Origin of the sequence: Autumnicola edwardsiae, assembly GCF_031846505.1 — a bacterium.
In the GTDB taxonomy this organism is placed as follows: Bacteria; Bacteroidota; Bacteroidia; order Flavobacteriales; family Flavobacteriaceae; genus Autumnicola; species Autumnicola edwardsiae.
This window is the reverse complement of record NZ_JAVRHP010000018.1, coordinates 1-48,834: the sequence shown is the minus strand read 5'-3', so window position 1 is coordinate 48,834 and position 48,834 is coordinate 1. Positions and strand designations below refer to the sequence as shown.

General features: G+C 39.4%; 39 protein-coding genes. 18 read left to right on the top strand and 21 right to left on the bottom strand.

What is annotated here, in order from left to right; all coding sequences use genetic code 11:
- The 5 genes from RM529_RS05465 to RM529_RS05445 form a co-directional block, all read left to right on the top strand.
- Positions 1-1,218, top strand: a 1,218-nt coding sequence (locus RM529_RS05465; protein ID WP_311483743.1) for an excinuclease ABC subunit UvrA, incomplete at its 5' end; no start/stop codon positions are given.
- Positions 1,219-1,234: 16 nt separating this feature from the next.
- Positions 1,235-1,924 carry an LOG family protein gene (locus RM529_RS05460; RefSeq protein WP_311483742.1) on the top strand — a complete coding sequence of 230 codons (690 nt, stop codon included), beginning with the start codon at positions 1,235-1,237 and terminating at the stop codon, positions 1,922-1,924.
- A gap of 77 nt (positions 1,925-2,001) precedes the next feature.
- Positions 2,002-4,812 (top strand): gluzincin family metallopeptidase, encoded by a 2,811-nt coding sequence (locus tag RM529_RS05455; protein WP_311483741.1) that lies wholly within the window; start codon positions 2,002-2,004, stop codon positions 4,810-4,812.
- Positions 4,813-5,001: 189 nt separating this feature from the next.
- Positions 5,002-7,404 (top strand): alpha-ketoacid dehydrogenase subunit alpha/beta, encoded by a 2,403-nt coding sequence (locus RM529_RS05450; protein ID WP_311483740.1) that lies wholly within the window; start codon positions 5,002-5,004, stop codon positions 7,402-7,404.
- Positions 7,405-7,812: 408 nt separating this feature from the next.
- On the top strand, positions 7,813-8,700 hold the full coding sequence (locus RM529_RS05445; protein ID WP_311483739.1) for an alpha/beta fold hydrolase: 888 nt from the start codon (positions 7,813-7,815) through the stop codon (positions 8,698-8,700).
- 214 nt (positions 8,701-8,914) lie between these two features.
- Here the strand turns inward: RM529_RS05445 and RM529_RS05440 are convergent, their stop codons facing one another.
- The 3 genes from RM529_RS05440 to RM529_RS05430 are packed head-to-tail and all read right to left on the bottom strand — an operon-like array spanning position 8,915 to position 11,773.
- Positions 8,915-10,423 (bottom strand): PH domain-containing protein, encoded by a 1,509-nt coding sequence (locus RM529_RS05440; protein WP_311483738.1) that lies wholly within the window; start codon positions 10,421-10,423, stop codon positions 8,915-8,917.
- Positions 10,401-10,946 (bottom strand): PH domain-containing protein, encoded by a 546-nt coding sequence (locus RM529_RS05435; RefSeq protein WP_311483737.1) that lies wholly within the window; start codon positions 10,944-10,946, stop codon positions 10,401-10,403. The genes RM529_RS05440 and RM529_RS05435 overlap by 23 nt, the downstream gene beginning before the upstream one ends.
- Complete coding sequence (locus tag RM529_RS05430; RefSeq protein ID WP_311483736.1) at positions 10,934-11,773, bottom strand: 1,4-dihydroxy-2-naphthoyl-CoA synthase; 840 nt, start codon at positions 11,771-11,773, stop codon at positions 10,934-10,936. Before RM529_RS05430 ends, RM529_RS05435 begins: the two co-directional genes overlap by 13 nt.
- A 451-nt stretch (positions 11,774-12,224) precedes the next feature.
- Here RM529_RS05430 and RM529_RS05425 point away from each other — a divergent pair, with 451 nt between their 5' ends.
- On the top strand, positions 12,225-12,686 hold the full coding sequence (locus RM529_RS05425) for a hypothetical protein (RefSeq protein ID WP_311483735.1): 462 nt from the start codon (positions 12,225-12,227) through the stop codon (positions 12,684-12,686).
- Here RM529_RS05425 and RM529_RS05420 read toward each other — a convergent pair.
- From RM529_RS05420 to RM529_RS05405, 4 genes are all read right to left on the bottom strand, one after another.
- The gene (locus RM529_RS05420) at positions 12,677-13,519 is read right to left on the bottom strand and encodes a CvfB family protein (protein WP_311483734.1); all 843 of its coding nucleotides are present in this window, start codon (positions 13,517-13,519) and stop codon (positions 12,677-12,679) included. The two genes, RM529_RS05425 and RM529_RS05420, sit on opposite strands and share 10 nt — an antisense overlap.
- A gap of 519 nt (positions 13,520-14,038) precedes the next feature.
- The gene (menD, locus tag RM529_RS05415) at positions 14,039-15,772 is read right to left on the bottom strand and encodes a 2-succinyl-5-enolpyruvyl-6-hydroxy-3-cyclohexene-1-carboxylic-acid synthase (protein ID WP_311483733.1); all 1,734 of its coding nucleotides are present in this window, start codon (positions 15,770-15,772) and stop codon (positions 14,039-14,041) included.
- A 71-nt stretch (positions 15,773-15,843) separates the two neighbouring features.
- Positions 15,844-17,007, bottom strand: a complete 1,164-nt coding sequence (locus tag RM529_RS05410) for a chorismate-binding protein (RefSeq protein WP_311483732.1) — start codon at positions 17,005-17,007, stop codon at positions 15,844-15,846.
- Positions 17,000-17,428 carry a PaaI family thioesterase gene (locus RM529_RS05405; protein ID WP_311483731.1) on the bottom strand — a complete coding sequence of 143 codons (429 nt, stop codon included), beginning with the start codon at positions 17,426-17,428 and terminating at the stop codon, positions 17,000-17,002. Before RM529_RS05405 ends, RM529_RS05410 begins: the two co-directional genes overlap by 8 nt.
- Before the next feature lie 48 nt (positions 17,429-17,476).
- On the opposite strand from RM529_RS05405, the gene RM529_RS05400 reads away from it, so the two are divergent.
- The 3 genes from RM529_RS05400 to RM529_RS05390 all read left to right on the top strand — a co-directional run bounded on the left by RM529_RS05400 (position 17,477) and on the right by RM529_RS05390 (position 20,876).
- A complete protein-coding gene (locus tag RM529_RS05400) occupies positions 17,477-18,112 on the top strand; it encodes an alpha/beta hydrolase (RefSeq protein WP_311483730.1) in 636 nt (211 codons plus the stop codon).
- A 56-nt stretch (positions 18,113-18,168) separates the two neighbouring features.
- A complete protein-coding gene (locus RM529_RS05395) occupies positions 18,169-19,440 on the top strand; it encodes an Nramp family divalent metal transporter (protein ID WP_311483729.1) in 1,272 nt (423 codons plus the stop codon).
- 233 nt (positions 19,441-19,673) lie between these two features.
- A complete protein-coding gene (locus tag RM529_RS05390; RefSeq protein ID WP_311483728.1) occupies positions 19,674-20,876 on the top strand; it encodes a porin in 1,203 nt (400 codons plus the stop codon).
- Positions 20,877-20,938: 62 nt separating this feature from the next.
- On the opposite strand, the gene RM529_RS05385 is transcribed toward RM529_RS05390, so the two are convergent.
- The 4 genes from RM529_RS05385 to dnaK all read right to left on the bottom strand — a co-directional run bounded on the left by RM529_RS05385 (position 20,939) and on the right by dnaK (position 27,277).
- Positions 20,939-22,798 (bottom strand): cytochrome-c peroxidase, encoded by a 1,860-nt coding sequence (locus RM529_RS05385; protein WP_311483727.1) that lies wholly within the window; start codon positions 22,796-22,798, stop codon positions 20,939-20,941.
- A 68-nt stretch (positions 22,799-22,866) separates the two neighbouring features.
- The gene (locus RM529_RS05380) at positions 22,867-24,447 is read right to left on the bottom strand and encodes a PhoX family protein (RefSeq protein ID WP_311483726.1); all 1,581 of its coding nucleotides are present in this window, start codon (positions 24,445-24,447) and stop codon (positions 22,867-22,869) included.
- Between the two features lie 191 nt (positions 24,448-24,638).
- Positions 24,639-25,025, bottom strand: a complete 387-nt coding sequence (locus tag RM529_RS05375) for a hypothetical protein (protein ID WP_311483725.1) — start codon at positions 25,023-25,025, stop codon at positions 24,639-24,641.
- 320 nt (positions 25,026-25,345) lie between these two features.
- Positions 25,346-27,277: a molecular chaperone DnaK gene (gene dnaK / locus RM529_RS05370; RefSeq protein ID WP_311483724.1), complete on the bottom strand. Its 1,932-nt coding sequence runs from the start codon at positions 27,275-27,277 to the stop codon at positions 25,346-25,348.
- Between the two features lie 456 nt (positions 27,278-27,733).
- Between dnaK and RM529_RS05365 the strand changes: the two genes are divergently transcribed.
- From RM529_RS05365 to RM529_RS05355, 3 genes are all read left to right on the top strand, one after another.
- Positions 27,734-29,167, top strand: a complete 1,434-nt coding sequence (locus RM529_RS05365; protein WP_311483723.1) for an L-serine ammonia-lyase — start codon at positions 27,734-27,736, stop codon at positions 29,165-29,167.
- 111 nt (positions 29,168-29,278) lie between these two features.
- Complete coding sequence (locus RM529_RS05360; protein WP_311483722.1) at positions 29,279-29,959, top strand: CPBP family glutamic-type intramembrane protease; 681 nt, start codon at positions 29,279-29,281, stop codon at positions 29,957-29,959.
- Positions 29,960-30,103: 144 nt separating this feature from the next.
- The gene (locus RM529_RS05355; protein WP_311483721.1) at positions 30,104-31,105 is read left to right on the top strand and encodes an alcohol dehydrogenase; all 1,002 of its coding nucleotides are present in this window, start codon (positions 30,104-30,106) and stop codon (positions 31,103-31,105) included.
- 648 nt (positions 31,106-31,753) lie between these two features.
- On the opposite strand, the gene RM529_RS05350 is transcribed toward RM529_RS05355, so the two are convergent.
- The gene (locus RM529_RS05350) at positions 31,754-32,332 is read right to left on the bottom strand and encodes a nuclear transport factor 2 family protein (RefSeq protein WP_311483720.1); all 579 of its coding nucleotides are present in this window, start codon (positions 32,330-32,332) and stop codon (positions 31,754-31,756) included.
- Between the two features lie 128 nt (positions 32,333-32,460).
- On the opposite strand from RM529_RS05350, the gene panB reads away from it, so the two are divergent.
- Positions 32,461-33,279 (top strand): 3-methyl-2-oxobutanoate hydroxymethyltransferase, encoded by an 819-nt coding sequence (panB, locus tag RM529_RS05345; RefSeq protein ID WP_311483719.1) that lies wholly within the window; start codon positions 32,461-32,463, stop codon positions 33,277-33,279.
- A 54-nt stretch (positions 33,280-33,333) separates the two neighbouring features.
- A complete protein-coding gene (locus RM529_RS05340; protein ID WP_311483718.1) occupies positions 33,334-34,038 on the top strand; it encodes an RluA family pseudouridine synthase in 705 nt (234 codons plus the stop codon).
- Here the strand turns inward: RM529_RS05340 and RM529_RS05335 are convergent.
- Complete coding sequence (locus RM529_RS05335; protein WP_311483717.1) at positions 34,035-34,907, bottom strand: DMT family transporter; 873 nt, start codon at positions 34,905-34,907, stop codon at positions 34,035-34,037. The genes RM529_RS05340 and RM529_RS05335 overlap by 4 nt on opposite strands.
- Before the next feature lie 9 nt (positions 34,908-34,916).
- Positions 34,917-36,461, bottom strand: coding sequence for a hypothetical protein (locus RM529_RS05330; protein ID WP_311483716.1), 1,545 nt, complete (start codon positions 36,459-36,461; stop codon positions 34,917-34,919).
- Positions 36,462-36,608: 147 nt separating this feature from the next.
- Here RM529_RS05330 and RM529_RS05325 point away from each other — a divergent pair, with 147 nt between their 5' ends.
- The 4 genes from RM529_RS05325 to leuB all read left to right on the top strand — a co-directional run bounded on the left by RM529_RS05325 (position 36,609) and on the right by leuB (position 41,001).
- Positions 36,609-37,778: a 2-isopropylmalate synthase gene (locus RM529_RS05325; protein ID WP_311483715.1), complete on the top strand. Its 1,170-nt coding sequence runs from the start codon at positions 36,609-36,611 to the stop codon at positions 37,776-37,778.
- Positions 37,778-39,160, top strand: a complete 1,383-nt coding sequence (gene leuC / locus RM529_RS05320) for a 3-isopropylmalate dehydratase large subunit (RefSeq protein ID WP_311483714.1) — start codon at positions 37,778-37,780, stop codon at positions 39,158-39,160. Before RM529_RS05325 ends, leuC begins: the two co-directional genes overlap by 1 nt.
- Positions 39,160-39,771 (top strand): 3-isopropylmalate dehydratase small subunit, encoded by a 612-nt coding sequence (leuD, locus tag RM529_RS05315; protein WP_311483713.1) that lies wholly within the window; start codon positions 39,160-39,162, stop codon positions 39,769-39,771. The genes leuC and leuD overlap by 1 nt, the downstream gene beginning before the upstream one ends.
- Positions 39,772-39,885: 114 nt before the next feature.
- Positions 39,886-41,001 carry a 3-isopropylmalate dehydrogenase gene (gene leuB / locus RM529_RS05310; RefSeq protein ID WP_311483712.1) on the top strand — a complete coding sequence of 372 codons (1,116 nt, stop codon included), beginning with the start codon at positions 39,886-39,888 and terminating at the stop codon, positions 40,999-41,001.
- 210 nt (positions 41,002-41,211) lie between these two features.
- Here the strand turns inward: leuB and argH are convergent, their stop codons facing one another.
- The 7 genes from argH to argC form a co-directional block, all read right to left on the bottom strand.
- Positions 41,212-42,495 (bottom strand): argininosuccinate lyase, encoded by a 1,284-nt coding sequence (argH, locus tag RM529_RS05305; protein ID WP_311483711.1) that lies wholly within the window; start codon positions 42,493-42,495, stop codon positions 41,212-41,214.
- Positions 42,496-42,686: 191 nt separating this feature from the next.
- Positions 42,687-43,754, bottom strand: a complete 1,068-nt coding sequence (locus RM529_RS05300) for a M20 family metallo-hydrolase (protein ID WP_311483710.1) — start codon at positions 43,752-43,754, stop codon at positions 42,687-42,689.
- Positions 43,754-44,533 carry an acetylglutamate kinase gene (argB, locus tag RM529_RS05295; protein WP_311483709.1) on the bottom strand — a complete coding sequence of 260 codons (780 nt, stop codon included), beginning with the start codon at positions 44,531-44,533 and terminating at the stop codon, positions 43,754-43,756. The genes RM529_RS05300 and argB overlap by 1 nt, the downstream gene beginning before the upstream one ends.
- A gap of 69 nt (positions 44,534-44,602) precedes the next feature.
- Positions 44,603-45,547, bottom strand: a complete 945-nt coding sequence (locus tag RM529_RS05290) for an N-acetylornithine carbamoyltransferase (RefSeq protein WP_311483708.1) — start codon at positions 45,545-45,547, stop codon at positions 44,603-44,605.
- 260 nt (positions 45,548-45,807) lie between these two features.
- Positions 45,808-46,935, bottom strand: coding sequence for an aspartate aminotransferase family protein (locus tag RM529_RS05285; protein ID WP_311483707.1), 1,128 nt, complete (start codon positions 46,933-46,935; stop codon positions 45,808-45,810).
- Positions 46,936-46,937: 2 nt separating this feature from the next.
- A complete protein-coding gene (proC, locus tag RM529_RS05280; RefSeq protein WP_311483706.1) occupies positions 46,938-47,732 on the bottom strand; it encodes a pyrroline-5-carboxylate reductase in 795 nt (264 codons plus the stop codon).
- A 218-nt stretch (positions 47,733-47,950) separates the two neighbouring features.
- Positions 47,951-48,834: N-acetyl-gamma-glutamyl-phosphate reductase (argC, locus tag RM529_RS05275; protein ID WP_311483705.1), on the bottom strand; the 884-nt coding region annotated here is incomplete at its 5' end.

Genomic DNA, 48,834 nt, shown 5'->3' with positions numbered 1-48,834 from the left:
CTTCGGGATCTTGGGAACACCGTTATTGTTGTGGAACATGACAAAGATATGATCGAGAGAGCAGATCATGTTATTGATATCGGCCCTTTTGCCGGAAAACACGGAGGTGAAATAATTAGCGAAGGAACTCCTTCAGAAATCCGGAAACATACGACTTTAACAGCTTCTTACCTTAACGGGACAAAACAAATAGAAATACCTAAAAAACGCAGAGAGGGAAATGGAAAAACTATTGCCTTAAAGGGAGCAACGGGAAATAATTTAAAAAATGTTTCCATAACTATTCCCTTAGGTAAAATGATAGCCGTAACCGGTGTATCAGGTAGCGGAAAATCTACTTTAATTAACGAGACCTTATATCCAATTATGAACGCCCATTACTTTAATGGCGTAAAAGTTCCAAAGCCTTATAAAAGTATAAAAGGATTGGAACATATTGATAAAGTGATAGATATAAACCAGTCCCCCATCGGCAGGACGCCGCGATCCAATCCTGCTACCTATACCGGTGTTTTTTCTGAAATAAGAAGTTTATTCACTAAAACTCCTGAAGCACAGATAAGAGGCTATAAGCCGGGACGCTTCAGCTTTAACGTAAAAGGAGGTAGATGTGAAACCTGTAAAGGCGGAGGACTAAGGGTTATAGAAATGAACTTTCTTCCTGATGTGTATGTAGAATGCGAGACGTGCCAGGGCAAACGCTTTAATCGGGAAACACTAGAAATCAGGTATAAAGGAAAATCTATATCTGATGTTCTGGAAATGACCATAAATGAAGCCACTCAGTTTTTTGAACCTATTCCAAAAATTTACCGGAAACTAAAGACTATTAAAGATGTTGGTTTGGGCTATATAACCCTTGGGCAGCAAAGTACCACTTTATCTGGAGGTGAAGCCCAGCGGATAAAATTAGCAACAGAACTCTCCAAAAGAGACACAGGTAATACTTTTTATATTCTGGACGAACCCACAACAGGATTACATTTTGAAGATATTCGTGTGCTCATGGATGTACTTAACCGGCTCGCCAATAAAGGAAACACTGTTTTAATTATTGAACATAATATGGACGTAATTAAAATGGCAGATCATATCATTGATATAGGATACGAAGGTGGTAAGAACGGAGGAAAAGTAGTCGTCACGGGAAGTCCTGAAGAAGTAGCAAAACATAAAACAAGTTATACCGCCAAGTTCCTTAAAAAGGAATTGAATTAAAAAAAATATAGTAAGTATGAGAGCAAAACAGGGAAATAAAGCCTGGAATGAAATAAAAACCAATGACTCCTGGGCTATTTTTAAAATAATGGGAGAATTTGTAAATGGATATGAAAAATTAAGCCAGATTGGTCCCTGCGTCTCCATTTTTGGTTCAGCACGAACAAAACCAGATCAAAAATATTACAAATTAGCTGAAAGTATTGCAAAAAAAATAGTAGATCACGGGTATGGTGTAATTACCGGGGGTGGACCCGGAATAATGGAAGCAGGAAATAAGGGTGCTCATCTTGGTGGTGGAACTTCTGTGGGCTTAAATATTGATCTTCCTTTTGAGCAGCATGACAATCCATACATAGACAATGACAAGAGCCTGGATTTCGATTATTTCTTTGTGAGAAAGGTAATGTTCGTTAAGTATTCACAGGGATTTGTAGTAATGCCTGGAGGTTTTGGAACATTAGATGAACTTTTTGAGGCAATTACCCTTATCCAAACCCATAAGATCGATAAATTTCCCATTATTCTTGTTGGCAGGGATTTCTGGAGCGGACTCGTAGATTGGATCCAAACTACACTATGTGATAGTTTTCAAAATATAAGTGCTGCTGATATTGATCTCGTACAGGTTGTGGATACTGAAGATGAAGTGATTGAAGCCTTGGATAAATTTTATGATGAATACAATTTGAGTCCTAATTTCTAGTTATTATCTACAGGATCACCTAAATAAACTTTGAGTATATTAGCCCGAATGTCCTTATCTAAATTTTCTATAACCCTTTGAAGCATTTTCTCTTCTCAATTCTTTTACTTGCCTTAACTTCCGTAAGCTTTGGACAACACGCTATTTCTATTGAAGCTAGTCTGGATAAAGAGGTAGATTCTATTTATATTCAGCAGGTGATTGAATATGAGAATCAAAGCGAAGAACCTCTTGATGAGATCTATCTTAACGACTGGATGAATGCCTTTAGCAGTAAAAGCAGCTATCTCGGAAAAAGATTTTCTGAAGAGTTTGTGAGGAGATTCCACTTTGCCGGCGACGAGGAACGTGGAGGGACGGTAATTAAATCCATAACCGGTGAGAACATGGTTCCACTAAAGTGGGAAAGGCTTATTAACCGGGTGGACATTATTAAATTACCTTTTTTGGAACCTCTTGCTCCGGGAGAAAAAATAACCATAACCCTAGATTACGCAATTAAGGTACCTCAGGATAAATTTACCCGGTATGGCAAAGACGGTGAGGGAAATTACAAGCTTAGATATTGGTACATTACCCCTGCTGTTTACGATGAAAGCTGGAAAATCTACAGCCATCAAAATTTAGATTTGGATTACACGCCTCCAGCAAACATAGATGTTGTTTTAAATATACCCACAGATTATTACGCTGCTTCAGCACTCAATATGCTGAACATTTCTAACGAGAACGGGAGAAAGAGTATTAGGTTAATAGGCAACGACAGGATTGAATCCAAACTCTATCTCACACAAACTTATTTATTTGAAAATATTTATGCCCATTCCCATGAGATAATCACCAATCTTAAAGATGATAATCTGCAAACAGAAATAAAGGAGATTATCCTTAACCGTATTCTTGAATTTCTGGAGGAACGATTGGGAACATACCCCCACAATCATATTTTTGTAACCCAGGAAGACTACCTTAATAGTCCTCTTTATGGACTAAATCAATTGCCCGGCTTTATTAGGCCATTTCCTGATGGATTTCAGTACGATATTAAGCAATTTAAGACCATCACCAATAATTACTTAAAGAATACGCTTTTACTAAATCCGCGAACAGACCAATGGGTAAACGATGCCATTTTGGTTTCGCTTATGATGGATTATGTGGACAATTTTTATCCAAAAATGAGACTTATTGGTAATTTAAGCGACATTATTGGCATACGCTGGTTTCATGCCGCCGATTTAGAATTTAACGATCAGTATCAATTGATGTACATGAATTCTGCCCGTTTAAACTTTGACCAACCACTTGCCACCAGTCAGGATTCTTTGGTTAAGTTCAACAAAAATATAGCTAATTCTTATAAGGCAGGAGTTGGTCTCAAATACATGGAAGAGTATCTTGAATCAGATGCTGTAAAAGAATCTATTTCTCAATTTTACAGTAAATACAGACTCCAGCCCACTTCACAGGAAAAGTTTAAGCAAATCCTGCAAAACAATGCTTCAAAGGATATTTCCTGGTTTTTTAAAGATTACGTCCAAACCAATAAAAAAATTGATTTTTCCATAAAAAAGGTGAAGAAAAGGGGTGATTCCCTCGTGGTTACGGTCCGAAATAGACGTGATAATGATGTGCCGGTTTCTGTTTATGGGATCAATGATGGTAGAGTTGTCTCAAAGACATGGGTTGAAGAAGTCGATAAATTAAAGGATGTGACCATACCCCGAAAGGATGTAGAGCGCGTGGCCTTAAATTATGAACAAAAGATTCCAGAGATCAACCAGCGTAATAATTATAAAGGTGTTACTACATTATTCGATAGGCCTCTACAATTCCGTTTGCTTCAGGATGTGGAAGATCCAAGATATAACCAGTTATTTTTTATGCCGGAATTCGATTATAATCTTTACGACGGGATTTCCATTGGTCCAAAACTTTATAATAACACTTTTTTAAATAGAAATTTCAACTTTACAATTTCACCCAAGTTCGGCTTCAACAGTAAAACCATTGTGGGTTCAGCTTCCATTTCTAATGCGCACCAATACGAAAATTCAGAACTTTACGCTGTAAGATACGGTATTAGCGGTACACGTTTTTCCTATGGGTATGATCTGTTCTACGAAAAATTCTCCCCTTTTCTTACGTTCTCCTACCGCAATAAATACCTGCGAAGTAACGAGAGGCAATTTTTAACGATTAGAAATATAAATGTACAGCGGGATCTTGATCCGGTAAATCCTGCTGAGCAACCTAATTATAATGTATTTAACGTTAACTACACTTACAGTAACCCTAATGTAGTCAACTATTATAGAGGTTCTTTTGATTATCAGGTCGCAGAGAAATTCAGTAAAATTTCCCTAAGCCTTGAATACAGGAAGTTATTCAAAAATAACCGACAGGTAAATCTCCGTCTTTTTGCAGGAACATTTCTTTATAATGATAATCGGGACAATGATTATTTTAGCTTTGCGCTGGATCGCCCTTCAGATTACCTCTTCGATTATAATTACTACGGAAGAAGCCAGGGATCCGGGCTATTCAGCCAGCAAATAATCCCGGCCGAAGGTGGATTTAAATCCCAGCTAGAGCCCGAGTTTGCCAACCAGTGGATCACTACACTAAATGCAAGCACAAACATTTGGAACTGGATCTATGTCTATGGTGATATTGGGATGATAAAAAACCAGTATGAAACTCCGGCCTTTTTATATGATACAGGAGTGAGGATAAACCTGGTAACCGACTATTTTGAATTGTTTTTTCCCGTTTATTCCAACCTTGGATGGGAAATAGCCCAACCTCATTACGATGAAAAGATCCGGTTTATCGTTTCCCTGGACATCAATACGCTTTTGGGAATATTCACGAGAAGGTGGTATTAAATAACTATCTCCATTCCTTTATAATTCTCATTTTATAATTCTCAGTATTCAGGCTCTTAATTTCCTGTTAATTTATTTAAAATTATCATTTAGCTTCTTTAACTAAAGAATATTCAATAAAATTGAAAAATAATGAATTGTATACAATGATACTTTTCATTATATTTGTGAGGATCCAAAAATAAGTTCATGCAGAGCGAAACACGATTAAAAAATTCTATCTCATTTGAAGACTTTAAGGCTCAAGTCCTGGAAGACTATAAAATTGCCGCTACCAGCCGCGAATGTAGTATCTTAGGGAGACGCGAAGTCCTCACGGGAAAAGCTAAATTCGGGATTTTTGGAGACGGTAAGGAGTTACCTCAACTGGCGATGGCCAAAGCCTTTAAAAACGGTGATTTTAGATCTGGATATTACCGCGATCAAACTTTTATGATGGCTATTAATGAACTCTCCATTCATGAGTTTTTTGCAGGTCTTTATGCCGACACTGATATAGAAAACGAGCCCATGTCTGCGGGAAGACAAATGGGAGGACACTTTACCACACATAGCTTAAACAAAGATGGTAGCTGGAAAAATCTCATTCAGCAAAAAAATTCCAGTTCAGATATTTCTCCAACGGCAGGACAAATGCCACGTTTGTTGGGTCTTGCTCAGGCATCCAAGATCTACAGAAATGTTGAAGGTATTCCTTCCGAAAAATTTTCAGATAAAGGGAATGAAGTTGCCTGGGGAACAATAGGCAATGCAAGTACCAGTGAAGGACATTTCTGGGAAACGATAAATGCTGCCGGGGTTTTACAGGTACCAATGGTGACGAGTGTTTGGGACGATGAATATGGTATTTCTGTTCATGCCAGGCACCAGACCACTAAAGAAAGTATTTCTGAAATCTTAAAAGGATTGCAGCGTGATCAGGAAAATAATGGATACGAGATAATTGTTGTTAAAGGTTGGGATTATGTTGCCCTGGTCGAAGCCTACGAAAAAGCATCGAAAATTGCCAGAATAGAACATTGCCCCGTATTAATTCATGTTATAGAACTTACTCAGCCACAAGGACACTCTACTTCAGGCTCTCACGAACGTTATAAAACAGAAGAGCGCCTTAATTGGGAGAAAGAATATGATTGTAACGTGAAGTTTAGGGAATGGATTTTAGAGAATCAGTTTTCTACTGCTGAAGAGTTGGACGAGATCGATAAGAAGATTAAACGCAAGGTAAGAGAAGGAAAAAGAGAAGCTTGGTTAAGTGCTCTTGCCCCTGTTCGCAAAGATCATAAAGAACTTGTAAAACTTCTTACTAAAATTGCTAAAAGTAATCCGGATAAAACGACTATAGCTGAAATTAAAGATAAACTGGCGGCTAACAGAGAATCGATAAAGAAAGATATTATGTCTTCCGCCAGACGAACGCTTCGTTGTCTTATTGGTGAAGAAACTGCCGAAAAGGATGAATTACGTGACTGGATTGAAAAATTTTCCTTACAAAGCCAGGAAGAATATAATAGTTACCTCTATGAAGAAAACGACTCCAAAACTCAACTTGTAGAGCCGCAATACGATGCAGCCGCAACAGAAGTTGACGCCAGAATAATTTTGAGGGATAATTTTGATGCTATTTTCGATTCCCGCCCTGAGACCTTGATTTTTGGAGAAGATGCCGGGGAAATTGGAGATGTAAACCAGGGATTAGAAGGCCTGCAGGCAAAATATGGTGAACTGCGCGTTGCAGATGTTGGTATACGCGAAGCCACTATTTTAGGACAGGGAATAGGTATGGCACTAAGAGGACTCAGACCAATAGCAGAAATTCAATACCTGGATTATGTGATGTACGCTCTTCAAACCATGAGCGATGATCTTTCTACCTTGCTTTATCGCACTAAGGGAAAACAAAGAGCACCTTTAATCGTAAGGACAAGAGGGCATCGTCTGGAAGGAATATGGCATAGTGGCTCCCAATTGGGAGGCTTAATTCACCTGCTTCGTGGTATGTATATACTCGTGCCGAGAAACATGACCAAAGCAGCCGGATTTTACAATACCTTGCTGGATATAAATACACCCGCACTGGTTATAGAATGTCTTAACGGATACCGGTTAAAAGAAAAGTTACCAAACAACCTGGGAAAAATTAAAACACCTATTGGTGTAACCGAAACTGTTAAAAAAGGAAAAGATCTTACTATTGTCTCTTACGGTTCCACGCTTAGAATTGTTGAACAAACCGCAGGTGAACTACAAGATGTAGGAATAGATGTCGAAATAATAGATGTACAGTCACTTCTTCCGTTCGATCTGGACCACGATATCCTAAAAAGTGTTGAAAAAACCAACAGACTGTTAGTAATAGACGAGGATGTACCCGGGGGTGCTTCAGCATATATTATGCAAAAAGTCTTAGAAGAACAGGACGCCTACAGGTTTCTGGACAGTAAACCACAAACACTTACTGCCAAAGAACACCGTCCCGCTTACGCAACAGATGGTGATTATTTTTCTAAACCATCTTCAGATGATATTTTCGAAAAGGTATATGCTATAATGCATGAACTTAATCCTAAAAAATTTCCAAGATTGAGGTAAATCTTTAAATTTCAAGTCAACTGCTTCAGGTCAAGCTCAAGAAGCATTAAAATCTTGATTATCGAATAAAAAAGCCACGAAACATACAAATCTTATATGTTTTTGTGGCTTTTCTATTTTTCAGGAATATGAAAAAAATTTATTCGGAAGTATACACTATCTCGTTTTACAGAAGAGTTAGGGAATAAATCTTCAGAAGATCGAAAATTGCCTTTCTTGAACCTCCTCTTCTTTTATACTCACCAGCCTTTTTTACTCAGTCGCCCGTCCAATATAAAATGCCTTGGTAAGAGGAAGAATTAACCAATAATTATAGTTTACTATTTGAATCCTGAAGAGAAGTGTGGTAGATTTAAATTGACGAACATATCTTCTGCGAATTCTGAAATACACTACTAAAAATATAGCATGAAAGAGAACACAAACAGTAAAATAGAGAATATCATTCACAACCACGAGCAGTCCGGAAAATATTTTGAAGTTGAAGGACAAAAGACCTTTGCGCTGGACTATGGAAATGGTGAGGTTGTTCTTTGCATCCATGGTGTTCCCACTTCTTCTTTCTTGTACCGAAAAGTGCTGCGCTCCCTGGCTAGTAAAAATTATAGGGGGATTTCTATAGATCTTCCCGGTCTCGGACTTTCATCCCGACCTGAAAATTTTGATTATACTTTTCAAAGTTTCGCTGAATTTCTTGCCAAAGCGATTAAAGCTCTGGATATTCAAAAATTTCACCTGGTCGTGCACGATATTGGTGGTCCTGTTGGATTCGCCCTTGCCGCCCGTCAGCTGGAAAATATCCTTTCACTTACCATATTAAATTCTTGGGTAGACGTGGTAAACTTTAAAAAGCCGCTTCCTATGCGCCCTTTCGAAAAGAAAGTTCTGGGAGAAGCTGAGTTAAAAATGATGACCCGGCAAACATGGCCCATTATGTTTTCTAAACTTGGAGTTTTACATGCAGATAAAATTCCTGCGGAAGAAATAAAAGCCTACGTAGATCTTTTAAAAAGAGAAGACAACGGAAAAGCATTCCTGAAAATAATGCGAAACTTTCCAGATTCACCTGAATTTCGTAAAACCTGCTTACAAGCCGTACAAAATGTGCCCTACCCTATTCAGGCTATCTGGGGAGAAGAAGATCCAGGGCTAACCTATGAGCGCTATGGTAAAGAGATTGCAAAAATGGCAGATCTTAAGGAAATGACGTTGCTCCCCTCAAAACATTTCCTTCAGGAGGAAGTATGGGAACAAATCGCAACCAAAATAGACGAATTAGCTAAAACAGCGTATTAGAGGTTTCAATAGAAAAAATCTCCGTGAGACTTTTCTGCTCACTGCACATGGCTCACTTCTCACGACTTTCAGGCGATGCTATTAAAATGGCAATTTTCGATCTTAAACTTTTAAAATTCTCTCTTCTTGCAGCGCAGCGGTCTTTTCTCTTGTTTTCTTGTTTCTTGAATTCTTCACTGTTTAACTTTTTAACTCCTTAACTTTTTACTCTTCATCACATCCACGCCTTCTGCGAAGTTTCAATTTTGTAGAGGCTATAATTTATATACTTCAGAATTTCTTCATCTACCGCTCTAAAGCTCATATCGCCTCCTGCAGTATGAAAACTGACATTTACAAGGCCTCTCTTTTTATACCAGATTGGCCTTTTAATACTAACCGACTGTAATTTGTAAATTTCTGTGGTTTGCTCTACCAAATTCCAGACTCCGTAAGATTTAACGATGAAATCATCAGAAATAGACAGTTTCATTGATTTATACATCCGGAAATGGTAAAAAAGTATAGAAAAAAGATAAAAAACAGCGAAAATGATCCAATCTGAAACGCTAACCTCTTCAATAGAAAAAGGAATTACATAACTGATCACTAACGGAATAAGCCCAAAATTAACCCTCCTGAAAAAATCAACAATATCGGGTTCAAATACAGCTCTTTCTTCTTCCTCTGGTTTACCATACAAAAATGATTTGATCCTATTAGCCGACTCCTCCTCAAGGCCGGGAATACTAATTTTGCTCTTCGTGTTTTTCTCACGGCTCCCGGCCAGCTTGATTTTCGCCTCATAAATATTCAGCCACCTTTGCAAAGGATTGGTTATAATGCTAACAATTTGTACCCGTCGCGGCTGCAAAGAAACTTTGGTGTTTGTTCTAAGGCCCATTTCCAGGTGCAAACGTTCTGAAGTCTGTACCAACTTCAAATTAAAATATTTAATAAATACTTCGGCTACTGTAATAAAAACGCTTAAAAGCAGCAGCAGAATAGCCAGGATCCCAAAAAGGAAAAAGGACTCCAGTGGCAGTGGAATCTTATCTGCTTCTTCCAAAAGCAATTCTTTCCTCTCAAAAAATAACCGACTGAATTCGTTATACAACGTGCTGAAAAAGGCAATTATTAACCCGAAGCCACGGAGAAAATTAGAACTGATTCCAATTTTCAGCAACCTTCCAATACCTAGTTTATAGGTCCATTTTGCATTTTCAGCTTTCGGTTCGTTTTCTGAATCTAAAGTAGCTACCCTATTTTCCTGCTCTTCCTTTTTCGAAAGGATTATAGCCGAAAGTTCTTCTGCCTTCTCCTTTTCTATAGCATGGATTTTGATTTCCTTTTCATCACTTCCTGCGGTGTCAATTACCAGGCTATAAACGCCAATAAGCCTCTCCAGGATACCCCTTTCCGTATTTACCTGCTGAATCTTATCAAACGGAATGGCAATAAAATTTGTGGAAAACACACCCTTGGTCAGTACAAACTCCTCCTTCTTATAATCTATATGAAATTTGAAGTTCCTGTAACTAAGATAGCTGTGGGCCACAGCTAAAGCCACCACAACAGCCGGGATTAAGGCATAAATAATGGAAATAGAATTGGATTGCTGAATTACAAAATAAAGCACAACTGCCCAGAAGATGCGGAAAATTTTATATAAATTTCCGGCGAAAATGAGTAAAACTCCTGTTACGGACTGTCGTTGCGGATTACTGAATGCTCGCGTCTCCATCTTCTGAAATCTTAATTACCAGCGCCTCCTTTAAAGTCTGGGCCAGTTCCGGCTCCAGAGCGGGAATGCTAATATCGCTGCCACTTCCGCCTGCCGTAAAGATGCTTAAAGTAGCAATTCCCAACATTTTGTCTAGCACTCCCCGGGAAATAGAAACATGCTGAATTCGGTTAAAAGAGATGACCGTGGTTTTAGTCACCAAAAATCCTTTTCTGTAGATAATGTCCCGTTCTCTAAGGGCGTAGCCATAAATCTTCTGCATTTTCCAGGCATTAAAACAAAGGAAAGAGAAGAGCACAAATGCAGCTATCGCAACAATGGTGATTAGAAAATTTTCTTCAGTATAGTAAAATACGTAGCCGCAAAAGAGCAGGATTACCAAAAACAAGATACTAGTCTGAACCAGGTTTTTGATCAGAAGTTTTTTAGAAACACCGTTAAGCTCTACCTCCTGATAGCGCGGCAACATAGCTATGGCTATACGCTTGTTCTCGAAGTCACCTTGCGGCGCTACGGAAGCCATTTTTTCTCAAAATTTGGTTTGCGTTTTTCCAAAAAAGCATTTCTTCCTTCTTTGGCTTCATCGGTCATATACGCCAATCGGGTAGCCTCTCCGGCAAAAACCTGCTGTCCAACCATTCCGTCGTCGGTGAGGTTCATTGCAAATTTCAGCATTTTTATGGAAGTTGGGGATTTTTCCAATATTTCTTGCGCCCACTCATACGCGGTATCTTCCAACTCTTCATGCGGAATAACAGCATTCACCATTCCCATTTCAAAAGCTTCCTGCGCCGAATAATTTCTTCCGAGGAAAAAGATTTCGCGCGCCTTCTTCTGCCCTACCATTTTCGCCAGGTATGCAGATCCATATCCGCCGTCAAAACTGGTCACATCGGCATCTGTTTGTTTAAAGATCGCGTGCTCTTTACTGGCCAGCGTAAGATCGCAAACCACGTGCAGACTGTGCCCGCCGCCAACTGCCCAACCGGGAACCACCGCAATTACAGCCTTTGGCATAAAACGGATAAGACGCTGTACCTCAAGAATATTAAGCCTGTGCATCCCGTCTTCACCAACATAGCCCTGGTGGCCACGCGCTTTTTGATCGCCACCACTACAAAATGAATAGACACCATCTTTTGTTGAAGGCCCTTCAGCAGAAAGTAAGACTACTCCAATTGAAATATCTTCCTGTGCATCGTAAAAAGCATCGTAAAGTTCACTGGTGGTTTTTGGCCGAAAAGCATTACGCACGTTAGGACGATTAAAAGCGATCCGCGCCACACCATTACTCTTTTTATAGGTTATATCTTCGTATTCTTTAGCTGTTTTCCATTCAATTTTAGCCATTGTTATCTATTTTGAAGTAAAAATAAAGTTTTAAACCCACATCAGAAAGAAGAAACCTTGAAGAGCTGCTTTTCCTGAAAACTAAAAGTCGATAATTGTCAATTTTGAGTATAGTCTTTATAATATTCCTTACTCTTTTCAAAAACTAGCCACGAATACACCAATAACTTAAACATTTGTATATTCAAGACCGAAAATTGCTATTTTCAGACATTGGCTTAAAAACCCAGGATTTTCATAATGCTGAAACTCATTTCAATTAAGCATTCGTGTATTCGTGGCCCAAAGCCATCACCAGACGACCCACAACAAACTTTAAACTAATTCTAAAGCCGTTCCTGACTGCTCCAAAATGACAAAAACGAACTTCAGGTTTTAAACAATTTATCATTATTTTAGCCAATACTTTTAGTTTAGCATCGTTTTTGATATTTTACTGAAAATTCAAATAATGAAAATCCGCTTTCTGTTGTTATTTATTGTGTCGATGAGCATTTACACTTCAAATGCACAGGAATATTGGGATCCTGAAGATTTTGAGATTTCCAGGCGCGAAGTAAAATCTGCTTTACTTGAAGTAGGATTCAGCTGGGTGGAAGAAAAGAAATTTTACCTCCCTAGCGGCGAATTTTTAAACAAGGACCCTTACGAGAAAAAGAATGTAGACTTAAGGGCGGTTCTTGCCAAAACAAAAGATCAAAGGCCTCATACAGTAGATATTGATCTACGTATACCTCAAAAAGAGAAAAAAGCGATAGAAATTACTGGGCAGAGAGAGAACGATAATGTGAATTTTCAACAGGACGCCTTTTACTCCAATCCTCTTTACAGGAATTATGGTCGTTCTAATTATCTGAGGTACGGAAATCCCTCCAATCCTCATTATAACAATTTTCGCCGAATCTATTTCTGAACTTCCTGAAGATAAATTCCGTCGTCTTTAATTTCAATACGTCGCTGCTTATACAATGTTCCGGCAGCTCTTTTAAAGCTTTTTTTACTCATTTCCAGGATGCGCTGTATTTCTTTGGGATCAGACTTATCGGTAACTGGTAAATAACCATTATTTCGTTCCAACTCATCCAGAATAAGCTGCGCATTAGGCTCAATACTTCTATAACCCGGGCGTTGCAGCGTAATATCGATTTTTCCATCGGGCCTGGTTTTCTTTACAAATCCCTTTAAACGATCCCCAACATTTATTTGTTGAAAAATATCATCTTTATAAATCAGCCCAAGGTGGATCTCATTAACGATTACATTGTAACCCAAATCTGTTTTATTGCTAATAATAAGGTCTACCTCTTCAAAAGGCTCAACAGTCAATTCAGAATTATCTAGAAAAGCATGCACTTTGCTTGAAGCTACCAGTCGATCGGTCTCAAGGTCCAGGTAACAAAACACCAAATATCGGCTGCCTATGGTCATAGGATAAACCTGCTCCTTAAAAGGGACAAAAAGGTGCTTTTCCAATCCCCAATCTAAAAAGGCCCCAAAATCCGTCACCTCAACGCACTTCAGCATGGCGAATTCATCAAGTTTTATAAGCGGATTTAAAGTAGTTGCCACGGGCCGCTCTTCATGATCCAGGTAGACAAAAACTTTAATTTCATCTTCAAGCTCAAATTGCTCCGGAATATATTTATTCGGAAGCAAAACGTCATTCCCATCGTCATCGCGAAGGAATAAACCGGGTTCTGTTTCCCTGTCTATCGTAAGGACGTGGTGTTCGCCAATTCTAAGCATACTTCTAATTTATTTTGCAAAGGTAGGATATATTTTTTGCACTGGCGAAAAAGCGGTAAGTGATTGAAAGAAGTAAAAGAGTTAAGAAGTGAAAAAGTAAAAAAGTAAAAACCATATTGGCATCTGCGAAAATCAGCGAAATCTGCGGGAGCCATTTTTATTTTGGGAGAGCTATTTTTTATTCGTGTATCCGTGGTGAAGCAAGCGAAAAGCTCTAAGTCGAAAATTGTCATTTTTAGAATCTAACTTTGAAAGAAGTTAAAGAGTTAAGGAGCTAGAAAACTAAAATAGATGATACATCTGCGAAAATCAGCGAAATCTGCGGGATCCCTTTTTTTTGAGAGATAAATTTCATTGGTCATTCATGGTAACTACAGGTCGAAAATTGTCAATTTTAAGTCTCTCTTCGTCTAACAGCATTGAACTTCACTCCTTCACTGCTTTGCTCCTTGTTTCTTGTTTCTTGTTTCTTGTTTCTTGCCTGTATAATGTCACCGAGTCTAGATGTTTTACTAACCACTACCCTCTCATAAAACTGAAATATTCCAGCAAAACTTCATCATTTATTTTGCGCGGAGTAAAAATTTCCAACAATTTCGGCCTTTCTGAAGCTTTAAAGAAATGCTTCATTGCTTCTTCGGTTTCTTCGGAAGAAGATGCGGACTCATATTCAAAACTGTACATTTCGCACAAGGATTTTGCTTTCAGGTTATGAGTGGTTTCAAAATAGGTATCAAAATTTTCAGAATTCTTATTGCCCGGTAAAATTCTGAAGATTCCGCCGCCGCCGTTATTCAGCACAACAATCCTGAAATTTGAAGGAATATAATTATTCCACAACGCATTACTGTCATAGAAAAAACTCAGGTCCCCGGAAATCACCAAAGTTGGCTCTGCGTTCACACTTGCAGCACCCACAGCTGTAGAAATACTACCGTCAATTCCGCTGGTACCCCGGTTACAGAAAATGCGAAGGCTCTCCTTCCACTTAAACAATTGGGCATAGCGAATGGTGGAGCTGTTCCCAAGATGCAGGATGTAATTTTCCGGCATTTGCGGAACAATATATTGCATGGCTTTTAGATCTGAATAAGGAATTTCATCCATATATTCCTCATGTCGTGCCTGCCGTTTCTGTTTAATATCTTTCCAGAACCTGGCATAATTACTCTCCACATCTTGTATTAGCGGAAAGAAATTACTGAAAAATGAATTCACCGAAACTTCAAAATGCTTGTTCAGGCAAAAGAAGGTATTGTATGCTTTTTTAGGATCTACATGCCAGTGCTGCTGCGGATTATAATTTCGCAGAAAAGCCTTTATCTTCTTTGAAACAATCATCCCACCGAAAGTGAGCAGAATATCAGGCTGAAGTTCCCTGAAAAGAGCTTCCCGGTTTTCATCCTTTTCAATAGGCCCTATGATGGTGTCTATCCTTGTAAAAAATTCCGGGTGATTAAGGTTAGAAGTCGTTTCAGTAAAAACAATAACCGATGGATCCTGAGCCAGTTTTTCCAAAAACTGCTGTTCTACAACATTAGGCTGCGCCACCCCAACAATAATCATTTTTCGCTTCGCTTTATTCCATAAATCGGCATAAGCTTTTAGCTGATTTTCAGAATAAGTCCGCTCTTTAATTTCCGGCAAAATCTGCAGCGGATTCACCTCTACATTTTCCACCGCGTCATAAAGCGGCTCATAAAAAGGCACATTTATATGCACCGGCCCCTTCTCCTCTATCGCCCGGTTGAGCGCAAGATTAATTTCGCGCTCATTATGTTTTTGGGATTCAAACTGTTTTTGCTGAAGTTTTTTATCGGTCGCTTCAGTTTCCAGGACAATTTCAGAATAAAGATTTGCAGAATAAAGAATATGATTCTCAAAAACATTTTTCTGCCGGATAGTTTGCCCATCTCCAATATCTATACGCTCCACCGGCCGGTCTGCTGAAATCACCACCAACGGAATATCACTGTAAAAGGCCTCGGCAATCGCAGGATAATAATTTAACAACGCCGATCCCGAAGTACATACCAGCGCTACCGGTTTTTGCAGTTGCTGCGCCATTCCCAGGGCATAAAAAGCTGCACAACGCTCATCTACAATACTATACGCATTAATTTGAGGATGGTGGGTAAAGCCTATAGTAAGCGGCGCATTCCTGGAACCAGGAGAAATAACTACATGATTTATATTTTTAGACACGCAAAGACTTACTATGGAACGTGCTACAGGAATTTTAGAGTATTTCACAGATTTTTTTCTATTTTCTTTTTCAGTCCTGACAGGTTTTAAAAACCTGTCAGGACTTTACAACGTTTTTTTTATTTCACCAAAATAGATTTCATGGTATGCGCTTTGTTTACGGTTTCTTCCCATTCCAGGGAAGGATTGGAATCTTTGGTAACGCCGCCTCCAATAAAAAGTTCAGCCATGCCTTCCTTAATTTTCATGCAGCGCAAATTAACAAAAAGAGAAGTGCTCCTGGAAATACTGGCATATGCCTGATTTTCCTGGTTTCTGCGGTTACTGTTGCGCTTGGTCTCTTTCTTTAAATTCAACTCTCCCAGAAAACCGGAATAAAACTTACGGTCGTATCCTTCATTTTCTAAAATAAAATTCCTCGCATTATCCTTTGGAAGGCCACATACAGCCGGAGTTGGGTGCAAAATGCCAATCAATTCTTTTAAACCGGAAACACCTGCTTTCAAATTTCCTTCAATATCTGTACGAAGGTGCAACAGGTTTCCCGCTTTGGCGGTATAGGCTTCAGAAACCCGAAGTTTTTCTGCTGAAATAAAATCTGATTTTTGTAAGCGATCTATGATATAATCGGTCACGATTTGCTGTTCTTCTTTATCTTTCGCTTCCCATTCTACATCTACAGATTGGTGAAAGGATTGTGTTCCTGCCAGCGCCATGGTTTTAAACCTGTTCCTTTCTACAGAGACAAGGGTTTCAGGAGTTGCCCCCATCCAGATCCCGGTTTCAGGATGAAACCAGAGATAAACAAAAGCCGAATTGTACCTTTTGAGAATATTTTTGAAAATTTCAATCACTTTCAGTTGCGTCTGTACACTTTCAGTTCTTGAAATAACGACTTTCAGCAGTTTGCCCTTTTTAATAGTATCAACAGCTTTTTGCACCAGACTTTCATGCTCCACCCGCTCCAGTTTTCTCAACTGATTTGGCGGAAAAGGCGGTTCCTCTTTTTTTACGTTTTTATGATCTTCTTCAAAAATATATTCTGTAGAAATCTCCTTCGAAGCCTCTGAAGGAATTATCAAAGCCTTTTTCTGCTCCTCAAAAGGGGCAAAAATAAAGCCACTCTCTGAAAAATCTTTTACTCTATGGGTGATAGCATCCTGCTGTAGCAAAGCTTTAGTTTCCTCTCTTTTTCCTTCTTCCATTGGCTTGCGATAAGCTACAAATGGAAATTTTTTATCCAGCTGCTCCTCCAGGATTGTGAAAAAATCATCCTTAATCATGCTGCTTCTTTTTGGGTAGTGCTATGGTAGTAAGTTTTACTAAAGAAATCAGGTTTTCATCCTCATCGGTTATTCTGATGTTCCAAAGTTGAGTGGTGCGCCCTTTATGGATAAATGAAGCTTTTGCATACACAAAACCTTCAGAAATACTTTTAAGATGATTAGCAGAAATTTCAATTCCGCGTACAAAAAATTCATCAGTATTCAGAAATACATAGCTGGCCATGCTGCCCACGCTTTCAGCAAGCGCCACACTGGCACCACCATGCAGCACCCCATCCGGCTGATGCACTTTTGCAGTAACGGGCATTTTCGCGATAAGATAATTATCCCCAACTTCAGTAAATTCAATATCAAGGGTTTCCATTAGTGTATTTTTACACACTTTTTTAGAAAGCTCAAGAATTTCCTCTTTGGTCATAGCAATAAGATTGGTTTCTTTGTAAAAATACAAAACCACACCTTAAAAATGAGCACAGAAAAGCAGCTTTCTTACCAGATCACCAATACCTATACCGTGTTGAATAAGTTTACCTCAAAAATAAAAAATGTTTGGCTGGTTTGCCATGGAATTGGCTATTTGAGCCGGTATTTCCTGCGGCATTTTACTCATTTAAACGCGGAAGAAAATTACATTATCGCCCCACAGGCACAATCTAAATATTATCTGAAAAATGACTATAAGCATGTTGGCGCTTCGTGGTTAACAAAGGAAAACACTGAAGCTGAAATAGAAAACGCCCTTAATTATTTAGATGAAGTATATAAAGCTGAAAATTTAAGCGAGGTTCCAAATTTGACAATTCTCGGTTATTCCCAGGGAGTTTCGGTTGCTGCACGCTGGGTTGCCAGAAAGAAAATTAAATGCGACCGACTGATTATGCATTCGGGGAAAGTCCCTTCAGAATTAAAACCTGAAGATTTCGCTTTTCTGAATAACACGAATTTTTCCTTTATTTATGGAACTGAAGATGAATACCTGAAAAAGGCAATTATCGATATTGAAGAAAAACATCTGCGGACTTTATTTCCGAACAACCTGGAAATTCTAACCTTTGATGGAGGACACGAAGTAAATCAGGAATTAATCTCCAAATTTGCTTAATTTGGTAATAATCTTCCTGGTTTTTCAGGAATATGAGCAAATCGAGTCCGGTTTAAATGAATCAAGAATCTTCTTCAGCTAAAAAGTCTTCGCTTTTAAAAAGCATTGGCCCGGGTTTTTTACTGGCAGGTGCGGCAATTGGAGTTTCTCATCTTGTCCAGGCTACCCGTGCAGGAGCCGATTATGGTTTTATCCTGATTTGGGCATTGATTATCGCCTGCATTTCAAAATATCCATTCCTGGAATTTGGCCCACGATATGCCGCCGCGACTGGGGAGCATCTTATTTCGGGTTATAAAAATTTGGGGCGCTTTCCTTACTGGATTTATATTATCATTACTATAGGAAGCATGTTTATTATCCAGGCAGCGGTGACCATAGTTACCGCGGGCCTTGCGGAAAGACTTTTTAATTTTGGGTGGTCTCCGTTTATATGGAGTTTTGTGATCCTGGGTTCCTGTATTGCGCTGCTGCTTATTGGAAAATATCCCGGGTTGGATAAGAGCATGAAAATTATTGTAAGCCTTTTAACAATTGCCACTCTTGCTGCTGTGGTAATGGCTTTTGGTGCGGGAACAGTAGAAAATGCGATTACTACTGAAGCTCCTTCTCTCTGGACTACTGCAAGTATCGGCTTTGTAATTGCGTTTATGGGATGGATGCCTATACCTTTAGATGCTTCTGTTTGGCACAGCATCTGGACGAAAGAAAAAGCTGTCCAGACCAAACAGAAACTTTCAGTTAGAGGTGCTTTTGCCGATTTTAATGTCGGCTATCTTTCTGCGGCATTTATCGGACTCTTATTCTTCCTGCTGGGCGTACTGGTAATGTTTGGCAGCGGCACTTCTTTTTCCAGTAATAGTGTAGCGTTTTCTGCGCAACTGGTAGAACTCTACGGAAGAACTTTAGGTGACTGGAGCAAACCAATAATTTCTGTGGCTGCTTTTGTCACAATGCTGAGTACGGTGCTTACGGTAACTGATGCTTACCCAAGAGTGATTTCAGAATTAAAAAATCCGGAAAAGAATCTGTCTCAGGATAAAAAGGAGAAATGGAAAATTTACCAGGTATCGATATTTGCCATTCCGGGGCTGTCGCTTTGTATTTTGTTTTTTCTCTCCGGTTCCTTTACAATACTGGTAGATTTTGCCGCCGGCCTTTCATTTTTATCTGCTCCATTCCTTGCCTGGTTTAACTACAAACTTGTTACGGGAAAACAAATGCCTCTAAAGCATAAACCGAAAAGAAATTACAGGATTTTTAGTATGATCTGTTTTGTATTCCTGGTGCTTTTTAACTTTATTTATATTTACTATTCTTTTCTCTAATTTGAGAAATCAATTAACCATTCCTTAATTTTAAATTAATATCTCCTTTAATTGCATTTAGCAGTTTTGTGGTGCTTTATTTTCTGTAAAGCATTTCATAAAATCTTTAGTTTTTGTCGACTTGATTTATGAAAGAGCCGCCCATCCAGGGCGGCTTTATTCTTAAATATTCTGTAAGCCTGCCCCTATTTTTTTGAATTTTCTATATTTGCAGCGACAAAAACTAAAAGATAATGAAATACCAATGGCAGTTGGTGCTGGCCTTATGGCTGGTCACTTCTACCTGTATTTTCGCACAGGAACCTGTAGAAAACAAATTTGGCAACGGCCTTTTAAACATCACCGCAAAAGATAATTCTTATAGCCTCAAGTTTGCTGCACGTTTCCAGTCACTCTATACCAGTGAATGGGATTTTCCCGAAAACTACAGCCTCAAAAATGGTAATTCTAACATGCTCATCAGGAGGGCACGTTTAAAGTTTTCAGGGTTCGCTTATTCTCCCAAACTGAAATATAAAATTGAACTTGGATTGTCCAACAACGATATTTCCGGAGCTTCAGAATATACCGGAAATGCGCCAAGGTATATCCTGGATGCCGTGATTTTCTGGAATTTTTATAAGAATTTTGAGCTTTGGCTGGGCCAAACGAAATTACCCGGTAACCTGGAGAGACTCATTTCTTCAGCCAATATGCAAACGGTAGACCGTTCCCTGGTGAACAGCCGATTTAATATTGACCGGGAAACGGGAATACAGTTGCATCACTTTTTTTATATGGGTGAAAATGTTCTTTTTAGAGAGGCCGTTTCTATTTCGCAGGGGGAAGGACGAAATGTAACCTCAGGAAATTTTGGAGGCCATCATTTTGTGGCCAGGGCCGAGATTCTACCTTTTGGGGATTTTAATGATTATTCAGGAGCCGATCTTGAGCGTGAACAGTCGCCAAAATTGGCAATTGGCGCAAGTTATAGCTTTAATAATGATGCTGTAAAAACACGATCTGTAGCAGGATCTTATATTATTAATGATGAAGGATTTTATAATACGGACATCAATACTTATTTCCTGGATTTGATGTTTAAGTACCGTGGCTTTAATATACTGGCGGAAGCGGCCAGTCGTACAGCCGATGATCCTGTAGCGGTAAATTCTGATGGCACTCCCACAGGTGAAATCGTGCAGGTTGGGGATGGCTTTAATGTACAGGCAGGTTATGTTTTTAAAAATAATTATGAAATTGTTGGGCGCTACACAGGAATAGATCTTGAAAACAGGTATTTTAACCAAGGAATTGAAAAGCAATATACCTTAGGACTATCCAAATATATTGTTGGCCATAAATTAAAGGTACAAACCGATCTTAGCTTTAATAACTTTCAGGAGGATGCTGAAGACGGCTTAATGTACAGGCTGCAGGTGGACGTTCATTTTTAATCTTCTGAGAAAAAAGCGCAGTCAATTATTTTCTGAAGAAATAGACTACGCTTTTTATGAATTTAGTGGTTCACAATCAGATGCTGGCTTTCAGCTTTAGAAATTTCTGTATCTGAAAGTGTTTTTAAATAAGCTACCAATGCATTTTTTTCTTCTTCAGTTAAATTAAGCTCGTCAAAAGGCAGGGTTTGGTGCGGCAGATCAAAACCTGATCCTGCTCCCCCACCGGAATTATAAAAATCCATAACCTCCTCTAAAGTGGCGTAAACTCCGTTATGCATGTAAGGCGCGGTTAATGCTGAATTTCTCACGGTTGGGGTCTTGAACATGCCTTTGTGAAGATCTGCCTCATACATCCAGTAAAATCCGGCATCATCGTCCAGTTGTAGATTTTCAGCAGTTTCAGGAACACCAATTACTTCCCTTTCCGTTTCTGAAAAAAATGGCGGCACTGTACCATTAGTAAGTGGAACAAAGTGGCAGGTGGCGCATAATGCTTTCCCCATAAACAGGTTAAAACCATGTTTCTCTTCCGCAGTAAAAGTGTTTTCTTCGCCCCTTATATTCCGGTCAAATTTTGAATTAAATGCCACCAGACTGGAAATATAAGCTGAAAGTGCTTTTACTATATCGGTATTCCTGCTCGATATTTGCCCAAAAGCCTCACGCAACATAGGTTGATATTTGGGGTCCTGGAGAATATCTTCTGAAAACTGGTGCACCCCGGTATTAAATTCCTTTTCGTTTGTAAAAACCGAAGAAATTTGATCCATAAGGTTTTCTGAACGCCCGTCCCAGAAAAAGTTCTGTTGAAAAGCAGCATTTATTAATGTTGGGGTATTGCGTTGAAGGTTTTTGCCGAGATTATCAAGATTCGCCACCAAACCATCTGCATAGGCTTTCTCCGGAATATGGCAGGTAGCGCAGGCCATCTTCTTGTTATCAGAAAGGTTCTTATCAAAAAACAATTTTTCTCCCAGGGCAATTTGTTGTTCAGAATAGTTCCTGTTAACAGCAGGCATAAAATATTTCACGTTGAAAGAGTCTTCTTCAAAAAAGGTAGGTGCATCAAAATTAAAAGGTTTATTATCTGTTCCTTCCCACAGGCCGCTCTCTTTTCTAATGGCGACCCAGCTGGCGGTAACAGGGTTCATAAAATCACTGATAAAGGTAAACCTGTCAAAAGTTTCAAAATTCCTGTCTTTTTCAATAAAGGAAATTGCTGCAGCAATATTTTTCCTGAATTCGGTATCAAGACTACTGTTCTTCTCCTTAATAATTCCTGAAATGCTCTTGTTATAAACCTCTAGCAGACTTTGCAAAGAAACAATGCTTTCATCAAATCCCAAATGGCTCACCGGCGTATCAAATCCTGAAATTGATAAGCTTATTATCCTTAAAAGCTGCTGATGCGTAGCGATAAAAAAACGTTCAGGATTTAATTCCCTTTTTTGTATATTCTCCTTCAGGGCCAGCATTAATCCTTTGGTCACTTCCAGTTCGGATAAAAATTCCACTTCAGACACTCCCCCATCATAGATGCTTTCTTCTATTTTCTGAAGTCCTACCGGCGGCATTGTTCTGCCATTGTCATCCAGAAATACTGGTAAAGCCGGCCCATTTACTCTATGGCCCACGGGAGGATTTAGATAAGAAGCATAGGGTTCCGCTTTTTTAAATTCCTGCCGTGCTTTTATAAAAATCTGTTTTGAACGCTCATCATGAGCACCCTTTTTTTCAAGTTCTTGCAGGTACGCTATGGAATTATTTATACTCTCAAGATAAAATTGCTGTGCCTTATCCCAAGTTACCTCACTGGTATTTTCGGAAACCGAAGCAATATCCTCATACTCTCCTTTCTGTTTACAGGAAGAAAAAACTAGAGTTAAAAGCAACAACAGCAGAAAGTTCTTTTTCATCATAATATTAGTGATTAAAGCATAAAACCCCCGCAACTATTGCGGAGGTTTTAATTTCATATTTTTAAAAATTATCTTGGTAAACCTTGTAGGATAACAAGTTGTGAAGCCTGGTCATCTTCATAAACTTCAGAAAAATCATGACCATCAAGAGCTTTGTACTCTTCCCTTTGCCAGTAATGTGGTTGTAAGGCAAGAATAAAAGTTCCCGGAATTCCAACTTTGTCTGATACATCTATAAGAGAACCAAACTCCCCGCTTAAGCCTGTACTGTTATCGGGAGCCAGGTCCTGTCTCACAATAAGTTCCAGTACTTTATTAATGTTATTCCCGTTTAAGTCACTCTGATAAATTTGAGCAGCATGCCCCCGGCTAAATGAATTAGGATCTTCCTGTATGTACACAAAATTTTCAGTTACACAAATGTTATCAGGGCTCTGCAACGCAGCTAAATTTCCGTCCATGTTATTAGTATCGGTATTTCCACTAACAATCTGGGTCAATTTTCCAGTTAAAGGAGAATCGGCATCCAGTTCCAGTTTGTAAACAGTTCCCCAATCGTTGTACGTTCCGGCACCTGGGCCACGGCCTGTAACTGCAAAAAATACATTTCTGCCGTTTTCATCAGATCCTTTCTGGTAATCTACATCTTCAACCCTCATAAAGTGAGTTGCTAAAACCTCGTTGCTTGCAGCTTCCACTTCATCTTTGGTCATATCGGCAGCATTTTCGATTTCTACAAACTCCACTTCATAAGAAATACCACGATCAAAACTGGCTTCATTGTAAATTTCGCCTTCAGCAGCTTCCTGCACACCACCTTCCCCGTTGGAAATTTCCTTTGTTTTTAATACATATACCTTCCCGTTCTCAAGGTCGGCATCTCCATTTTCAGAATAATAAAGAACAACCTGTCCTTCAGAATTGCTGGAATCATCGTCTCCACCAATAACTACCGTTTTACCGGCATAAGAATTTTGAGGAAGCGGCACTGCATTTTCCCAGGAAAATTCTCCAAGCGCATCCAGTCCAAAATCGGCATTTGGAGTAGGAGTTTCCACCCATGGATCGATGCCTTTTACATCATAATGTAAACTTTCGGAAGCAGAAAGAAATAAATCCCTACTGCCGCCATGTACTGCAGCTTCCCACATCGTTGCAGAACACTGTCTTGCATAATCTGAAACACCCGAATTCAATAAATAATCACCCGATATCGGATTAAAATTCTCATCAAGATGAATCCTTGCAACGGCATAACTGTCTTCGCAATTTACCACATACATATAACCGTCACCATCCTTTAGAAAACCTGCCCCATCTGCAGAACCAGCAAGTTGGAAATTTTCTCCAACCACATCTGGAGTACTTAACAAAGAGTAAGCTTTAACGAAATTGAATTGAGGAGCAAACGCTACAAGAGGATCTACACTGGACTTGTTTTCAAAAATACCCGCCTGATTAACGAGATCCTCCCCGTCTTCACCGTCTTCACCATCCTGTCCGTCAACTCCGTCTCTTCCATCCACACCATCTACTCCGTCCCTTCCGTCTACTCCATCAATCCCGTCTTCTACTTCACAGGCATTAAAAAATGTCACTACAATAGAAAAAATAAAAATTTTAAAAATCAGTTTCTGCATGTTTTTCATGGCTTTTGGTTTATAGTTTATTGTTTTAACAAAACTACCCGCCACCATGATCATGTGCGTTAACTCATTTTAGTGCTTAGATTAATAAAAACTCAACTTAAAGTCACGAAGGTTAAGCCTGTGTTAGTAGACAAGCTTAAATAGCTTAGAATCAAGCATTATCTATTAAAAGTATTTATAAACTATTTTTTTTACTCCTCGACGAATGTCAAATTTAACTTCCCATATCGTGTCTGGGAGTCGTTCGCATCAATTTGATAGGTGTATTTACCATTTTCGAGAGGTGTTTCTCCTACGTAATCTATTGGCTGTATAGTGTATGTTTCTCCATCTATTTCCAGTTCAATAAAAGCATATCTGTAGGCGGTTTCGAATATTTTGTATTCTGTAGTTTGCCCGGTATCTATATCTCCAAACTCTACATATTCATTTGAAGTATTTACTATAACATTTCTAAAATCGACCTGACTAGTATTCGATAATCGAATTTCTATTTCAGATTGATTGCCGCTGTCGTCATCATTTGAGCAACTATTTAATGTAGTAATCGCAATTATTAAAATCAATATTTTCTTCATAAGGCTATATGGTTTATGATATTATTATAAGTGTTACAGTAATATTGCCTGGATGTTCTCTTGTAAACAACAAACCAATATTAGAATTACTCCCTAACTTAAACTGTCGATTTTCTTACTAATAACACATTATTACTGAAAATAAAAGGAAGAAAGTAATCTTTTTCATAATTATATGTGTTTATATAATAGATGCTAGAATTCCTGAATGGTTGCGTCTAAAAAACAAAAAAAGCGCAATCAAGCCCGATAATTATCGGGAGATTGCACTTTTGCTTTTAGAGGTCCTCCCCCTTCGGGGGAGGATTTAGGAGGGGGATTTATTTCACCTCTTCAAAATCTACATCTTCTACATCGTCTCCGCCTTTAGACTCACCGCCTCCGGCTTGTCCTCCCTGGGCTCCGGTCGCACCTTGTTCAGGTCCGCCTGGTTGTCCGCCCTGGGCTTCGGCTTGTGCTTTGTACATTTCTTCAGAAGCTGTTTTCCAGGCTTCGTTCAATTTATCCAAAGCAGGAGAGATTTGCTCAAGCTCTTTGGTTTCGTAAGCTGTCTTAAGCTCTGCAAGTGCATCTTCAACAGGCTTTTTCTTATCTTCAGAAATCTTATCACCAAATTCTTTCAGTTGCTTTTCAGTCTGGAAGATCATAGCATCGGCTTCATTCAGCTTATCAACTTTCTCTTTCGCTTTCTTATCGGTTTCAGCATTAGCTTCGGCCTCTTTCTTCATTTTCTCGATTTCCTCTTCGGTTAATCCTGAAGAAGCCTCGATCCTGATATCCTGAGATTTTCCTGTAGCTTTATCTGTCGCGCTTACTTTAATGATACCGTTGGCATCAATATCAAAGGTCACTTCAATTTGAGGAGTTCCTCTTGGCGCTGGTGGAATTCCGTCTAAATGGAATCTACCAATTGTTTTATTATCTGTCGCCATTGGACGCTCACCCTGCAACACATGGATTTCTACAGAAGGCTGATTATCTGCCGCGGTAGAGAATGTCTGTGATTTTTTAGTCGGGATTGTCGTGTTAGATTCAATAAGCTTTGTATTCACACCACCCATTGTTTCAATACCTAAAGAAAGCGGAGTAACATCAAGAAGCAATACATCTTTTACATCTCCTGTAAGTACACCACCCTGGATAGCAGCTCCAATTGCCACAACCTCATCTGGGTTTACTCCTTTAGAGGGTTTTTTTCCAAAGAATGCCTCTACTTCTTCCTGAATTTTAGGAATACGTGTAGAACCACCAACTAAGATCACCTCATCAATATCACTTTTGGAAAGTCCTGCATCATTAAGTGCCTTTTTAACCGGCTCCATAGAACGGGTTACCAGTTCTGAAGCTAATTGCTCAAACTTAGAACGGCTAATGGTTTCCACCAGGTGCTTAGGTCCGCTGGAAGTTGCAGTTACATAAGGCAGGTTGATTTCTGTCTGACTTGAAGAAGACAACTCGATTTTTGCCTTTTCAGCAGCTTCTTTTAAACGCTGTAGCGCCATTGGATCTTTTCTCAAGTCGATATCTTCCGCTTTCTGGAAAGTATCTGCAAGATAATCTATCAGAACCTCATCAAAATCATCACCCCCAAGGTGCGTATCACCGTTAGTAGAAAGTACTTCAAAAACTCCGTCTCCTAATTCAAGAATAGAAATATCAAAGGTACCACCACCAAGGTCATAAACAGCAATTTTCTGATCCTGGGATTTTTTATCCAGTCCGTAAGCAAGTGCTGCCGCGGTTGGCTCGTTTATAATTCGGCTAACTTTTAGTCCGGCGATTTCCCCGGCTTCTTTTGTAGCCTGACGCTGGGAATCGTTAAAGTAAGCTGGCACGGTAATTACCGCTTCGGTTACGTCCTGTCCAAGATAATCTTCTGCGGTTTTCTTCATTTTCTGAAGTACCATTGCAGAAAGTTCCTGCGGAGTATATTTTCTTCCGTCCACATCTACACGCGGAGTGTCATTATCTCCTTTTACTACTTTATAAGGAACCCTTCCTGCTTCTCTTTCAGATTCAGAAAATTTATTTCCCATAAAACGCTTAATAGACGAAATGGTTTTTTGTGGGTTGGTTACAGCCTGACGTTTTGCAGGATCCCCTACTTTTATTTCGCCACCCTCTACAAATGCAATTACAGAAGGTGTAGTTCTTTTTCCTTCGGCATTAGGTATAACCGTTGGTTCGTTACCTTCCATTACGGCAACGCAAGAGTTGGTCGTACCTAAGTCAATTCCAATTATTTTACTCATAACTTTATACGTTGATTTTTATGTTATTGTTTCAATTTCTCGATCAGTTAAAGTCAATCTTTATGCCAGCGGAAAAGTTATGACAGGATGTCAGAATTACTTTAATTATAATGGCATTCCCCCATTTCATTACGGGCCGGGCTATCCGCTGTATCCGCGAAGAAAAATTCGCGGATGCCGCTCCTATCCCTAATGCATTTTTAGTGGGAAAGTGAAAAGTCGAAAAGTGAAAAGTTAATGAGTCAAGGAATCAAAGGGAGAGTACTGAGCAGAATTTCGGTGGTTCAGCCCAGATTCGAACTCTCCACTTTCCACTCTTCACTTCTATCATTTTCCATTTTCAAATTAGCACATTTTCAAATTCTTCAATAAAACCTTCTACTACTCCTAATATTCTTATAGAACAAGCGCTAATGCCACTTTAGATTTGTATTTTTGCAAAAATTCTACCTTAGAATGCGAAAAAGAGAAATAGTTAGTGTTTTTGACATGCTCAAAATAGGAGTTGGTCCTTCCAGCTCCCACACCCTTGGACCATGGCGGGCCGCACAAAGATGGATTGCCGAACTCAAGCAGAAAGAAATATTTCAGGCAGTAGAAAACATTCATATAGACCTCTACGGATCATTATCCCTCACGGGAAAAGGACATGCTACAGATGTAGCTACAGTTTTAGGGTTATGCGGACACGACCCCGTTACTATGGATATTAGCATTATCAACAGCGAAATCGAAAAGATAAAAGCGCAGAAAATTCTGAAATTAAACGGTGAAAAGGAAATTAATTTTACCTGGGAAACCAATGTGAAATTCAATCGTAAATTCCTGGAATTTCATCCTAACGGGATGACCTTCCGTGCGCAGCTCGATAATGGTAAAAAAACAGCCTCCTCCTTTTACTCTATCGGAGGCGGGTTTGTGGTGAAAAAGGAAAGGAAGAATGCTAAAAAACAAATGCAGAATTTCAAAGGCTTTCCCTTTCCTATAGAAAAGGCCACCGAACTTCAGGAATATTGTAAAGCCGAAAATAAAAGAATTTCAGACATCGTCCTGGAAAACGAGAAATCCTTACGTTCTGAAGAAGAAATTGATTCGGGATTACGTAAAATATGGAACGTAATGCTGGAATCCATGTATATTGGCTGCCATACCGAGGGTACCCTTCCCGGCGGACTCAATGTAAAACGCCGCGCCTTCGAAATGCACCAGCGCCTTATCCAGGAAGGAAATTACGATTCTCCCGAAGAATGGATTGAGGTAATTAGAAACACCGAGGTCAAATTCCGTGAAATTTTGAAATGGGTGAGTTGTTTCGCGCTGAGTGTAAATGAAGTAAACGCATCCCTTGGCCGTGTGGTGACCGCTCCCACCAACGGAAGTGCCGGCACGGTACCCGCCGTGATGATGTATTATATGGTTATTGAAAATCACAATGCTACTTTTGAAGATTTAAAGCGCTTTATGCTGGTTGCCGGTGAAATTGGCAGCCTGTTTAAAAAAGGAGCCACAATTTCTGCAGCAATGGGCGGGTGCCAGGCCGAAATTGGTGTTTCTTCGGCTATGGCCGCAGCGGGGTTAACAGAACTTCTCGGCGGCTCACCGGAACAGGTGCTCATGGCCGCTGAAATTTCTATGGAACATCATCTTGGACTCACTTGTGATCCTATTGGTGGCTTGGTGCAGGTGCCCTGCATAGAGCGAAACGCCATGGGTGCCATAAAAGCAATAAACGCTGCCGAAATGGCTCTGGAAAGTGATGCCAGTAAAGCAAAAGTACCTCTGGACAAAGTTATAGAAACTATGTGGGAAACCGCAAAAGACATGAATTCTAAGTATAAAGAAACTTCAGAGGGCGGACTGGCGGTAAAAGTGAACATGAGCGACTGTTAAACTTTAAGCAGTTTTCCTGTAAAGATCTGTAAGACTATTTTTCTGTCTTGTTGAAAATTATCAAAACAGTACATTTACATTCAGATTTTTTAACAACTAATTTCCGCAAAATTGGTTCAGCCCAAAAGTTTTTCTGAAAAGCTCAAAAACCTGTTTCGTAATTACGGATTTATGATTGGCTGCTATTTTGCCTTTTTCGCGATATTGGGCATTTTAACCTCTTCATTCCCAAACCTCGATTTAGACCAATACCAACAGACAGAACTTTTTAAAATGCTGGATGAGAGTCCGCTAAGATTTGCCGTTATGGCTTTAATTGTAGCTCCGGTCCTGGAAGAAGGGATTTTTAGGAGTCTGGTAAAACCCTCTAAAAACAACATCCTTTTTTTTCTCACCACAACTCTTATCATAACAGGTACCTTTCTTATTCCGCAAGAAGTTCACTGGCTAATAAGTTTCTTTTTATGCTCCTTTGCGGGAGTACTTATTTTTCTGTTTCTAAAAGCAATAATTCCTCAAAAACCTTTGCACAGGCTTTGTAAAATGCTCACTTCCGCATATCGGCATGTCTGGTTCCTTAGCTCCTTAATTTTTGGCCTCGTCCACATCTATAATTACGTTCCGGCTTTTGAAGTAAACCTGCCACTGTTTCTGCTCATTTTCCCCCGGATTATCGCAGGTTTTTTCTTCGGAAAAATTAAAATTGAAAATAATAGTCTCATCTGGCCAATTGCCATGCATACCATGAACAACAGTATTATCCTTTTCTTATTTATTCCTAAAATGTTTTAAGCATTTAACAAACGATTAAAACAGAAGCTTTTCGTTTTTTGTACCTTATTGCCTGCTGAAAAAATGAGGAAACTCATCTCTTTTCAGCAGGTTTTCAGTTTTGCTGAAAATCAATTATGTATTAGTTCATCAAAAAAATAAACTATGAAAGCTGTACAAGTAAAAGAAAAAGGAGGCGATTTTGTTGTTGTAGATATCGATAAACCCTCTCCAAAAGAAAATGAAATTCTAATTAAAGTTGAAGCCTGCGGAATTTGCCATAGCGACGCTATTGTAAAAGAAGGCATTTTCCCTATAGATTATCCCCGCGTTCCGGGCCATGAAGTAGTGGGAATTGTTGAAGAAGTCGGCGAACGCGTAACTAAATGGAAAAAAGGACAACGGGTTGGTGTTGGATGGCATGGCGGCCATTGTTTTACCTGCCAACCATGTCGCCGCGGAGATTTTATCAACTGTGAGAATGCTAAAATCAGCGGAATCTCCTACGACGGTGGCTACGCTGAGTATATGACTGCCCCCCACGAAGCCGTGGCCAGCATCCCCGACGATTTATCGTCAGCAGATGCTGCGCCCTTATTATGTGCGGGAATTACCGTTTTTAATGCTATAAGAAATGCAGGAGTTTCCGCAGGAGACACTGTGGCCGTGCAGGGAATTGGCGGTCTTGGGCATTTGGCTGTTCAGTACGCTGCCAAGATGGGTATGAGAACTGTTGCCATTTCTACCAGTGACGACAAAAAGGAGCTGGCAAAAGAACTGGGCGCACATCATTTTATTAATGCAAAAGAAAAAGATGCTGCAGAAGAACTTCAAAAATTAGGCGGCGCCGATTTAATCCTGGCTACTGCCCCAAGCAGCAAAGCTATAAGTTCAGTTATTGACGGGATTGGAATTAACGGAAAAATTGTAATGGTTGCCGCCACAGGCGAACCTGTAGAAGTATCCCCAATGCAACTATTAATGGGACGAAAAACAGCAGCCGGTTGGGCCAGCGGTACCGCTATGGATTCTGAAGACACACTCAATTTTAGTGCTCTAAGTGGAACCACTCCTATGATAGAGGAATTTCCATTAGATAAAGTAAATGAAGCTTACGATAAAATGATCAACAACAAAGCTCGTTTTAGGGTTGTTTTAAAACCATAGACTAAAGAAAAATCAGAAGAAGAGCATTCTTCATCTTTAAATTTTTCAGTATTGAAACAGGCTGTGCGAATTTTTTGCACAGCCTTTCTTTATACTACAGGTCGAAAACTGGCATTTTGAGCAATGCCTTTTTGGATATTGTAGGTATAATTTTCTCCTGGCGCTTTCTCATATGATCTGAAATCAAACAGACCTACGAGGTTCTGAAAACCTCACAGGAATCCCGCCTCTCCTGTTTATTTTTAAAAGCGATAATTGACATTTGGGATGCATCTTTCTATTTAATATAGCGAGATAGGAATGCAGTTACTATCCTGCAAGGTCTTTTTTTGACCTTGTAGGTATAGTTTTTTCTTCATACCTTCCTTAAACGATCTGAAATTAAACAGACCTACGAGGTTTTTAAAACCTCGCAGGAATCCTGCCCCTCCTGGTTATTACTACAAAGGAAGATTGTCATTATGGACGTCTCTCTATTTATTAGCAGAGAATCCTCACAGGTTTTGAAAACCTGTGAGGATTGGTGCTGACCCTAAAAAGAATTTAGAAGATTAATTCAGCCAACAATAGGCCGAAAATTGCCATTTCCATGTTATGACCTTTAGACCAAACATCCAGCTATAAATGAAGGTTCAGAAATCAAAAATCTTAATTTTCCCATTTTGGAACTTCATCAATAACCGTTTTTGTTTCGCCTTCCTGCCTTTCCTGAGCTTCAAATTCTGCACAGCCCTCTTTTTTACGGGTATCCATCAAATAAATGATCTTGTACTCCTCTCCTACTTTTATAAGCTGAAAAGAATTTACCCCACAATGCCGCAGTTGTTCGTTTACATAAACTGAATATGGTGTTAATACACTTGCCAGCTCTCCGGAAGCATGAACAGCTATGGAATGAAGCCGCTCTTCAAAGTTTGTAGTTCTAGGTATGGAAGCAATAGATTTTAAAAATTCGGAATATGCAGAAGCGTTTACTGTAGTATTACCTGCAGTGTCTATCGCAACAGATCTCATCACAATATCCGGATGGGCAAATTTCCGTAGTGCCACAGTATCCTGCTCATGAAGTTTTTCAAAGAAATCCTTAACTAATTTCACAGCAGCGTCTTTGTTTTGTGCCTCTAAATCTTCTTCAGATTGCAATTCCGAAGAAATAGTATCCTCCTGGGCCCGGGTAAAATTTATTCCGAAGAAAATTAGAAAAAGGATTGTAACTAAGCTTTTCATACAAATTTAATTTAAGTTCCAACCAATTTTTACTGTAAGAACGCTTCATTGACGTCCTACTTTCACATAAATCGCTTGGAAGGTGGTCAACTAATTTACTACTTTTACTTGAACTAAAAATGAGATTAATGTCAGTTGCAAAAAAGGAATATAAGAGGATCACTGTGAAGTCTTTGGTAGACATGAAATCGAATGGTGAAAAGATAGCCATGTTAACCGCTTACGATTACAGCATGGCAAAAATTGTAGATGGAGCTGGTGTGGACGTTATTCTTGTTGGCGACTCGGCCAGCAATGTAATGGCCGGTTATGAAACGACCTTGCCTATTACGCTGGACCAAATGATTTATCACGCATCTGGCGTTGTAAGGGCAATTAACAGGTCTTTGGTAGTTGTAGATTTACCCTTCGGAAGTTACCAAAGTGACCCTAAAGAGGCGCTTCGGTCGGCTATTAGGATTATGAAGGAAAGCGGTGCTCATGCTGTAAAGCTGGAAGGTGGGAAGGAAGTAAAAGATTCGATTAAAAGGATTCTTCACGCCGGAATTCCCGTTATGGGGCATTTGGGTCTTACCCCGCAGTCTATTTACAAATTCGGAACTTATACCGTGAGGGCAAAAGAGGAACAGGAAGCTGAAAAGCTAAAGTCTGATGCTTTGCTACTCGAAAAAATAGGATGTTTTGCTGTTGTTTTGGAAAAAGTACCTGCAAAATTAGCCAAAGAAGTTGCAGAAAGCCTTACCATCCCGGTGATAGGAATTGGTGCCGGAAATGGTGTGGACGGACAGGTTTTAGTAGTTCACGATATGCTGGGAATGACGCACGAATTTAATCCGCGGTTTTTAAGGCGCTACGCAGACCTTCATGCTGAAATGACCAGTGCTTTTGAAAATTATACTAAGGATGTGAAGAGTAAAAATTTCCCTTCAGATGAAGAACAGTATTAGTTCGGAGTTTGGAGTTATAAGCACCCGCATTATTTTTTAAGAAATTATCCAGTATTGAATTCAGAAAAAACAATCTCTACAAAAAACAATCTTCAGGTGTTATATGAAGATAATCATATAATTGTGGTGAATAAGCGGCCGGGAGATATTGTGCAGGGGGATAAAACAGGGGACAAACCGCTTAGTGAAGTCGTAAAATCATATCTGAAGGAAAAATATAACAAACCCGGAAAGGTGTACCTGGGCGTAGTTCACCGGCTTGACCGCCCCACCAGCGGAATTGTGCTTTTTTCTAAAACTTCAAAGGCATTACCGCGGTTAAACAAACTTTTTCAGCAAAAAGACGCCAGTAAAACCTATTGGGCGGTGGTAAAAAATCCGCCTCCAAAAGATAGGGACACGCTGGTTCATTATATGAAGCGCAACCCGAAACAAAACAAATCCTACGCTCATATTAAAGAAGTTCCTGATAGTAAAAAGGCTATTCTGGATTATAAAGTTTTAAAGGAACTGGATAATTATTACCTGCTGGAAATCGATTTGCACACCGGACGCCATCACCAAATAAGGAGTCAGTTATCTTCTATTGGCAGCTCTGTAAAAGGAGATTTAAAGTATGGTTTTGACCGCAGTAATAAAGATGCGAGTATTCATCTTCATGCAAGGGAATTAAAATTTATTCATCCAGTAAAAAAAGAAGAGGTGCATATCGTTGCGCCCACACCTTCAGATGCAATCTGGGACGCCTGTAACGTTTAAGCCTCTCTTTTAATACTTCTAAAAATTTCTGCAAAGACCGCAAAAACAATGAGGATACCCCCAATAATTGTGTTTACAGCGGGATATTCGCCTAAAAACAACAGTCCCAGCAAAATTCCATAAACCGGCTGCGCACTACTAATGATACTTGCCGCAGTTACCGAAAAATTCCTAAAACTTATGAGCAATAGGGTATGCCCAAAACACGTGGTAACGATTGCCAGAACAAGGATTGGCGGCAACTGTGAAGGCACTGCAGAAAGATCGAATAAGAACAGTACAGGAGACAACATTATTGTTATTATGATCATTTGATACATCATCAAAACCGATCCGTTGTATTTTTCTACTTCCTGTTTCATAAGAAGGTTCCTGAGCGAATAAAAAAACGCAGAAGTCACCCCAAACGCCACCGCCAAAGTCTGATCATTTTCAAAACTAAATTCCGGCACCAGAAAATAAATCCCGAAAAGGACCAGAACTGCCAGTCCCAGGTGCATTTTGCTGAATCTGGTCTTTAGCAGCAAAGGTTCCAGAAAAGTAGTAATAACGGGATAAGTATAAATAGACAACATTCCAATCGCTACGCTGGAGAGGCTGAGGGAATAGAAATAGGTAACCCAGTGTATTCCCATTAAACATCCACCAACAACTACTTTAAAAAGATCCTTTTTGTTGGCGATATTTATTTTGAACTTCCTGAACCTGCAGAACAGGTACAACACAATGCCTGCCAGAATAGCCCGGAAGGTAATGGTAACAAAAGGATCTAGTGTAATGTACCTGCCCAAAGTCCCTGAAGTGCTTATAAGCACGACTGCGAAATTAAGCTCAAGGATATGCTTTAAATGGCTCTTGTTAACAGTCAAATTATCAGATTACCTTATTACTTGCTGCGCTTTTTCATTAATTATCTCCCCCACCGGTTTATTCTCGATCTTACTCTCCAGCCACGAAATTATATCCAGGTACAAAAATGCCCTGCGCTCATAAGGATGGTCTTCATATTTCTTTAAAATTGCATGTAGCTTCCGGAATTCATTTTTAATTTCCAGGGGTGAAACGTCTGGCAAATGTCTCAAAAATTTAATCATTTCCAACTGCACTTCGTGCAAATCGTTCATCCTTATAAGGAATTTGTAGGTAGATTTAATGAGCCTTTCCAGGTGATAATCCAGGCCGGCTTCATAATGTGCAACAAGGTTGAGAATACGTGCAAAACACATAAGGTCTTCCCGCATTTCCAGGTCTTTGTTATTAATGATCTTCTTGAGATATTCTATAGACTTTTTATTTTCCCCGTTCCCAAAGTAGAGACACGCAATCTTATAGTAAAATACCATAATATGATGCTCGTCTATCCTGCTTCGGTATTTTTTAATTTTCTTCTGAATTTTTTCTACCAGCCCATCGCCATTTGCAAATTCGCCTTTCATAAACCGAAGATTTAGCTTATTCGAATAAAGATAAAGAAAGGAAAGTGCAGCAATGTTATCATCATCGGGTACTCTTGGATCTTTAAGACTGGTTTGCAAGTCCTTCAGGACCTTTTCAAATAATGTCGCATGATTAAGGTAAAAAAGCGCTTCCAGTAAATAATGGTTTCCTTTTAAATAAGAAACAGGATGAACGGCTATTAAATGTTTATTATCATTAAAAAGTTCTATCCATTTTGAAGCGTACCTAAAGCACCCCAAAAAATCCTGTGTTATAAAACTATACCATAGATAAGCTTTGTAAAGCCACAACTTTTCCCTGAATCCCAAATCACTGAACCTATATTCCGGAAGTCCCCGCTGAAAATCTTCTCTTACCTGGATGGCCTCTGCCTCGGTACGGGCATATCCCATCTTTAAGAATATCGCATAAAGATGTAACGACAAATTGGAAAGTTTGCTCGCCACAATACTCAGGTTGGTAAGTTCCTCGGTTTGGTTGATAAGCGTTTCTGCACGGTTATGGATACTCCTGGTAATATATTGCGATTCGATAATTTTCTCCCAGTCCAGAATTTCATACGCGATATTTTTCTCCTCATAATACAAAGCCGAAGATTTTACTTTATCCAAAAGCTTCAGACTTTGTTTATAGAGACCTTTTCTGTAAAGAATAATTGCAAAATCCAGCTGTTCCCTTATTTGAACCGGCATACTTTGGTGAGATGGATTCAGTCTTAAACTAATAAGTATCTGCCGGTACAAATGTGCTTTTACGTTCGATAATTGCCGTTTACTGATCTTCGTATTTTTCAGAATAACATCTTCATCATACTTTTTCAGCTTTGCCATTACCTTAAATAAATTCAGAAATTTACTGTCTGTATTTACCCCAATCCTACCAACATAGAGCGAAAATTGCCGTTTTTCTGATGGGGATAAAGATTTAATAAGAGAAAAAAGATTATCAGATAAATCGTTGGTCATTGTAACAAAAAGCTTTTTAACTAACTGGTTATCAGTATGATTACAAGTTAATACATCATTTCATTATCGTAACGGGCACTTATTGAAGGCCTTAAAGGGCAGATGTATATAATACTTTAGTTAAAGATAAAGCAAAAAATATCTCTTATGAGTACTGAAAAGGTAGAAATTTTTGACACAACGTTACGGGATGGAGAACAAGTACCAGGCTGCAAATTAAACACAGTCCAGAAATTAAAAATTGCTGCACGACTCGATGATCTGGGAGTAGATGTGATTGAAGCAGGTTTTCCTGTATCCAGCCCCGGTGATTTCCAATCGGTTTCTGAAATATCGAAGCTGGTTAAAAATGCTGCGGTATGCGGTTTAACACGTGCAGTGAGAAAAGATATTGAAGTTGCTGCAGAAGCGCTCAAGTATGCAAAGAAGCCAAGGATACACACCGGAATAGGAACTTCCGATTCCCATATCAAATACAAATTCAATTCCACGCCAGAGAAAATTATCGAAAGGGCCAAAGACGCTGTGGCCTACGCTAAAACTTTTGTGGAAGATGTAGAATTTTATGCTGAAGATGCAGGCCGTACAAATAATGAATTCCTGGCAAAAGTATGCACAGCAGCAGTGAAAGCCGGTGCTACGGTTTTAAATATCCCCGATACTACAGGCTATTGTCTTCCTGAAGAATATGGCAAAAAGATCAAATATTTAAAGGAAAATGTGAAAGGAATAGAGAATGTTCGTATTTCCTGTCATTGCCATAATGATCTTGGCCTTTCAACTGCTAATGCCCTTGCAGGTATTACCAATGGAGCGAGACAAATAGAATGTACTATTAATGGGATTGGCGAACGTGCAGGAAACACTGCTTTAGAAGAAATTGTTATGATTTTAAGGCAGCATCCTACGCTGAATTTCCACACCAATATTAATCCTAAATTCCTTTTTGACACCAGCGTAATGGTATCCAGGGAAATGGGAATGTTTGTACAGCCAAATAAAGCAATTGTTGGTGCTAATGCCTTTGCTCACAGCTCAGGAATTCACCAGGACGGAGTTATAAAGAACAGGGAAACCTATGAAATTATGGATCCGGCAGATGTTGGTGTAACCGAATCTGCAATTGTACTAACTGCAAGAAGCGGAAGAGCAGCTTTGGCCTACCGCGCCAAGAAAATGGGCTACGAATTAACCAAACTTCAGTTAGATTGCGTTTATAATGAATTTTTAAACTACGCCGATTGTAGAAAAGAAGTCGTCGATACCGACATCCACGAAATCGTGGCGATGTCTAGAAAACACATGGCTATTGCATAATGAAGAAAACACTTTTTGATAAAATCTGGGATTCTCATATTGTAGAATCCATCCCTAACGGACCGGATATTTTATATATCGATAAACACCTTATTCACGAGGTAACAAGTCCGCAGGCTTTTAATGAATTAAAGGAAAGGGACGTTCCACTTTTTCGTCCCGAACAAACAGTTGCCACGGCAGATCATAATACGCCTACAGAAAATCAACACCTTCCTGTTAAGGACCTTTTGTCCAGAAAACAACTGAAGGAATTGACACAGAACTGTGAGGAAAATAATATTACCCTTTATGGCTTAGGTCATCCTTATAACGGGATTGTACACGTGATGGCTCCCGAACTTGGGATTACCCAACCGGGAATGACAATTGTATGCGGAGACAGCCACACCTCCACCCACGGTGCTTTTGGAACTATTGCTTTTGGCATCGGGACCAGCCAGGTGGCACAGGTTTTTGCGAGCCAGTGCCTTTTGGTAGAAAAACCAAAAAAGCTAAGGGTTAACGTAAATGGCAAACTGAAAAAAGGAGTTCTTCCAAAGGACGTTATTTTATATATCATCAGTAAACTCGGAACAAATTCCGGTACCGGATATTTCTGCGAGTATGCAGGAGATGTGTTTGAGAGCATGTCTATGGAAGGCCGCATGACGGTTTGTAATATGAGTATCGAAATGGGGGCGCGTGGCGGATTAATTGCTCCCGATCAAACTACTTTCGATTATGTTGAAGGAAAAGAATTTGCTCCAAAAGGAGAAGAATTCGAAAACCTGAAGGCTTACTGGAAAACCTTAAAAACAGACGAAGGAGCTGAATTTGACCAGGAATATTCTTTTGATGCTGAAGATATCGAACCTATGATCACTTATGGCACCAATCCCGGAATGGGTATAAAGCTTAATGAGGCTATTCCCGTAGAAGGTACAAAAAGTGATGCCAAAGCATTATCTTATATGGGCTTTCAGCCAGGAGAATCCCTTTTGGAAAAACCAATCAATTATATTTTTATTGGAAGTTGTACTAATTCCAGGATTGAAGATTTCAGAACCGCAGCAGCTTATATTAAAGGCAAAAAGAAAGCTGATAATGTAAATGCGCTGATTGTTCCAGGATCAAGACAAGTTGCCGCTCAAATTCAGGAAGAAGGCCTTCACACCATTTTTGAAGAAGCCGGATTTACACTAAGACAGCCCGGATGTTCTGCTTGTCTCGCCATGAACGACGATAAAATACCGGCCGGGGAATATTGTGTTTCCACAAGTAACCGGAACTTTGAAGGACGACAGGGCCAGGGTTCAAGAACAATTCTTGCCAGCCCGTTAACCGCCGCTGCAACCGCAATTGCAGGAAAATTAACAGACTATACAAAAATGCTTAACTAATGGAAAAATTTACCACACTTACAGATACCGCTGTTCCATTAGATATAGAAAATGTGGATACAGATCAGATTATTCCTGCCAGGTTCCTAAAAGCTACCGATAAGGCAGGTTTTGGAGAAAACCTCTTCCGGGACTGGAGATTTGACAAGAATGATGAACCTAATCCCGATTTTCCTTTAAACAATCCAAATTTTTCAGGCTCAATTCTGGTTGCCGGGAATAATTTTGGATGTGGATCCAGCCGGGAACATGCCGCCTGGGCAATTAAAGCCTATGGTTTTAAAGTAGTTGTTTCCAGCTATTTCGCAGATATTTTTAAGGGGAATTCCTTGAATAACGGATTATTGCCGGTGCAGGTAAACCAGGAGTTTCTTGATGAAATTTTTCTGGCTCTCCAGAAGAATTCCGAAGAAAAGATCACGGTAGATCTGGAAAACCAGGAAATAAGTATAGAAAGCACTGGAGCATCTCAGCATTTCGATATCGATCCTTATAAGAAGACCTGTATGATCAATGGTTTTGACGATATAGATTTTTTAGTAAGTAAATGGGAAGCAATAAAGAAATACGAAGAAAATAATAAAACCACCCCTACCCCGGTAGGCGTTTAATAAAGAAGAAAGCATGGCTTACATCAACCTGGACTTGTTTCAGGTTCAGTTTATGTAACGTTGGAAAAGTTTGGAATGGTGGAAGCCGAGAAATTTCTTTTTAAAAAAGTCAGAATGAAATTAAATATAGCAGTATTACCCGGAGACGGAATAGGACCTGAAATTACACAGCAATCAGTAAAAGTGTTAAAAGCGGTAGCAGATCGATTTGATCACGAATTTCAATTTGATGACGCCTTGGTAGGAGCAGCAGCAATAGATTTGCTGGAAAATCCATTACCTGAAGCTACCCTGGATTTATGCCATAAATCTGATGCTGTGTTATTCGGGGCCATTGGTCACCCCAAATACGACAATAACCCCGATGCAAAGGTACGCCCGGAGCAGGGACTACTTAAACTTAGAAAAGAACTCGGCCTTTTTGCAAATATCAGACCTGTAAGAACATATGAAAAACTTCTGGATCAATCTCCGCTAAAACGGGAACGCATTGCAGGAGCCGACATGGTTATTTATCGCGAATTGACCGGCGGAATTTATTTTGGCGAAAAAAGTACGGCCCAAGACGGAAAAAGTGCACAGGATCTTTGCTTCTATTCTGAAGAAGAAATAGACCGTATAGCTCATCTTGCCTTTAAAGCTGCGCAGCAAAGGCGCAACAAACTGACTTTGGTGGACAAAGCCAATGTTCTGGAAACCTCAAGATTGTGGCGCAAAACGGTTAAAACCATTGCCAAAGAATATCCCGATGTGGAACTGGATTTCCTGTTTGTAGATAATGCAGCCATGCAAATGATCCTTAATCCTACTCAATTTGATGTAATTCTTACAGAAAATATGTTTGGTGATATTTTATCTGATGAAGCCAGTGTAATTGGAGGAAGTATAGGACTTTTAGCTTCGGCCTCGGTAGGTAATAAAAATGCAATGTTTGAACCTATTCACGGTTCTTATCCGCAGGCTACCGGCAAAGGAATTGCCAATCCTGTAGCCTCGATACTTTCTGCTGCAATGCTGCTGGATCACTTTGATTTAACTGAAGAAGCCAATGCAGTGCGAAAAGCTGTGGAAGTAAGTATTCAGCTAAACGTATGTACACAGGATATCAACAAGGATAACCACTATACTACAGAGAAAGTAGGAGATTTCCTTGAAGGTCTTATTGCTGAAATCGATAATATCAACATCAATGACGAAAATATGAACCTGGGACAAATGACTATTATCTAAAGAAAAATTAAGTATATTTTTGGCCTCTCGCTTTGTGTGGTTTTAGCGGGAGGCCTTGTTTTTTATATCACTTTAAGTTTTTTAAAAGATTATGGGTATTTGAAATTCCTGAAAGCTACAGTCACTAATCACAAAAAATTAGCTGAGACCCGTCAGGTTTTAAAAACCTGACGGGTCTTTCTGTTGGAGTTAACAGAAGTGATCTTCGGTCTACAACTTTACATCCCTCTTCTTTTTCGCAATTTCATCAAGAGCCAGATTGTCTTTACTTCCTAAATGGGAATGTTTCTTTCCGGCTGCAGGCCGATAATTGCCATTTTGGACCTGTCCCCCAATTTCCTTATAAGCTTCTCTAAAAGACTGCCCCTGCATCACCAGGTCGTTTATACTGTCTACCGTAAAGAGGTATTTGTATTTTTCATCATTTAAATCCACATCTTTTACCTTAATTAATGCTATAGAATGAATAAAAACATCCAGAATTTCCTTAATGTTCTCCACAGCGTAAATACTGTTCTCTTTTATAAGCTGAAAATCCCTGTGATAACCGCTGGGAAGGTTATTTGTAATTAAAATCATCTCATTGGCAATACTCTGAAGCTTGTTGCACTTGCCCCTGATTAATTCAAATACGTCCGGGTTCTTTTTATGAGGCATAATGCTGGAACCCGTGGTAAGCTCGTCGGGAAAGGTAATAAAATAAAAGTTCTGACTCATATAAAGGCAAATATCCATTGCAAACCGGGACAAAGTATTTGCTACAGAAGCGATATTTGAAGTTACCGTACGTTCACATTTTCCCCTGCTCATTTGTGCGGCAACAACGTTGTATTTTAATGTTGAAAATCCTAACTCCTTCGTGGTAAATTCTCTGTCTATAGGAAATGAAGAACCATACCCTGCTGCAGATCCCAACGGATTCTGATCCACAATTTTTAAACCGGCTTCCAGTAAGTAAAGGTCGTCAATCAATAATTCCGCATAAGCCGAAAACCACAATCCGAAGGAAGACGGCATCGCCACCTGAAGGTGTGTGTAGCCCGGAAGTAGTTTTTCCTCGTGCTTCTTAGCCAAATCCAGCAAAACATCGATTAACTCCCCGGTTTTTCCTGAAATCTGCTGAAGGTTTTCTTTAAAATAGAGCTGCATAGCCACCAAAACCTGGTCGTTCCTGGAACGTGCCGTATGAATTTTTTTTCCGGTGTCGCCAAGAACTTCTGTAAGATCAAATTCTATTTTAGAATGAACATCTTCAAATTCTTCTGCTATATGAAAATTGCCATTTTTAAGCTGTCGCTGTAATTTCTCCAGTTCCTTCTCAATAGCCGTAACTTCTTCATCATCTAAAATCCCCACTTTCCCAAGCATTTTGGCATGCGCTTTTGAAGCTTTAATATCATATTCGGCAAGGAACATATCCAGTTCCCGATCGTTTCCCACGGTGAATTTTTCTATTTTTTTATCTATCGATATTCCTTTGTCCCAGAGTTTCATATATGATGTTTTGGTTTATCTGAGACCTCAAAGGTCTTGAAGACCTGTGAGGTCTGCATTTATTCTTTTTTACCACAAATGCACGAATATTTTCAAAACTTATTTGTTTAAATATTCAGGAGTCGTCAATATTTACAATTAATTATTCGTGTATTAGTGGTTATTTCTCCTGTTCGGGCCCAGATTTAATACTACTTTAGCGCCTTGTCCAGGAGCTTTATATACTTTTCAATTCCTTCTTCCACTTCTTTTACGTAAATAAACTCATCTGCGGAATGTGATCTTGTGGAATCTCCGGGACCTAATTTTAATGAAGGGCATTTCAGCATCGCCTGATCTGAAAGTGTGGGAGAACCGTAGGTTTCCATTCCTAAACTCACACCAGCTTTCACCAAATCATGTTCCTGCGGAATAGAGGATGAATTTAACCGAAGCGAACGAGGTATAATTTCGTCTACCGGGGCTTCTTTTTTCAAAATCTCGGCAACTTCAGCATTGCTGTAGCAATCGTTAACACGTACATCTATAACCAAATCTACCTTTCCAGGTACCACGTTGTGCTGACTTCCGGCCTTGATCTGGGTCACCGTTAATTTAACTTCGCCCAGGGCTTCAGAAACTTCCTTAAACCTGAAGTTTTCAAACCACTGTAGAACCTTTGCCATTTTATAAATCGCATTATTGTCGTTGGGGTGCGCGGCATGAGAAGGTGTTCCTTTTACAACAGCATCAAAAACCACCAGACCTTTTTCTGCTATCGCCAGTTGCATTAAAGTAGGCTCTCCCACAATAGCAACATCGATATTTGGCATTTTAGGCAGCAGGCTTGAAATTCCATTTTTACCATTCGTTTCTTCTTCCGCAGAGCCTGCAAACACAATGTTATACTCTAAATCTTCAGCTTCATAAAACCATGTAAAGGTCGCCAAAAGCGAAACAAGGCAGCCTCCCGCATCGTTACTCCCCAGTCCGAACAATTTTCCGCCTTCAATTTCAGCTTTAAAAGGATCCCTGGTGTAGCCAGAATTGGGTTTAACAGTATCGTGATGAGAATTGAGCAGTAAAGTAGGCTTCGACTCATCAAAATTTTTATTAACCGCCCAAACATTGTTCAGATGTTTCTTAAAAGTAATATTATGACTTGTGCACCAGTCTTCCAATAGTTTGGCCGTACCATCTTCCTCTTCTGAAAAAGATTGGGTTTCAATTAGATTTTTCAGCAAATCAAGCGCCTGACTCTGAAGTTCTGGTAAACTCATTATTTTACTATTTTTGTATGTATTAAATTCTTTTTTAAGAGGTTGGAATCGCCTAATCTTATTTTGGTGACGCCGTGTTGCAGCGCCTGAAAGCAATTATGAAGTTTTGGCAGCATTCCTTCACTAATAATCCCCCTGTTCATCAATTGCTTATAAAGCTGCTCATCAATTTCCTCTATTATGGACTCGTCATTTTCAACATCGGTAAGCACTCCTTTTTTTTCAAAGCAAAAATCAAGTTCTGTATCATAAATGGCAGACATAGCCTTGGCCACTTCTGCAGCTACAGAATCTCCATTGGTGTTATAAAGTTGCCCGTCCCCACTGTACGAAATCGCGGAGAAAACCGGAATGATATTTTGTTCCAGAAGTGAAGAAATAAAGGAGCTGTTAACTTCAACAATATCACCCACAAAACCGAAATCCACTTCCTTAACTTCCCGCTTCTTTGAAATTATACTTGCGCCATCTGCACCACATAGGCCAATAGCGTTTGTACCACGCGCCTGGAGTTTAGCTACAATATTTTTGTTTATGAGTCCGCCGTAAACCATGGTAATCACTTTAATGGAGTTAGCATCCGTGATCCTTCTGCCATCTACCATTTTAGTTTCGTATCCAAGCTTTTCAGCTGTTTTGGTGGCCATACTTCCGCCGCCATGTATAAGAATTTTGGGAGTTTCCAAAGCAGAGAAATCTTTGAGGAATTCCCTGAGCTTATTCTCATCTTCAATTAACTTCCCTCCTATTTTTACAACCTTTAGTACCTGCTTTCCCATATTATAATTTTGGACCTAATCCTTTATTAACTGATTCAGATGTTCTATAAATTCTTCTGAATAGAAATTTTATTTCTTATCCAATAATCTTCGTAATACGGCCTGTGCCGCAAACGTCCTGTTACCTGCCTGATGAATTACTACTGAATTTTCACTATCCAAAACCTCATCTGCAATAACCATATTTCTCCTTACCGGAAGGCAATGCATCACTTTTGCATTGCTGGTATTTTTGAGTTTATCGCCTGTTAACGTCCAGGAAGTATCCGTTTTTAACACTTTCCCATATTGCTCATAACTACTCCAGTTTTTCACATATACAAAATCAGCGTCTTTTAAAGCTTCTTCCTGATTGTGAATAACTTCAACGTTTTTGGTGATTTCCGGATTTAAATCGTAACCTTCCGGATTGGTGATCACAAAATCCACATCTAATTTCTGCATCACTTCAGCAAAAGAATTAGGTACAGATTGCGGCAGCGCTTTTGGGTGCGGCGCCCACGTAAGCACCACTTTTGGCTTCTTATCAGATTTTAATTCTGAAATCGTAATTGCATCTGTAAGTGCCTGTAATGGATGTCCCGTTGCACTTTCAAGGTTAATTACAGGAACAGAAGCATATTTCTGAAAACTCTTCAGCACCACTTCTGCTTCGTCTTTTTCTTTATCTTTTAAATCGGGAAAAGCCCGCACGGCAATAATGTCACAATATTGTGACAGCACTGCGGCAGCTTCTTTAATATGTTCTGCTTTATTGGAATCCATTACCGCTCCATCTTCAAATTCCAATGCCCAACCATCCTTATCGGCATTCATTACCATCACTTCCATCCCCAGTAATTTTGCCGCCTTTTCAGTGCTTAAACGCGTACGCAGACTTGGATTGAAAAACAGCATTCCCAAAGTTTTTCCTTTTCCGGCCTCTGCTGACGTGTTCTTCTTTTTTAACTGAAGCGCCTCTCTAATTAGTTCCTGCAAATCTTCTATGTCTGATAATGTAATGTAATTGTTCATTTAGTTGAATTTACTTTTAATCTCTCCTGCAAGGTCTTGCAGACCTTGTAGGTTTCTTTTTACTCTATTTTTTACAAGACCTCATGGGTTTTGAAACCCGTTATTCTCAATACTTTTCTAAACATTGTTACTCTACAGCCAGACCTACAAGGTTTTGAAAACCTTGCAGGAAGTTAGTTAATAACAGTATCTGTGAGGTCTAATAATGAGCTGTTGAAACTCTTTTATTAAACCTACAAGGTTTTAAAAACCTTGCAGGTTCAGCTTAACGCCATATTTAAGGCTTCAAAGAAGACGTCAAACTGTTCCTGTTTAATATTTAGCGGAGGCAGAATCCTGAGTAGCTTTTTATTTGAAGCCGCGCCTGTAAAAACATGATGTTCAAATAACAGCTTTTTCCTGAGGGAAGCGATTTCAAAATCGAATTCCAGCCCTATCATTAATCCTCTTCCTTTAACTTTTTTGATCTGCGGAATTTGAGCCGCATGTTCTTTTACATAATCAAAAAGAGCTTTGGCATTTCCGATGAGTTCTTCTTTTTCAATAATTTCCAGGACAGCTATTCCTGCAGCACAGGCAAGGTGATTCCCTCCAAAGGTAGTTCCCAGCATTCCCGGTTTCGCCTGAATCTTACTGTCAATTAGAATACCGCCGATTGGAAAACCATTCCCCATTCCTTTGGCCATAGAAATAATATCGGGTCTTATTCCGTGCTTTTGAAAAGCAAAAAAATCTCCCGTCCTGCCATAACCCGCCTGGACCTCATCTGCAATTAAAATTGCTCCATGTTTTTCACAAAGTTCAGAAGCCTTTTTATAAAATTCGGTACTGGCTTCATCCAGCCCGCCAACTCCCTGGATAACTTCAAAAATTACGGCGGCAACATCTCCTTTTTTCAGTTCATTTTCCAGTGCTTCAGTATCATCAAAAGCTAACTTTACAGCATGATGTCCTTTGTTAAAAGGTGCTTTAATACCTTCATTATCTGTAACTGCCACCACCCCGGAAGTTCTTCCGTGGAAAGCTTTTTCAAAATAGATTACCTTATCCTTTCCTGTCTGGAAAGAAGCGAGTTTTAGTGCATTTTCATTGGCTTCAGCTCCAGAATTACACAAAAACAAGCTGTAATCTTTAACTCCGGAAACCGTTTCCAGCTTTTCCGCAAGCTCCTTTTGTAGCGGATTTTTAATGGAATTGGAATAAAACCCCAGCTTATTAACCTGATCTGTAATGGCCTTAACGTACAACGGATGGGAATGACCTACAGAAATCACGGCGTGACCGCCATACAAATCCAGGTATTCTATATTATTTTCATCAAAAACATAAGCGCCTTCGCCTTTTACAGGAGTAATATCGTAAAGCGGATATACATCGAATAATTCCATAATTACTGTTCTGAAATTGAATTAATTTTTCTAAAAGATGCCTGGATACCTTGTATAAGTGAAGAACTGAGCCCATTATGTTCCATTTCGTTAAGACCTTCAATAGTACAACCTCTGGGTGTTGTAACCTTATCTATTTCCTCTTCGGGATGCTTACCCGATTCTATTAACAAACTGGCAGCTCCCAGGCAGGTTTGCATAGACAGCTCCTGAGCTTCTTTTGCATCAAAACCTAACTGTACCGCTCCCTGTGTGGTTGCGCGGATTAAGCGCATCCAGAAGGCTACTCCACTGGCGCAAATTACTGTTGCGGCCTGCATTTTATTTTCAGGAATAATAATACTGCTGCCAAGTCGGTTAAAAATAGCTTCAGCAATAGCAATGCGCTTTTCCCCTTTTTTGTTACTGCAAAGACAGGTCATGGATTTTCCAACCGCAATTGCCGTATTTGGCATGGAACGAATTATGAATTGATCTTCTCCAACAATGGCCTCTATTCGCGGAATTTTGAATCCGGTAACTGTAGAAATAAGAACGTGCTTATCTGTAAGTACATCTTTAATTTCTTCCAGGATACCTTCCAGCTGAGTGGGCTGAACTGCAAAAATCAGGATATCGGAATTTTTTACCGCCTCCAGGTTATCTGAAGTAACACTTACTTTAGAATATTCCTCATAATCTTTAATATCATCCACTTTCCTTTTACTCAGATAAAGCGTGGTAAAAGCATTATTTACAATAAGGCCTTTAGCAATTGAAAGTCCGAGGTTCCCGGCTCCTAAAATGGCAATTTTCATCCTTGGTTATTTTAGATTTTAAATACTGAATGTTGAATTTAATTAGTAAAGCCCTGGAAACATTAATGTCATGGTCTTTTCCTTTATCTCTTTACCTTTTTCCTGTTATTGCGAGTGAAGTGTCAGCGGAGCGAAACTATCTTATATATACGACTGTCTTCTTTTAAATATTTTTCCTCCTTCTCTCCTTAACTCTTTTCCTTCTTACCCTTTTTGTATTAAAAATAAGTCGCTTTTAAATGCAATCCTGCAGTCTCTTCCAATCCAAACATCAGATTCATATTCTGTACCGCCTGTCCTGAAGCCCCTTTCAGCAAATTATCGATCATGCTTGTGATTAAAAGTTTATCATCAAATTTCTGCAATCTCACTAATCCTTTGTTCGTATTTACCACCTGCTTTAAATGAAGCGGCTCGTCTACCACAAAAGTGAAAGCTGCATCTTTATATGCCTTCTGAAAAATGTTTTTTGCCTCCTCAATACTTCCGGAGAATTTTGTGTAGGCAGTAGAATGGATTCCGCGGGAAAAATTTCCTCTATTCGGAATAAAATTAATTTCAGCATCGTGCTTCGGCTGAAAATTCTTTACACTCTGCGTAAGCTCATTCAAATGCTGATGTTCAAAAGATTTATAAGCAGAAAAGTTATTGTCCCGCCAGGTAAAGTGCGTGGTTTCAGATAAAGAAGTGCCCGCACCCGTCGCTCCGGTAACAGCATTTATATGTATGTCTTCCTTTAACAAATTTTCCTTAGCCAGAGGCAGAATTGCAATACTTATTGCTGTGGCAAAACATCCTGGATTTGCGACGAAATTTGCCATTTTAATCGCCTCTCTGTTAAATTCAGGTAAACCATAAACAAAGGAATGATCGTCCCTTGACATCCGGTAATCGGTACTTAAATCTACAATTTTAGTCTCTTCTGAAAAATGGTTTTCAGAAAGGAATTTCACTGAATTCCCATGTCCCAGACAAAGGAAAACTACGTCAACATCTTTATTAATCTCTCCGCTAAACTGCAAGTCTGTTTCTCCTAATAAATCCTGATGCACGTTTGCAACGGGTTTTCCCGGTTGTGATGTACTGTAGACAAAATTTATGT

Bases quoted from the DNA above. Each gene is read 5' to 3' on its own strand.
- RM529_RS05405 (WP_311483731.1), bottom strand. From the start codon at position 17,428: ATGACCAAAGAGGAAATTCTTGAGCTTTCTAAAAAAGTGTGTAAAAAT.
- leuC (WP_311483714.1), top strand. From the start codon at position 37,778: ATGAAGAAAACACTTTTTGATAAAATCTGGGATTCTCATATTGTAGAA.
- leuD (WP_311483713.1), top strand. From the start codon at position 39,160: ATGGAAAAATTTACCACACTTACAGATACCGCTGTTCCATTAGATATA.
- RM529_RS05435 (WP_311483737.1), bottom strand. From the start codon at position 10,946: ATGGCTTCCGTAGCGCCGCAAGGTGACTTCGAGAACAAGCGTATAGCC.
- RM529_RS05410 (WP_311483732.1), bottom strand. From the start codon at position 17,007: ATGATTAAGGATGATTTTTTCACAATCCTGGAGGAGCAGCTGGATAAA.
- RM529_RS05365 (WP_311483723.1), top strand. From the start codon at position 27,734: ATGCGAAAAAGAGAAATAGTTAGTGTTTTTGACATGCTCAAAATAGGA.
- RM529_RS05460 (WP_311483742.1), top strand. From the start codon at position 1,235: ATGAGAGCAAAACAGGGAAATAAAGCCTGGAATGAAATAAAAACCAAT.
- RM529_RS05450 (WP_311483740.1), top strand. From the start codon at position 5,002: ATGCAGAGCGAAACACGATTAAAAAATTCTATCTCATTTGAAGACTTT.
- RM529_RS05355 (WP_311483721.1), top strand. From the start codon at position 30,104: ATGAAAGCTGTACAAGTAAAAGAAAAAGGAGGCGATTTTGTTGTTGTA.
- panB (WP_311483719.1), top strand. From the start codon at position 32,461: ATGTCAGTTGCAAAAAAGGAATATAAGAGGATCACTGTGAAGTCTTTG.
- RM529_RS05395 (WP_311483729.1), top strand. From the start codon at position 18,169: ATGAATCAAGAATCTTCTTCAGCTAAAAAGTCTTCGCTTTTAAAAAGC.
- RM529_RS05330 (WP_311483716.1), bottom strand. From the start codon at position 36,461: ATGACCAACGATTTATCTGATAATCTTTTTTCTCTTATTAAATCTTTA.
- RM529_RS05285 (WP_311483707.1), bottom strand. From the start codon at position 46,935: ATGGAATTATTCGATGTATATCCGCTTTACGATATTACTCCTGTAAAA.
- argB (WP_311483709.1), bottom strand. From the start codon at position 44,533: ATGGGAAAGCAGGTACTAAAGGTTGTAAAAATAGGAGGGAAGTTAATT.
- argH (WP_311483711.1), bottom strand. From the start codon at position 42,495: ATGAAACTCTGGGACAAAGGAATATCGATAGATAAAAAAATAGAAAAA.
- RM529_RS05290 (WP_311483708.1), bottom strand. From the start codon at position 45,547: ATGAACAATTACATTACATTATCAGACATAGAAGATTTGCAGGAACTA.
- leuB (WP_311483712.1), top strand. From the start codon at position 39,886: ATGAAATTAAATATAGCAGTATTACCCGGAGACGGAATAGGACCTGAA.
- RM529_RS05375 (WP_311483725.1), bottom strand. From the start codon at position 25,025: ATGAAGAAAATATTGATTTTAATAATTGCGATTACTACATTAAATAGT.
- proC (WP_311483706.1), bottom strand. From the start codon at position 47,732: ATGAAAATTGCCATTTTAGGAGCCGGGAACCTCGGACTTTCAATTGCT.
- RM529_RS05380 (WP_311483726.1), bottom strand. From the start codon at position 24,447: ATGAAAAACATGCAGAAACTGATTTTTAAAATTTTTATTTTTTCTATT.
- RM529_RS05300 (WP_311483710.1), bottom strand. From the start codon at position 43,754: ATGAGTTTACCAGAACTTCAGAGTCAGGCGCTTGATTTGCTGAAAAAT.
- RM529_RS05385 (WP_311483727.1), bottom strand. From the start codon at position 22,798: ATGATGAAAAAGAACTTTCTGCTGTTGTTGCTTTTAACTCTAGTTTTT.
- RM529_RS05440 (WP_311483738.1), bottom strand. From the start codon at position 10,423: ATGGAGACGCGAGCATTCAGTAATCCGCAACGACAGTCCGTAACAGGA.
- RM529_RS05350 (WP_311483720.1), bottom strand. From the start codon at position 32,332: ATGAAAAGCTTAGTTACAATCCTTTTTCTAATTTTCTTCGGAATAAAT.
- RM529_RS05390 (WP_311483728.1), top strand. From the start codon at position 19,674: ATGAAATACCAATGGCAGTTGGTGCTGGCCTTATGGCTGGTCACTTCT.
- RM529_RS05325 (WP_311483715.1), top strand. From the start codon at position 36,609: ATGAGTACTGAAAAGGTAGAAATTTTTGACACAACGTTACGGGATGGA.
- RM529_RS05445 (WP_311483739.1), top strand. From the start codon at position 7,813: ATGAAAGAGAACACAAACAGTAAAATAGAGAATATCATTCACAACCAC.
- RM529_RS05425 (WP_311483735.1), top strand. From the start codon at position 12,225: ATGAAAATCCGCTTTCTGTTGTTATTTATTGTGTCGATGAGCATTTAC.
- RM529_RS05430 (WP_311483736.1), bottom strand. From the start codon at position 11,773: ATGGCTAAAATTGAATGGAAAACAGCTAAAGAATACGAAGATATAACC.
- RM529_RS05420 (WP_311483734.1), bottom strand. From the start codon at position 13,519: ATGCTTAGAATTGGCGAACACCACGTCCTTACGATAGACAGGGAAACA.
- RM529_RS05400 (WP_311483730.1), top strand. From the start codon at position 17,477: ATGAGCACAGAAAAGCAGCTTTCTTACCAGATCACCAATACCTATACC.
- dnaK (WP_311483724.1), bottom strand. From the start codon at position 27,277: ATGAGTAAAATAATTGGAATTGACTTAGGTACGACCAACTCTTGCGTT.